General features: G+C 66.3%; 55 protein-coding genes (1 of these 55 running past the window's edge). 41 read left to right on the top strand and 14 right to left on the bottom strand.

The features are described 5' to 3' along the window. The 5 genes from J2X50_RS18385 to J2X50_RS18365 all read left to right on the top strand — a co-directional run. Positions 1 to 14: the 3' end of an ABC transporter permease gene (locus J2X50_RS18385; RefSeq protein WP_429097290.1), read on the top strand. The gene continues 997 nt to the left of window position 1, outside the view; 14 of the gene's 1,011 nt are visible here — the last part of the coding sequence; its start codon lies beyond the left edge, outside the window; it ends in the stop codon at positions 12 to 14. After that, positions 11 to 928, top strand: coding sequence for a nickel transporter permease (gene nikC / locus J2X50_RS18380; protein WP_429097153.1), 918 nt, complete (start codon positions 11 to 13; stop codon positions 926 to 928). Before J2X50_RS18385 ends, nikC begins: the two co-directional genes overlap by 4 nt. Further along, positions 925 to 1,758 (top strand): ABC transporter ATP-binding protein, encoded by an 834-nt coding sequence (locus tag J2X50_RS18375; RefSeq protein WP_429097150.1) that lies wholly within the window; start codon positions 925 to 927, stop codon positions 1,756 to 1,758. The genes nikC and J2X50_RS18375 overlap by 4 nt, the downstream gene beginning before the upstream one ends. Continuing rightward, positions 1,755 to 2,504 carry an ABC transporter ATP-binding protein gene (locus tag J2X50_RS18370; protein ID WP_429097147.1) on the top strand — a complete coding sequence of 250 codons (750 nt, stop codon included), beginning with the start codon at positions 1,755 to 1,757 and terminating at the stop codon, positions 2,502 to 2,504. Before J2X50_RS18375 ends, J2X50_RS18370 begins: the two co-directional genes overlap by 4 nt. An 85-nt stretch (positions 2,505 to 2,589) precedes the next feature. After that, positions 2,590 to 3,030: an RbsD/FucU family protein gene (locus J2X50_RS18365; protein ID WP_429097144.1), complete on the top strand. Its 441-nt coding sequence runs from the start codon at positions 2,590 to 2,592 to the stop codon at positions 3,028 to 3,030. 281 nt (positions 3,031 to 3,311) lie between these two features. On the opposite strand, the gene J2X50_RS18360 is transcribed toward J2X50_RS18365, so the two are convergent. Then, on the bottom strand, positions 3,312 to 4,094 hold the full coding sequence (locus J2X50_RS18360) for an IclR family transcriptional regulator (protein WP_429097142.1): 783 nt from the start codon (positions 4,092 to 4,094) through the stop codon (positions 3,312 to 3,314). A gap of 121 nt (positions 4,095 to 4,215) precedes the next feature. Between J2X50_RS18360 and J2X50_RS18355 the strand changes: the two genes are divergently transcribed. The 8 genes from J2X50_RS18355 to J2X50_RS18320 all read left to right on the top strand — a co-directional run bounded on the left by J2X50_RS18355 (position 4,216) and on the right by J2X50_RS18320 (position 12,540). After that, on the top strand, positions 4,216 to 4,965 hold the full coding sequence (locus tag J2X50_RS18355; RefSeq protein ID WP_429097139.1) for an SDR family oxidoreductase: 750 nt from the start codon (positions 4,216 to 4,218) through the stop codon (positions 4,963 to 4,965). Between the two features lie 14 nt (positions 4,966 to 4,979). Next, a complete protein-coding gene (locus J2X50_RS18350; RefSeq protein ID WP_429097138.1) occupies positions 4,980 to 5,864 on the top strand; it encodes an amidohydrolase family protein in 885 nt (294 codons plus the stop codon). Next, positions 5,861 to 7,390, top strand: a complete 1,530-nt coding sequence (locus J2X50_RS18345; RefSeq protein WP_429097136.1) for a sugar ABC transporter ATP-binding protein — start codon at positions 5,861 to 5,863, stop codon at positions 7,388 to 7,390. Before J2X50_RS18350 ends, J2X50_RS18345 begins: the two co-directional genes overlap by 4 nt. Continuing rightward, positions 7,387 to 8,385 (top strand): ABC transporter permease, encoded by a 999-nt coding sequence (locus tag J2X50_RS18340; RefSeq protein ID WP_429097133.1) that lies wholly within the window; start codon positions 7,387 to 7,389, stop codon positions 8,383 to 8,385. Before J2X50_RS18345 ends, J2X50_RS18340 begins: the two co-directional genes overlap by 4 nt. 114 nt (positions 8,386 to 8,499) lie before the next feature. Then, the gene (locus J2X50_RS18335) at positions 8,500 to 9,447 is read left to right on the top strand and encodes an ABC transporter substrate-binding protein (RefSeq protein ID WP_429097130.1); all 948 of its coding nucleotides are present in this window, start codon (positions 8,500 to 8,502) and stop codon (positions 9,445 to 9,447) included. 61 nt (positions 9,448 to 9,508) lie between these two features. Next, positions 9,509 to 10,363 (top strand): fumarylacetoacetate hydrolase family protein, encoded by an 855-nt coding sequence (locus J2X50_RS18330; RefSeq protein WP_429097128.1) that lies wholly within the window; start codon positions 9,509 to 9,511, stop codon positions 10,361 to 10,363. Between the two features lie 117 nt (positions 10,364 to 10,480). Beyond that, on the top strand, positions 10,481 to 11,758 hold the full coding sequence (locus J2X50_RS18325) for an L-fuconate dehydratase (protein ID WP_429097125.1): 1,278 nt from the start codon (positions 10,481 to 10,483) through the stop codon (positions 11,756 to 11,758). Between the two features lie 5 nt (positions 11,759 to 11,763). After that, positions 11,764 to 12,540, top strand: coding sequence for an SDR family oxidoreductase (locus J2X50_RS18320; protein WP_429097124.1), 777 nt, complete (start codon positions 11,764 to 11,766; stop codon positions 12,538 to 12,540). Between the two features lie 21 nt (positions 12,541 to 12,561). On the opposite strand, the gene J2X50_RS18315 is transcribed toward J2X50_RS18320, so the two are convergent. Beyond that, a complete protein-coding gene (locus J2X50_RS18315; protein ID WP_429097122.1) occupies positions 12,562 to 13,755 on the bottom strand; it encodes an amidohydrolase family protein in 1,194 nt (397 codons plus the stop codon). Between the two features lie 198 nt (positions 13,756 to 13,953). Between J2X50_RS18315 and J2X50_RS18310 the strand changes: the two genes are divergently transcribed. After that, complete coding sequence (locus tag J2X50_RS18310) at positions 13,954 to 14,694, top strand: GntR family transcriptional regulator (protein WP_429097120.1); 741 nt, start codon at positions 13,954 to 13,956, stop codon at positions 14,692 to 14,694. Here the strand turns inward: J2X50_RS18310 and J2X50_RS18305 are convergent. Next, positions 14,691 to 15,458, bottom strand: coding sequence for an aspartate/glutamate racemase family protein (locus J2X50_RS18305; protein ID WP_429097118.1), 768 nt, complete (start codon positions 15,456 to 15,458; stop codon positions 14,691 to 14,693). The genes J2X50_RS18310 and J2X50_RS18305 overlap by 4 nt on opposite strands. A 488-nt stretch (positions 15,459 to 15,946) precedes the next feature. On the opposite strand from J2X50_RS18305, the gene J2X50_RS18300 reads away from it, so the two are divergent. Genes J2X50_RS18300 through J2X50_RS18285 form a run of 4 tightly spaced genes read left to right on the top strand, consistent with a single transcriptional unit; the run spans position 15,947 to position 20,672 of the window. Beyond that, entirely contained in the window at positions 15,947 to 17,272 is a 1,326-nt protein-coding gene (locus tag J2X50_RS18300; RefSeq protein ID WP_429097115.1) for an NAD(P)H-dependent oxidoreductase, read from the top strand. 2 nt (positions 17,273 to 17,274) lie between these two features. After that, entirely contained in the window at positions 17,275 to 18,303 is a 1,029-nt protein-coding gene (locus J2X50_RS18295; protein ID WP_429097112.1) for a thiamine pyrophosphate-dependent dehydrogenase E1 component subunit alpha, read from the top strand. Further along, complete coding sequence (locus J2X50_RS18290; RefSeq protein ID WP_429097109.1) at positions 18,303 to 19,301, top strand: alpha-ketoacid dehydrogenase subunit beta; 999 nt, start codon at positions 18,303 to 18,305, stop codon at positions 19,299 to 19,301. Before J2X50_RS18295 ends, J2X50_RS18290 begins: the two co-directional genes overlap by 1 nt. Positions 19,302 to 19,304: 3 nt before the next feature. Then, positions 19,305 to 20,672, top strand: a complete 1,368-nt coding sequence (locus J2X50_RS18285) for an acetoin dehydrogenase dihydrolipoyllysine-residue acetyltransferase subunit (RefSeq protein WP_429097107.1) — start codon at positions 19,305 to 19,307, stop codon at positions 20,670 to 20,672. 340 nt (positions 20,673 to 21,012) lie between these two features. Here J2X50_RS18285 and J2X50_RS18280 read toward each other — a convergent pair whose 3' ends face one another. Further along, a complete protein-coding gene (locus tag J2X50_RS18280) occupies positions 21,013 to 21,681 on the bottom strand; it encodes an HAD family hydrolase (protein WP_429097105.1) in 669 nt (222 codons plus the stop codon). Positions 21,682 to 21,771: 90 nt separating this feature from the next. Further along, positions 21,772 to 22,398, bottom strand: coding sequence for a hypothetical protein (locus tag J2X50_RS18275; protein WP_429097103.1), 627 nt, complete (start codon positions 22,396 to 22,398; stop codon positions 21,772 to 21,774). A gap of 196 nt (positions 22,399 to 22,594) precedes the next feature. Here J2X50_RS18275 and J2X50_RS18270 point away from each other — a divergent pair, with 196 nt between their 5' ends. The 17 genes from J2X50_RS18270 (at position 22,595) to J2X50_RS18190 (ending at position 40,383) form a co-directional block, all read left to right on the top strand. Further along, positions 22,595 to 23,029, top strand: coding sequence for a transcriptional regulator GutM (locus tag J2X50_RS18270; protein ID WP_429097101.1), 435 nt, complete (start codon positions 22,595 to 22,597; stop codon positions 23,027 to 23,029). 55 nt (positions 23,030 to 23,084) lie between these two features. Further along, positions 23,085 to 23,843, top strand: a complete 759-nt coding sequence (srlA, locus tag J2X50_RS18265; RefSeq protein ID WP_340040794.1) for a PTS glucitol/sorbitol transporter subunit IIC — start codon at positions 23,085 to 23,087, stop codon at positions 23,841 to 23,843. A gap of 16 nt (positions 23,844 to 23,859) precedes the next feature. Further along, complete coding sequence (gene srlE, locus J2X50_RS18260; RefSeq protein WP_429097099.1) at positions 23,860 to 24,873, top strand: PTS glucitol/sorbitol transporter subunit IIB; 1,014 nt, start codon at positions 23,860 to 23,862, stop codon at positions 24,871 to 24,873. A 119-nt stretch (positions 24,874 to 24,992) separates the two neighbouring features. Further along, positions 24,993 to 25,373, top strand: coding sequence for a PTS glucitol/sorbitol transporter subunit IIA (locus tag J2X50_RS18255; protein WP_429097097.1), 381 nt, complete (start codon positions 24,993 to 24,995; stop codon positions 25,371 to 25,373). Positions 25,374 to 25,421: 48 nt separating this feature from the next. Continuing rightward, the gene (gene ptsP, locus J2X50_RS18250) at positions 25,422 to 27,401 is read left to right on the top strand and encodes a phosphoenolpyruvate--protein phosphotransferase (RefSeq protein WP_429097096.1); all 1,980 of its coding nucleotides are present in this window, start codon (positions 25,422 to 25,424) and stop codon (positions 27,399 to 27,401) included. 233 nt (positions 27,402 to 27,634) lie between these two features. Beyond that, positions 27,635 to 27,841, top strand: a complete 207-nt coding sequence (locus tag J2X50_RS18245) for a hypothetical protein (RefSeq protein ID WP_429097093.1) — start codon at positions 27,635 to 27,637, stop codon at positions 27,839 to 27,841. 184 nt (positions 27,842 to 28,025) lie between these two features. Beyond that, entirely contained in the window at positions 28,026 to 28,994 is a 969-nt protein-coding gene (mdh, locus tag J2X50_RS18240; protein WP_340040800.1) for a malate dehydrogenase, read from the top strand. Between the two features lie 10 nt (positions 28,995 to 29,004). Then, complete coding sequence (gene sucC, locus J2X50_RS18235; RefSeq protein WP_429097091.1) at positions 29,005 to 30,201, top strand: ADP-forming succinate--CoA ligase subunit beta; 1,197 nt, start codon at positions 29,005 to 29,007, stop codon at positions 30,199 to 30,201. Between the two features lie 3 nt (positions 30,202 to 30,204). Beyond that, positions 30,205 to 31,107 (top strand): succinate--CoA ligase subunit alpha, encoded by a 903-nt coding sequence (gene sucD, locus J2X50_RS18230; RefSeq protein ID WP_429097090.1) that lies wholly within the window; start codon positions 30,205 to 30,207, stop codon positions 31,105 to 31,107. A 116-nt stretch (positions 31,108 to 31,223) separates the two neighbouring features. After that, positions 31,224 to 34,211, top strand: a complete 2,988-nt coding sequence (locus J2X50_RS18225) for a 2-oxoglutarate dehydrogenase E1 component (RefSeq protein ID WP_429097087.1) — start codon at positions 31,224 to 31,226, stop codon at positions 34,209 to 34,211. A gap of 22 nt (positions 34,212 to 34,233) precedes the next feature. Beyond that, positions 34,234 to 35,499, top strand: a complete 1,266-nt coding sequence (gene odhB / locus J2X50_RS18220) for a 2-oxoglutarate dehydrogenase complex dihydrolipoyllysine-residue succinyltransferase (RefSeq protein ID WP_429097084.1) — start codon at positions 34,234 to 34,236, stop codon at positions 35,497 to 35,499. 66 nt (positions 35,500 to 35,565) lie between these two features. Continuing rightward, entirely contained in the window at positions 35,566 to 35,997 is a 432-nt protein-coding gene (locus J2X50_RS18215; RefSeq protein WP_429097083.1) for a VOC family protein, read from the top strand. Continuing rightward, positions 35,994 to 36,638: a LysE family transporter gene (locus J2X50_RS18210; protein WP_429097080.1), complete on the top strand. Its 645-nt coding sequence runs from the start codon at positions 35,994 to 35,996 to the stop codon at positions 36,636 to 36,638. The genes J2X50_RS18215 and J2X50_RS18210 overlap by 4 nt, the downstream gene beginning before the upstream one ends. Further along, a complete protein-coding gene (locus tag J2X50_RS18205; RefSeq protein ID WP_429097078.1) occupies positions 36,638 to 37,132 on the top strand; it encodes a hypothetical protein in 495 nt (164 codons plus the stop codon). The genes J2X50_RS18210 and J2X50_RS18205 overlap by 1 nt, the downstream gene beginning before the upstream one ends. After that, positions 37,129 to 37,884 (top strand): SDR family oxidoreductase, encoded by a 756-nt coding sequence (locus tag J2X50_RS18200; RefSeq protein ID WP_429097076.1) that lies wholly within the window; start codon positions 37,129 to 37,131, stop codon positions 37,882 to 37,884. Before J2X50_RS18205 ends, J2X50_RS18200 begins: the two co-directional genes overlap by 4 nt. 25 nt (positions 37,885 to 37,909) lie before the next feature. Continuing rightward, complete coding sequence (lpdA, locus tag J2X50_RS18195) at positions 37,910 to 39,316, top strand: dihydrolipoyl dehydrogenase (RefSeq protein WP_429097074.1); 1,407 nt, start codon at positions 37,910 to 37,912, stop codon at positions 39,314 to 39,316. A 572-nt stretch (positions 39,317 to 39,888) separates the two neighbouring features. Further along, positions 39,889 to 40,383, top strand: a complete 495-nt coding sequence (locus J2X50_RS18190) for a DUF2867 domain-containing protein (RefSeq protein WP_429097071.1) — start codon at positions 39,889 to 39,891, stop codon at positions 40,381 to 40,383. Here J2X50_RS18190 and J2X50_RS18185 read toward each other — a convergent pair. Then, positions 40,364 to 41,434 carry a TraB/GumN family protein gene (locus J2X50_RS18185; RefSeq protein ID WP_429097070.1) on the bottom strand — a complete coding sequence of 357 codons (1,071 nt, stop codon included), beginning with the start codon at positions 41,432 to 41,434 and terminating at the stop codon, positions 40,364 to 40,366. The genes J2X50_RS18190 and J2X50_RS18185 overlap by 20 nt on opposite strands. An 87-nt stretch (positions 41,435 to 41,521) precedes the next feature. Then, positions 41,522 to 42,460 (bottom strand): tyrosine recombinase XerC, encoded by a 939-nt coding sequence (locus J2X50_RS18180; RefSeq protein WP_429097068.1) that lies wholly within the window; start codon positions 42,458 to 42,460, stop codon positions 41,522 to 41,524. A 67-nt stretch (positions 42,461 to 42,527) separates the two neighbouring features. On the opposite strand from J2X50_RS18180, the gene rimM reads away from it, so the two are divergent. Together rimM and trmD are read left to right on the top strand one after the other, a co-directional pair. Further along, positions 42,528 to 43,136: a ribosome maturation factor RimM gene (gene rimM / locus J2X50_RS18175; RefSeq protein WP_429097066.1), complete on the top strand. Its 609-nt coding sequence runs from the start codon at positions 42,528 to 42,530 to the stop codon at positions 43,134 to 43,136. Beyond that, positions 43,133 to 43,831: a tRNA (guanosine(37)-N1)-methyltransferase TrmD gene (gene trmD / locus J2X50_RS18170; protein ID WP_429097289.1), complete on the top strand. Its 699-nt coding sequence runs from the start codon at positions 43,133 to 43,135 to the stop codon at positions 43,829 to 43,831. Before rimM ends, trmD begins: the two co-directional genes overlap by 4 nt. Positions 43,832 to 43,880: 49 nt before the next feature. On the opposite strand, the gene J2X50_RS18165 is transcribed toward trmD, so the two are convergent. Together J2X50_RS18165 and acnA are read right to left on the bottom strand one after the other, a co-directional pair. Beyond that, positions 43,881 to 44,636 carry a sulfite exporter TauE/SafE family protein gene (locus tag J2X50_RS18165; protein ID WP_429097065.1) on the bottom strand — a complete coding sequence of 252 codons (756 nt, stop codon included), beginning with the start codon at positions 44,634 to 44,636 and terminating at the stop codon, positions 43,881 to 43,883. A gap of 166 nt (positions 44,637 to 44,802) precedes the next feature. Beyond that, complete coding sequence (gene acnA, locus J2X50_RS18160) at positions 44,803 to 47,493, bottom strand: aconitate hydratase AcnA (RefSeq protein ID WP_429097064.1); 2,691 nt, start codon at positions 47,491 to 47,493, stop codon at positions 44,803 to 44,805. A gap of 283 nt (positions 47,494 to 47,776) precedes the next feature. Between acnA and ccmA the strand changes: the two genes are divergently transcribed. The 4 genes from ccmA (at position 47,777) to J2X50_RS18140 (ending at position 50,162) form a co-directional block, all read left to right on the top strand. After that, positions 47,777 to 48,388 (top strand): heme ABC exporter ATP-binding protein CcmA, encoded by a 612-nt coding sequence (gene ccmA, locus J2X50_RS18155; RefSeq protein WP_429097063.1) that lies wholly within the window; start codon positions 47,777 to 47,779, stop codon positions 48,386 to 48,388. 222 nt (positions 48,389 to 48,610) lie between these two features. After that, positions 48,611 to 49,276: a heme exporter protein CcmB gene (gene ccmB, locus J2X50_RS18150; protein ID WP_429097062.1), complete on the top strand. Its 666-nt coding sequence runs from the start codon at positions 48,611 to 48,613 to the stop codon at positions 49,274 to 49,276. Between the two features lie 143 nt (positions 49,277 to 49,419). Further along, positions 49,420 to 49,590 carry a heme exporter protein CcmD gene (gene ccmD / locus J2X50_RS18145; protein WP_429097061.1) on the top strand — a complete coding sequence of 57 codons (171 nt, stop codon included), beginning with the start codon at positions 49,420 to 49,422 and terminating at the stop codon, positions 49,588 to 49,590. After that, positions 49,587 to 50,162, top strand: a complete 576-nt coding sequence (locus tag J2X50_RS18140) for a DsbE family thiol:disulfide interchange protein (protein WP_429097058.1) — start codon at positions 49,587 to 49,589, stop codon at positions 50,160 to 50,162. The genes ccmD and J2X50_RS18140 overlap by 4 nt, the downstream gene beginning before the upstream one ends. Before the next feature lie 101 nt (positions 50,163 to 50,263). On the opposite strand, the gene J2X50_RS18135 is transcribed toward J2X50_RS18140, so the two are convergent. From J2X50_RS18135 to dapF, 5 genes are all read right to left on the bottom strand, one after another. Next, entirely contained in the window at positions 50,264 to 50,431 is a 168-nt protein-coding gene (locus J2X50_RS18135; RefSeq protein ID WP_340040837.1) for a hypothetical protein, read from the bottom strand. A 165-nt stretch (positions 50,432 to 50,596) separates the two neighbouring features. Continuing rightward, positions 50,597 to 51,250, bottom strand: a complete 654-nt coding sequence (locus J2X50_RS18130) for a septation protein A (RefSeq protein WP_429097056.1) — start codon at positions 51,248 to 51,250, stop codon at positions 50,597 to 50,599. A gap of 41 nt (positions 51,251 to 51,291) precedes the next feature. Beyond that, positions 51,292 to 53,181: a signal recognition particle-docking protein FtsY gene (ftsY, locus tag J2X50_RS18125; RefSeq protein ID WP_429097054.1), complete on the bottom strand. Its 1,890-nt coding sequence runs from the start codon at positions 53,179 to 53,181 to the stop codon at positions 51,292 to 51,294. Positions 53,182 to 53,194: 13 nt separating this feature from the next. Continuing rightward, entirely contained in the window at positions 53,195 to 54,478 is a 1,284-nt protein-coding gene (gene mtaB, locus J2X50_RS18120; protein ID WP_429097052.1) for a tRNA (N(6)-L-threonylcarbamoyladenosine(37)-C(2))-methylthiotransferase MtaB, read from the bottom strand. Then, complete coding sequence (gene dapF / locus J2X50_RS18115; protein ID WP_429097049.1) at positions 54,478 to 55,362, bottom strand: diaminopimelate epimerase; 885 nt, start codon at positions 55,360 to 55,362, stop codon at positions 54,478 to 54,480. Before dapF ends, mtaB begins: the two co-directional genes overlap by 1 nt. Positions 55,363 to 55,568: the final 206 nt, after the last annotated feature.

Raw genomic sequence — 55,568 nt, 5'->3', positions numbered from 1 at the left:
CGCGGATCCGATGAGCGAAACCACGATGACCCGCCGCGAATGGCTTTTGACCGACCGGCCGCAGTCGCGCATGCAGGCCCGGCTCGGTCGCGCCTATCTCACCTGGCGCCGCTTCACCGCCAACAAACTGGCCGTCGTCGGCCTCGCCATCATCCTGGCACTGCTCTTCGTCGCGGCGTTCGCGCCGCTGCTGGCGCCCTACTCGCCCTATATCGGCGATCTCAAGAACGCGCGGCTGATGACGCCCGGCGCGGACTATTGGCTCGGCACCGACGACCAGGGCCGGGACATCCTCTCGCGGCTGATCTACGGCTCGCGCCTGACGCTGCAGGTGGTGTTCCTGGTCGCCGTCATCGCCGCTCCCATCGGCCTGCTCGTCGGCACCGTGTCGGGCTATGCCGGCGGCTGGGTCGACGCGGTGCTGATGCGCGTCACCGACATCTTCCTCGCCTTCCCCAAGCTGGTGCTGGCGCTGGCCTTCGTCGCCGCCCTCGGCCCCGGCATCGAAAACGCCATCATCGCCATCGCGCTGACGTCATGGCCGCCCTATGCCCGCATCGCCCGCGCAGAGACGCTTACGGTGCGCAGTTCCGACTACATCTCGGCGGTCAAGCTGATGGGCGCCTCGCCGATGCGCATCGTGCTGCGCCACATCATGCCGCTCTGCATCTCGTCGCTGATCGTGCGGGTGACCCTCGACATGGCCGGCATCATCCTGACCGCCGCCGGTCTCGGCTTCCTCGGCCTTGGCGCCCAGCCGCCGCTGCCCGAATGGGGCGCAATGATCGCCTCGGGCCGCCGCTTCATCCTCGACCAGTGGTGGGTCGCTGCCGCGCCTGGCGCCGCGATCCTCATCGTCAGTCTCGGCTTCAACCTGCTCGGCGACGGCCTGCGCGACGCGCTCGACCCCAGGAGCGGCGGTCAATGAGCGCCATGCTCCACGTCGAGGACCTGCGCGTCGACTTCCCCACCCGCACCGGCATGGTGCAGGCGGTACGCGGCGTCACCTTCGCGCTCGGCCAGGAAAGGCTCGGCATCGTCGGCGAGAGCGGATCGGGCAAGTCGCAGACCGGCCGCGCCATCATGGGGCTGACGCCGCAGCACGCCCATGTCGGCGCGAAGCGGCTGGAGTTCAGCGGGATCGATCTTCTTGATGCGTCGCCAGCGCTGCGCAGGGACCTGCGCGGCAACCGCATCGCCATGATCCTTCAGGACCCGAAGTATTCGCTCGACCCGGTCATGACCATCGGCCGCCAGATCGTCGAGACGCTCCGAACACACGAGAAGGCGTCGAAGGCCGAGGCGCGCGAAAAGGCGCTCGACATGCTCGCCGCCGTCCAGATCCGTGACCCCAAGCGCGTCTTCGCGCTGTATCCGCACGAGGTCTCGGGCGGCATGGGCCAGCGCGCCATGATCGCCATGATGCTGATCGCCGGTCCCGAACTTCTGATCGCCGACGAGCCGACCTCGGCGCTCGACGTCACCGTCCAGCTCGACATCCTGCGCATCCTCGACCGGCTGGTGATCGACCGCGGCATGGGCCTCATCTTCATCTCGCACGATCTGAGGCTGGTCTCGACCTTCTGCGACCGCGTCATCGTCATGTATGCCGGCAGGATCGTCGAGGAGCTGAAGGCTTCCGAGCTGTCGCAGGCAAAGCACCCCTACACGCAGGGCCTGCTCAACTGCATGCCCAGGATCGGCGCCGACCGGCATCCGCTGCCCGTGCTCGACCGCAAGCCGGAGTGGCTGCTGTGACTCAAGCCCTCAAGATCGACAGGCTGCGCGTCGTCTATGACGACTTCGTCGCGCTGAAGGACGTCAACCTCACCGTCAACCCCGGCGAATCCTTCGGGCTCGTCGGCGAGTCTGGCTCGGGCAAGTCGACGCTGCTGCGCGCCGTTGCGGGTCTCGCGCCCATCTCCGGGGGCACCATCGACGTCTCCGGCAAGCGCCTCGGCAGGACCCGCGACAAGGCTTTCTACCGCCAGGTCCAGATGGTGTTTCAGGACCCTTATGGCTCGCTGCATCCGCGCCAGACGGTCGACCGCCTGCTCTTGGAGCCGCTGGCGATCCACGGTTTCGGCGATACCGAGAAGCGCATCCTGCGCGCGCTCGAAGAGGTCGGCCTCGGCTCGAGCTTCCGCTTCCGCTATTCGCACCAGCTGTCGGGCGGCCAGCGCCAGCGCGTGGCGATCGCCCGGGCGCTGATCCTCGAACCCTCGATCCTGCTGCTCGACGAGCCGACCTCGGCGCTCGATGCCTCGGTGCAGGCCGAAGTGCTCAACCTGCTCGAACAGGTGCGCCGCGACCGCAAGCTCACCTTCGTCATGGTCAGCCACGACCTCGGCGTCATCACCCACATGTGCGAGCGGCTGATGGTGATGCAGGGCGGCGAGGAGGTCGAGCGGCTGGAGGCCGGCGACCTCGCCACCCGTAACGTGGCACAGGATTACACGCGCAACCTTTTGGTCGCATCCGAAGGATTCGTTCGCGGCGCCTGACCGACGGGTTGCTTCGGGCCGGTCTCGCCTGCAATTCTGGAACGGATGGGGCAATTGCTCCAACCCTCATACCCAGGTGTTCAAAATGCTCCTTGGCATCGATCCGCTGCTCGGCCCCGACGTCCTCTACGTGCTCCGTGCCATGGGTCATGGCGACGACCTGATTTTTGCCGACGCCAACTTCCCGGCCGATGCCATGGCCCGACAAACCGTGTTCGGTCGCCTGTTGCGCATCGACAGCGACATCGTCAGCGTGATGAAGGCGGTGCTTTCGGTGATGCCCGTCGACACCTTCGTCGACGACGCCTTCGCTCGCATGGAAGTGGTCGGCAAGCCGGACGAAATTCCCGAAGTCCAGCGCGAGGTCGGCAAGCTGCTCGAGGGGACGGGCACGAAGATGGTCGGCATCGAGCGCTTTGCCTTCTACGAACGCGCCAAGAAGGCCTACGCCGTCATCCAGACCCAGGAACGCCGCTTCTACGCCGACTTCGCCGTGCGCAAGGGGGTTGTTCCGCCGGGGGTGTGAGGCTGCTCGCTCTGAGCAGCCAACCATCATGTCCTGAATTTCATTGAGCGGTCGGCACCTTGTCCTGAAAGGCAACTGCCGCCCCTCATCCGCCTGCCGGCACCTTCTCCCCGTAATGACGGGGAGAAGGAAGCAGCCGCAACGCCGACGCTCCTCTTCGTCGACTAGGAAAAGCGGAAACGCCGACGCCCCCTCTCCCCGTTCTACGGGGAGAGGGTAAGGGTGAGGGGCAGCGCTGAGCTTCCTGACAGAAAGAAGTTAGAGCGGCAGGTACTCAGCCCCTACGACAGTGACAACTTCGCTGCGACGTCCCTGAGCAAATCGAGCGTCTGGTCGATGTTGGCCTGCTTGTCGTCGATCCTCTGGATGTAGGGGCAGGTCAGCACGGCAATGGCAAAACCGTCGGGCGACAGGATCGGTACCGAGATGTCCTCGATTGCGTGCATCTGCTGGCTCGCGCCGACACGGTGGCCGGCCTCGCGATAGGCCCTCAGCACCGGCCCCAACTTCTCCCGAGCTTCTGCCTTCTCGGTGCCGTCCCAACGCGCCGCCGCCTCCGCCTTCGAATGCTCGTCCTGGAAGGCGAGCAGGATGTGGCCGGAACTCGTGGTCAGCAGATCGATATGCGCGCCGATGCGGATGCCGAACTCCCAGTTGCCGGGCGGGCTTGCATGCGCCACCACAAGTGCGGCGTCACGATCGGGCGCCACCAGATGGCATGACTGGCCGGCGGCGATCGAGAATGCGTCCATCAGGGGCTGCGCCCGCGCCACCAGACGGCGAACCGGCGGGTGGCGGTGGGCGAGGATGAACAGTTTCATCGTCAGCGCGTAGCGGTCGCCTTCGGGCGAGCGGCTGACGAAGTCGCGCGCCACTAGCCGCTCGAGCATGCGGTAGACCTCGCTCGGCCCGCGCCCCATCGCCTTGACGATCTCGGCCCGGGTCAGGCCGCCCGGCTGCTCGGAAAGCAGTTCCAGGATGTCGAGCCCCTTGTCGAGCGCCGGCGCGCGATAGCGCTCGTCATTGCCTACGTTGCTGGCGGTCTTGGCCGGACGTTTTGACATGGCTCGAACTCCTCCCCTTCGATCCGCCCCACGATTCCCCATTGCAAGGTCGGTTCATTTATGAATAGTATGTTCGTATATAGACAGAAGCGCAAGCAGTTTGCTGGGAGGAGCGACGGTTATGCGATTAAGCGGGAAACGCATTTTCATTTCCGCCGCCGCCCAGGGCATCGGCCGCGCCTGCGCGCTGGCCTGCGCGAAAGAGGGCGCCCATGTCATCGCCACCGACATCAACGACGACGCGCTGAATGCGCTTTCGGGCGAGAGCAAGAGCATCGAGGCCCATCGCCTCGACGTACGCGACGGCAAGGCGGTAGCGGCCTTCGCCGCCGGCCAGGCGCCGCTCGACGGGCTCTTCAACTGCGCCGGTTTCGTCCACAACGGCACGATCATGGACTGCAGCGACGAAGACTGGGATTTCAGCTTCGACCTCAACGTCAAGAGCATGTACCGCACCACCAGGGCGTTCCTGCCCGGCATGCTCGATCGCGCCGAAAAGACCGGCGCCGTGTCGATCCTCAACATGGCCTCCATGGCCTCGTCGATCAAAGGCTTCCCCAACCGGCTGCTCTACGGCGCCACCAAGGCGGCAGTCATCGGCTTCACCAAGGGCATGGCCGCCGACTATGTGCGCTGCGGCGTCCGCTGCAACGCGCTCTGCCCCGGCACGGTCGACACGCCGTCGCTGCGCGGCCGCATCGCCGCCGCCGCCGACCCGGTACAGGCGGAGAAGGACTTCATCGCCCGCCAGCCCATCGGCCGGCTCGCCACCGTCGACGACATCGCTCCCTTGGTCGTCTACCTGTTGTCCGACGAGTCGCGCTTCGTCACCGGCCAGGCGGTCCTGGTCGACGGCGGCGTCACCATCTAGGCGGAGCGGCGGCCATGATCGAAAGGATCGACGGCCACTGCCATTACTGGGCGCTCCAGCGCGGCGACTATGGCTGGCTGACGCCTGATGCCGCCCACCTCGCGCCCATCTATCGCGACTTCGGCGCAGCCGAGATGCGCCCGCTGGCCGAGATGGCCGGCATCGAGAAGCGCATCCTCGTCCAGGCCGCGCCGACCGAGGCCGAGACGGCATTCCTGCTCGACCAGGGCCGCGCCGACGAAGCCGTCACAGGTGTCGTCGGCTGGGTCGATCTCTCGTCACCCGCCAGCGTCGCCTCGCTGGACCGCCTGGCGAAGAATCCGCTGTTCAAGGGCGTGCGGCCGATGCTGCAGGACCTGCCCGACATCGACTGGATCGCAACCCGCCCCAACGCCGAAGCCGTCGCCGCGCTCGAGCGCCTTGGCCTGCGCGTCGACGCGCTCGTCCAGCCGCAGCATCTGCAGTCGCTGCACTGCTTCGTCGAGAGGCACCCGGACCTGCCGGTCGTCATCGACCATGCCGCCAAGCCCGCTATCGCCGCACCTGCTGACGATCCGCGCCACGCCATGTGGAAGCTCGGCATGGCCGAACTCTCGGGCCATCCGCATCTGTGCTGCAAGCTCTCCGGCCTGCTGACCGAGCTGCCGGCGGAACTGAGGACAACGCCGAAAGCGGCGGCGGAAGCCCTGCGTCCCACCGTCGACAGCCTGCTCACCTGGTTCGGACCCGATCGCTTGATCTGGGGCTCGGACTGGCCGGTGCTGACGCTCGCCGCGCCCTTTGCCTTCTGGGACGAGGTCACCGCCCGCCTGCTCGATGGCCTCGGCGAGGCCCAGCGCGCCGCGATCCTCGGCGGCACCGCTGCAAGCTTCTACAGCATCGAGGGAGGCCGCGCATGACCGCTCTCGTTGCGATGAAGGACATCGAGAAATCGTTCCCCGGCGTGCGCGCCCTGCACAACGCCAGGCTAGACCTGCGCTCCGGCGAGGTCCATGCGCTGATGGGCGAGAACGGCGCCGGCAAGTCGACGATGATGAAGATCCTTGCCGGCATCTACCGCCGCGACGGTGGCGAGATCCTGCTCGACGGCAAGCCGGTCGAGATCAACTCGCCGCGCCAGGCCCAGGATCTCGGCATCGGCATCATCCATCAGGAACTCAACCTGATGCCGCACTTGACGGCGGCGCAGAACATCTTCATCGGCCGCGAGCCGCGCAAGGCCGGCGGCCTGCTGCTCGACGAGGCGAAGCTGAATGCCGACGCCGCCGAGATCTTCGCCTCGATGCATCTCAAGCTCGACCCGCGCACCCCGGTCGGCGGGCTGACGATTGCCCGCCAGCAGATGGTCGAGATCGCCAAGGCGCTGTCCTACCGCTCGCGCGTGCTGATCATGGACGAGCCGACGGCGGCGCTGAACGACGCCGAGATCAACGAGCTCTTCGCCATCATCGCCCGCCTCAAGGCCGAGGGCGTCGGCATCGTCTACATTTCGCACAAGATGGACGAGCTGAAGCGCATCGCCGACCGTGTCACCGTCATGCGCGACGGCGAATACATCGGTACCGTGCCCGCCGCCGAGACCCCGGTCGAAAAGATCATCGCCATGATGGTCGGCCGCGCCTTGTCGGACGAGCGCCCCGTCGCGCCCGATCATTCGAACTCGGAAATCGTGCTCGAGGTCAAGAACATCAGCCGCGGCAACGAGATCCGCGACGTCTCCTTCTCGGTCCGCAAGGGCGAAATCCTAGGCTTCGCCGGCCTGATGGGCGCCGGCCGCACCGAGGTCGCCCGCGCCATCTTCGGCGCCGACCGGCGCGACGACGGCGACGTCTTCATGCACGGCAAGAAGGTCGACATCCGCAAGCCGGAAGACGCCGTGCGCGCCGGCATCGGCTACCTCTCCGAGGACCGCAAGCATTTCGGCCTCGCCACCGGCATGGACGTGCGCAACAACATCGTGCTCGCGAGCCTGTCGCGCTTCGCCGGCGCCGGCGGCCTGTTGCGCGAGACGGCCATGCACAACGCGGCCGTTCGCTACATCGACCAGCTCGCCATCAAGACGCCGTCCGATCGCCAGGAGGCCCGGCTGCTGTCGGGCGGCAACCAGCAGAAGATCGTCATCGCCAAGTGGCTCTTGCGCGACTGCGAGGTGCTGATCTTCGACGAGCCGACGCGCGGCATCGACGTCGGCGCCAAGAACGAGATCTACAAGCTCTTGAACGCGCTCGCCCAGCAGGGCCGCGCCATCATCGTCATCTCCTCCGAGCTGCCCGAGGTGCTGAGGCTCAGCCACCGCATCGCCGTCATGTGCGAGGGCCGGCTGACCGGCATCCTGCCTGCAGGCGCCAGCCAGGAGGAGATCATGCATCTCGCCACGTTGCGGGGCGAGCAAAACAACAAGCCGGCAAAGGGAGCGACAAAATGAGCACGACGACTTCGACGGCGACTGTCTCGTCCGGCCCTCGCTTTTCGGGCGCCCAGCACCGCCTGCTCGCCTTCGCCAGCCTGATCGCGATGGTCACGGTGTTTAGCCTCGCCTCGCCCAACTTCATGCAGACGTCCAACATCATCGCCATCCTGCAGGCGACGTCGGTCAACGGCGTGCTGGCGATCGCGGCGACGCTCGTCATCATCACCGGCGGCATCGACCTGTCTGTCGGCACGCTGATGACCTTCTGTGCCGTCTGCGCGGGCGTGGTGTTGACATTCTGGGGCATGCCGCTCGGCCTCGGCGTGCTCGCCGCCATCCTGGCCGGTGCCGCCAGCGGCACGCTGTCGGGCACATTCGTGGCAAAACTCAAGATCCCGCCCTTCATCGCCACGCTCGGCATGATGCTGATCCTCAAGGGTCTTTCGCTGGTGATCTCGGGCACGCGGCCGATCTATTTCAACAATACGCCCGGCTTCACCCAGATCTCGCAGGGTTCGCTCATCGGCTCGGTCTTCCCCACCCTGCCCATCCCCAATGGCGTGCTGATCCTGTTCCTGGTGGCGATTGCAGCGAGTTTTATCCTCGAGCGCACTATCCTGGGACGTTTCACCTTCGCGCTCGGCTCCAACGAGGAGGCCGTGCGGCTGTCCGGTGTCAACACCGATCGCTGGAAGGTCGCCGTCTACGCCCTCGCCGGCTCGATCTGCGGCATCGCCGGGCTGCTGATTGCCTCGCGCCTCAACTCGGCTCAGCCGGCGCTCGGCCAGGGCTACGAGCTCGACGCGATTGCGGCCGTGGTCATCGGCGGCACCTCGCTGTCCGGCGGCCGCGGCACCATCATCGGTACGCTCATCGGCGCGCTCATCATCTCCGTGCTCGCCAACGGGCTGCGCATCCTTTCGGTTGCCCAGGAGTGGCAGACCGTGGTCACAGGCTCGATCATCATTCTCGCCGTCTACACCGACATTCTGCGGCGCCGCAGGCTTTGAGGAAGGCTTGCTTCGCGCAGCCCGTCGCTGCGCCAACACCAAGAAGAGAGCGAACGCGCTCCAGGAATATTCGGAACGCACATTCGGATCGGAAAATGAACATCAGGAGGAAACATGTTCACTAGACGCACCGTGCTCGGCGCAATCGGCGCCGCAGCGATCCTGTCCTACGGCTCGAGCTTCGCGCTGGCCCAGGACAAGATGTACATCCCGCTGATCTCCAAGGGCTTCCAGCACCAGTTCTGGCAGGCCGTGAAGGCGGGTGCCGACAAGGCTGCCGCCGACCTCGGCGTCACCGTCACCTTCGAAGGCCCGGATTCGGAATCGCAGGTCGACCGCCAGATCGACATGCTTTCGGCAGCGCTTGCCAAGAAGCCGGCGGCCATCGGCTTCGCCGCGCTCGACAGCCAGGCGGCAATCCCGCTTCTGCAGCAGGCCAAGGACGCCAAGATCCCGGTCGTCGCCTTCGACTCCGGCGTAGACAGCGACATCCCGGTGGCCACCGCCTCGACCGACAACATCGCCGCAGCCGCTCTCGCCGCCGACAAGATGGCGGAGTTGATCGGCAACGAAGGCAAGGTCGCGCTCGTCGTCCACGACCAGACCAGCCGCACCGGCATCGACCGCCGCGACGGCTTCGTCAACCGCATGAAGGAAGCCCATCCGAAGGTCGAGATCGTCGCCATCGAATATGGCGAGGGCGACCATCTCAAGTCGACCGAGATCACCAAGGCGATCCTGCAGGCCAACCCCGACCTCAAGGGCATGTTCGGCGCCAATGAAGGCTCGGCCATCGGTGTCGTCAACGGCGCCAAGGAACTCGGCCGCAAGCTCGTGATCATCGGCTACGATTCGGGCGCCCAGCAAAAGCAGGCGATCCGCGACGGCCAGATGGCCGGCGCCATCACCCAGAACCCCGTCGGCATCGGCTACAAGACCGTCGAGGCCGCGGTGAAGGCGGCCAAGGGCGAAGCGGTCGAAAAGCACATCGACACCGGCTTCTACTATTACGACAAGTCGAACATCGATAAGCCTGAGATCGCGGCCGTCCTCTACGACTGACGCATCCATCGGCCGGAGGCGGTTCGCCGGCTCCGGCCTCTTCCAAGCAAGGTGATACCAGATGAAACTGCTCCGCTACGGCCCGATGGGCAAAGAAAAGCCCGGCCTGCTCGACGCCTCCGGCCGCGTCCGCGACCTCTCGCGCCACGTCGACGACATCGCCGGCGACGTGCTGACGCCCGAAGGCCTCGCCCGCCTGCGCGGCATCGACCCCGAGGCTCTGCCGCTGGTCGCAGGCACGCCGCAGCTGGACCTGCGCCTCGGCGCCTGCGTCGGCCGTATCGGCAAGTTCATCTGCATCGGCCTCAACTATGCCGACCATGCCGCCGAAACCGGCGCCGCCATTCCGGCCGAACCCATCGTCTTCAACAAGTGGACCTCGGCCATCGTCGGTCCCGACGACGACGTCGAGATCCCCCGCGGCTCGGTCAAGACCGACTGGGAGGTCGAGCTCGGCGTGGTCATCGGCAAGCCCGGCCGCTACATCGACGAGGCCGACGCCATGTCCCACGTCGCCGGCTATTGCGTCGTCAACGACGTCTCCGAACGCGAATTCCAGATCGAGCGCGGCGGCACCTGGGACAAGGGCAAGGGCTGCGACACCTTCGGCCCGACCGGCCCGTGGATGGTCACCGCAGACGAGGTCGCCGACCCGCAGAACCTCAAGATGTGGCTCGACGTCGACGGCAAGCGCTTCCAAGACGGCTCGACCAGGACCATGATCTTCTCGGTCCGGCAGGTCGTCGCCTATCTCAGCCGCTTCATGAGCCTGCAGGCCGGCGACGTCATCTCCACCGGCACCCCGCCCGGCGTCGGCCTCGGTCAGAAGCCGCCAGTCTATCTCAAGCCCGGCCAGACGATGACCCTCGGCATCGAAGGCCTGGGCACCCAGAAGCAGCGCGTCGTCGCTGCCTGATCCCCGGAGCGGGACGGGCGCGCATCACGCCGCCATCCCGCTCCAGGCCCTGTTCCAGTCGCCCGATCCCGTCCGGAAAGTCTGCTTTTCGGGACCATGCTGTGAGGACCCAAGACCATGACCAAGATCATCGACATGCGGGTGCTCGACCTGCGCTTCCCGACCTCGCAGCATCTCGACGGGTCCGACGCGATGAACCCGGACCCCGACTATTCGGCGGCCTATGTCATCCTCGAGACCGACACACCTGACATCGAAGGCCACGGCCTGACCTTCACCATCGGCCGCGGCAACGAGATCTGCTGCGCGGCGATCGAGGCGATGCGCCATCTCGTCGTCGGCCTCGACATGGACAAGGTCACCGAAAACATGGGCGGCTTCTGGCGCCATGTCACCTCGGACAGCCAGTTGCGCTGGATCGGGCCCGACAAGGGCGCGATCCATCTGGCCACAGGCGCCGTCGTCAACGCCGTCTGGGACATCTGGGCCAAGATGGCGGGCAAGCCGGTGTGGAAGCTGGTCGCCGACATGTCGCCCGAGGAACTCGTGCGCTGCATCGATTTCCGCTACATCACCGACTGCGTCACTCCCGACGAAGCACTCGCCATGCTGCGCGAAAAGGCGCCCGGCAAGGCCGAGCGCATCGCCACGCTCGAGCGCGAGGGCTACCCCTGCTACACCACTTCGGCCGGATGGCTCGGCTACGGCGACGAGAAGCTGCGCCGGCTCTGCCAGGAGGCGGTCGACGCCGGCTTCAACCACGTCAAGCTCAAGGTCGGCCGCGACAAGGCCGACGACATCAGGCGCCTGCGCATCGCCCGCGAGGTGCTCGGCCCCGACCGCCAGCTGATGATCGACGCCAACCAGGTCTGGGAAGTCGGCCAGGCCATCGACTGGGTGCGCGACCTCGCCTTCGCCAAGCCGTGGTTCATCGAGGAGCCGACCAATCCCGACGACGTCGAGGGCCACCGCAAGATCCGCGAGGGCGTGGCGCCTGTTCAGGTCGCCACCGGCGAGATGTGCCAGAACCGCATCATGTTCAAGCAGTTCATCATGCGCGGCGCCATCGACGTCGTGCAAATCGACTCCTGCCGCCTCGGCGGCGTCAACGAGATTTTGGCCGTACTGCTGATGGCTGCGAAATACAAGCTGCTGGTCTGCCCGCACGCCGGCGGCGTCGGTCTCTGCGAATATGTCCAGCATCTGTCGATGATCGACTATGTCTGCATCGCCGGCACCCGCGAGGGCCGCGTCGTCGAATATGTCGACCACCTGCACGAGCACTTCAAGGAACCCTGCATCGTCCGCAACGCCGCCTACATGCCGCCCATGGCGCCGGGCTTCTCCATCGAGATGAAGCCGGCGACGCTCGAAGACTACCAGTTCAAGGGCTGACGCAGATGGATCTCGGGCTCAAGGACAAGGTCGTCATCGTCACCGGCGGTGGCGCAGGCATCGGCGGCGCGGTCACGCTCGGCCTTGCGGCCGAGGGCGCCATCCCCGTCGTCTTTGGCCGCAGCCCGCTGGCCGAAGACTTCGCCGTCAGGCTGAAGGCAGCTTCCCCGCGCTCGCTCTTCGTCCAGGTCGAGCTGATGCACGACCCCGAGATCGGCGCGGCCGTCGATCAGGTGGCGAAAACCTTCGGCCGTGTCGACGGGCTGGTCAACAATGCCGGCATCAATGACGGCATCGGTCTCGAGGCCGGCCCCGATGCCTTCCGCGAGTCGCTCGAACGCAACCTGATCCACTACTACACGACGGCCCACCACTGCCTGCCGTGGCTGAAAAAGTCGCGCGGCGCGATCGTCAACGTCTCGTCCAAGACCGCGTTGACAGGCCAGGGCAGCACCAGCGGCTACACGGCCGCCAAGGGCGCGCAGCTGTCGCTGACGCGCGAATGGGCGGCCGCCCTGCGCGGCGACGGCATCCGCGTCAACGCCGTCATCCCAGCCGAGGTGATGACGCCACTCTACGAAAAGTGGCTGAAGACCTTCGACGATCCCGAGGCGCGGCTGGAGGAAATCACCCGCCGCATCCCGCTCGGACAGCGCATGACGACGTCGGAGGAGATCGCCGACACCGTCATCTTCCTGCTCTCCGACAAGGCCAGCCACACGACCGGGCAATGGCTGTTCGTCGATGGCGGCTACACCCATCTCGACCGCGCGCTGGACTGACCGGCCGGCGCGCGGCCTGTCCTATTTCTCGTCGACCCAGGCGCCGTTCCTGGCGACGACGCGGCCGCGCTTGACCACGAGCGCGCGCTTCGGCCGGTCGACCACGATCTGGGCGAGGTTCTCGCCTTCGATCAGGACGAGGCTGCCGTCGCAGCCCGGCTCCAGCCCGTGGCCGTTGAGGTCGAGCAGGTCGGCGCCGCGCCTGGTGCCCATGCCGAGGGCAGCGACCAGTTCCGCGTCGGTGCGGCAGTTGCCGCGCCAGGACAGGAGCCAGCAGCGTTCGAGCATGTCGCCGTTGCCATGCGGGTTCCAGGTGTCGCGCAGCGAATCCGACGCGATGGCGCAGCGCACACCACGGTCGGCGAGTTCGAACAACGGCGGCACGGGAATGTCGCCCGGCACGGCCGAGATGATGCCGATGCCGGCGTCCGCGAGCTGGTCGATGGCGCGCGAGAGCTCGTCGTGCGAGGCGGTGCCCAGGCAGAAGGCGTGGCTGACGATGACCCTGCCCTGCATGCCGAGCGCCTTGGTGCGTTCGGCGATGAGGCCGATCTCGTAGAGGCCGAGCTCGCCGCGCTCATGCAGGTGGAGGTCGATCTTGGCCTGCTTGCGGTGGGCGATGTCGAAGATGGTATCGAGGTGGCCGGCCGGGTCGCCGTCGATCCTGGCGGGATCGATGCCGCCGATGATCGACGCGCCCTCATCGAGTGCCGCCTCCATCAGTTCGGCCGTGCCCGGCTCGACCAGCATGCCGAGCTGCGGGAAGGCGACGATCTCAAGATCGACCGCGTGATTCGTCCTCTCCCAAGCTTCGAGCACGCCGTGGAGATTGTCGAGCTTGTAGTTGGGCGAGATGTCGACGTGGCTACGGATGTGGGTCGAGCCCATGGCCACGCATTGGCGAATGAGATTGCCGGCGCGCTCTTGCACCGACCAGGGCAAGGCGCGGCGGATCTCGACTTCGTTGTCGATCATCGCCCTGAGCGAATCCGGCACGTTGATGCTGTGCCAGGGCAATCCCCAGAGGATCTTGTCGAGGTGGACATGGGCCTCGACGAAGGGTGCGATGGCAATGGAATTGCTGCCATCCACGACCTTCATCCCATCGCGTGGCGCGAGATCGGGCCCTACGGCGGCGATCAGGCCGTCCTCGATCAGGATGTTGGCGGTGGCGCCGGCGTCGGGGCGGACATTGGTGATCAGCAGGTCGGTCATGGGAAAGCTCGGCGGAGTCGGTTGGTGAGGAGGTCGCGAAGATGCCCCGAACGCAAGTGCTGAATCGGGAAGGCGTGCATCATCGCCGGTTGGCAGGCGGACGGATTGGAAAGGCGGCTATGGTAAGTTCCATGCCGGCATTGTACGGGATAGAATACACACTAAGTCCTCCCTATGCCCAATCACCAGGATCGTGACATGCTACGCGAGCCTCGCGCCTTGAAGACCGTCGTTCAGCCGGATCAATCCGGACCGGCCAGGAAACGTGGCGGCGGCACTGACGAGCATATCCATGCCGAAATCTACGCCGCGATCATCCATCACCAGATCCGGCCGGCGACGCCATTGCAGGAGGACGCGCTGGCGAGCGCGTTCGGCGTCAGCCGCACCATCATCCGCAAGGTGCTGCAACGGCTTTCGCACGAAAAGCTCGTCGACCTCATCCCCAACAAGGGCGCCTTCGTCGCCAAGCCCTCCATCGAGGAGGCGCGGCAGGTGTTCGAGGCGCGCCGCGGCGTCGAGTGCCTGCTCGTCGAAAAGCTCGCGTCGACGATCACCAAGGCCGAAGTCGAAAGGCTGACCGCCATGGTGGGCGCCGAGGCCGAGGCGCTCGAACAGGACAGCAAGCAGAAGCGGCTGCTGCTCTCGGGCGACTTTCATCGCGAGCTTGCCTCGCTGGCCGGCAACGACGTGCTGCGCGACTTCGTCCACGAGCTCGTCTCGCGCACGTCGCTGATCATCGCGTTGTACGAATCGCCGGGCGCGGTGCCCTGCTCGTACAGCGAGCATAAGGAAATCGTGGACGCATTGAAGCGGCGTGACGGCAAGAAAGCCGCGCAGTACATGGACCACCATCTCCGCCATATCGAAGCCCAGATCGACCTTTCCGACCAGCCGGTGCGGGTCGACTTCAGGACGCTGTTCAAGCCTCGGGGTTAACTGACCTTTCGCGTCCTCGATCCGCCGAAGAGCCGAATTTCGGGCGCATAGCCGGCCAGCTTGCCGCGATAGGCCTTTGGCAGCGGATAGGCGAGATCGCCCCGCTTCGACGTCTTCAGGCCCATGCCGACGACCGCCTCGGCGAACTTGACCGCGGCCACGACGCCGTCGATCACCGGCACCTGCAGCCTGTCCTCCAGATACTTCGCGAGATCGGCCATGCCGGCGCAACCGAGCACGATCGCCTCGGAGCGATCTTCGGTCAGCGCCCTCTCGCACTCGGCCAGGATGACGGCGCGGGCGTTCGATTCCGGCTTTTCCAGCTCGAGCACCGGAACGTCGGTGGCGCGCACGCGGCGGCAATGGTGCTGCATGCCGTAGCTGCGCACCAGATGCTCGCAGATGACGCGGGTGCGCTCCAGCGTCGTGACCACGGAAAAGCCGGTCGAAACGAATGTCGCGGCGTGCATCGCGGCCTCGGCGATGCCGAACACCGGCGCATCCGTGATCTCCCGCGCCGCCAGCAGGCCGGGATCGCCGAAGCAGGCAACGACATAGGCGTCGGCCACCGGCCCCTCGATGATCTCGTCGACCAGCCCGATGATGCTCATCGCCTCGTCGTAATGGCCTTCGATGGAGGCCGCGCCGGAGCGCGAGGTCACGGCGAGGATTTCGGTTCCGGGGGCAGCCACCGCACGCGCAGCGTCGCCGATGAGATCAGTCATCGACTGCGTCGTGTTCGGGTTGATGAGCTTTATCCGCATGCGATCCTCGCGGGTCGGAAGGCCTCCGTGGCGAAGGGTATCCGGCGCCGAATAATTGTATACTATCTTGAATTGGTATTGGATGCAATTTGCCGGTTGTCAACTCGACCTTCGTGGAATCCTCAGCTTCGAGCCGCCGCGGCCGAGGGCCGTGAGGATGCCGCCGACCGGCGATTCCTGTCCAGGCGTTGACGAACGAAGCGGTACGCCCGCTCGGTTCGGGATGAGCTTTCTGCTTTGTATACATATCGAGTTGGAGGCGCATTTGCCCGAGGCGCTGACGGTCCAGTCGCCCTGGACTGCAATCGTCACGGACAGGCGCGCCGGACACGTGTGCCGCACCCCCCCCGGGGAGTGGCGACGGGCATCGGCGGCTCATGCCTCGTGCTTACGCGTGGTTGGCACATTCGTATTGACAGAAATACATATGTTCAATACCACTCCGGTGAGAAGAGCAGTTGCTCGCTTGTCGTGGGAGGATCAATCAGATGACGATCAACGTTGCACCGGTGGGCCTGGCGCGCGAGCTGATCGAGCGTCAGAAGTCGGGCAAGCCGATCCGCATCGGCCTGATCGGCTCGGGCGAGATGGGCACCGACATCGTGGCCCGCGTCGCCCATATGCCCGGCATCGAGGTCGGCGCGATCTCCGAGCTCAACCTGCCCAACGCCCACCGCGCCGTCGACATCGCCTACCAGGAAAAGGGCCATGCGCGTGAAGTGGCCTCCGGCTCGGCTTTGAGCGAGGCCATCGAGGCCGGCAAGGTCGCCGTCACCAACGATGCCGACCTGATCCTCAACAGCGGCCTGATCGACGTCGTCATCGATGCGACGGGTGTTCCCGCCGTCGGCGCCGAGATCGGCCTGCGCGCCATGGAGCACGGCAAGCACCTGGTCATGATGAATGTCGAGGCCGACGTCACCATCGGCGCCTATCTCAAGAGCGAGGCCGACCGGCTCGGCGTCACCTATTCGCTGGGTGCCGGTGACGAGCCGTCGTCCTGCATGGAGCTGATCGAGTTCGTCTCGGCGATGGGCCACACCATCGTCGCCGCCGGCAAGGGCAAGAACAACCCGCTCAACATCGACGCGGTGCCGCACGACTATGCCGAGGAAGCTCGGCGCCGCAACATGAACGTGCGCATGCTGGTCGAGTTCGTCGACGGCTCCAAGACCATGGTCGAGATGGCGGCGATCGCCAACGCCACGGGGCTCGTCCCCGACAAGGCGGGCATGCACGGTCCGGCGGCGACGCTGCCGGAACTCAACAAGGTGCTGGTCCCCGAAAAGGACGGCGGCGTGCTGACCAAGGTCGGCGTCGTCGACTATTCGATCGGCAAGGGGGTGGCGCCCGGCGTCTTCGTCATCGCCGACATGTCGCATCCGCGCATCCGCGAGCGCATGGAGGACCTGAAGATGGGCCATGGCCCGTATTTCACCTTCCATCGGCCCTATCACCTGACCTCGCTCGAGGTGCCGTTGACCTGCGCCCGCGTCGTACTGCACGGCAAGGCCGACATGGTGCCGCTGGCAAAGCCTGTCGCCGACGTCTGCGCGGTGGCCAAGAAGGACCTCAAGCCCGGCGACAGGCTCGACGCCATCGGCGAATACAGCTACCGCGCCTGGATCATGACGGCGCCCGAGGCCCGTGCTTCCAAGGCCATCCCCTGCGGCCTGTTGCAGGGCGGCACCGTCACCGCCCCGATCAGGAAGGGCGAACTGATCACCACCGCCAACGCATCCGTCGCCCCCGGCTCCAAGATCGCCGAGCTCAGGGCCAGGCAGGACAGGCTGGTGTATGGAGCGGAGGCATAATCGTGGCCCAGGCTAAGACAAAGGACCTGCCAGCGGGCGCGAACCTGCCTTTCATCTACCGGGAATACAGCGCCGACAGGCTGAAACAGGCGCTGCACAAGATGTATCTCATCCGCCAGTTCGAGGAGGGCGCGGAAGAGTCCTACATGCGCGGCCTGATCCACGGCACCATGCACCTGTCCATCGGCCAGGAGGCGAGCGCCATGGGCATCTGCATGCCGCTGACCAATGACGACCAGATCACGTCGACCCATCGCGGCCACGGCCACTGCATCGCCAAGGGCGCGGAAGTGTCGAAGATGTTCGCCGAGTTCTTCGGCAAGACCACGGGCTATTGCCGCGGCCGCGGCGGCTCGATGCACATCGCCGACGTGACGACGGGCAATCTCGGCGCCAACGGCATCGTCGGCGGCGGCATCCCGATCGCCGTGGGTGCGGCGCTGACGGCCAAGCGCCTGAAGTCGGAGCGCGTCGTCATCTCGTTCTTCGGCGACGGCGCCAACAACGAGGGCGCCTTCCACGAGGCGCTCAACATGGCCTCGCTGTGGAAGCTGCCGGTGATCTTTGTATGCGAGAACAACGGCTACGGCATGTCGACCTCGATGGCGCGCTCGACCGCGGTGCCGAATGTCGCCGACCGTGCCGCCGCCTATGCGATGCCGGGCGTGATCGTAGACGGCAACGTACTGTCCGAAGTCGCCGAGGCCAGCCACGAGGCGGTGCGGCGTGCGCGGGCCGGCGAAGGGCCGACGCTGATCGAATCCAAGACCTATCGCTATCGCGGCCACTCCAAGAGCGACCGCAACCGCTACCGGACCAAGGAAGAGATCGAGGACTGGATGACCAACCGCGATCCCATCGTCCGTTTCGAGAACGAGCTGATGGAGTTCGGCATCATCGACATGACCGGTATCCGGACCATCCGCGAGGCGGTGCGCAAGGAGATCGCCGACGGCATCGAGTTTGCCAAGGCGAGCCCGTCGCCAGAGATCCGCAATCTCGAACGCTACGTCTACACGGAGACTGTGTGATGGATCAGGCCGTGCGTGAGCTGAGCTATGCCCAGGCGATCCAGGAAGCCATGGCGATCGCCATGGAGACCGACGAGCGCGTCTTCCTCATGGGCGAGGACATCGGCGTCTATGGCGGTGCCTTCCAGGTGACCGGCGACCTGGTCGAGCGTTTCGGTGCCGAACGCGTCATCGACACGCCGATCTCGGAACTCGGCGGGGCCGGCGTCGCCGTGGGGGCCGCGGTGACAGGCTTGCGTCCTATCTTCGAGTTCCAGTTCTCCGATTTTGCCACGCTCGCCATGGAGCAGATCGTCAACCAGGCCGCCAAGATGCGCTATATGCTCGGCGGTGCCGTGTCGGTGCCGGTGGTCATGCGCTTCCCAGCCGGTTCGGGCACGGGCGCTGCCGCCCAGCACAGCCAGAGCCTCGAAGCCTGGCTCGGCCACGTGCCGGGGCTAAAAGTCATCCAGCCGGCGACGCCGTACGACGTCAAGGGCATGCTGCTCGCCGCCGTCGCCGATCCCGACCCGGTGATGATCTTCGAGCACAAGCTGCTCTACAAGACCAAGGGCCCGGTGCCCGAGGGCTATTACACGGTGCCGATCGGCAAGGCCGAAATCCGCCGCGAGGGCCGCGACCTGACCATCGTCGCGACCTCGATCATGGTGCACAAGGCGCTCGAAGCGGCCAAGACGCTCGAGGCCGAAGGCATCGACGTCGAGGTCGTCGACCTGCGCACCGTTCGGCCGATGGACAAGGAAACCGTGATCGAGAGCGTCAAGAAGACGTCGCGGCTGCTCTGCGTCTATGAAGGCGTCAAGACGCTCGGCGTCGGCGCCGAAGTCAGCGCCATGATCGCCGAGAGCGAGGCCTTCGACTTCCTCGACGCGCCGATCGTGCGCCTCGGCGGCGCCGAGACGCCGGTGCCCTACAACCCGGAACTGGAAAAGGCGACGGTGCCGCAGGTCCCCGACATCCTGGCCGCCGCGCGCAGCCTCGCCACTGGGAGCCGCTAGGCCATGCCGGTCGAAGTCATCCTGCCCAAGGTCGACATGGACATGGCGACCGGGCGTATCTCGCGCTGGTATGTCGACGAGGGTGCGGCGGTCAAGAAAGGCGACTTGCTGTTCGAGATCGAGACCGACAAGGCGGCGATGGAGATCGACGCCCCGGCCACGGGCACCATTCGCAACATCTCCGGCAAGGAAGGCATCGACATTCCGGTCGGCGAAGCAGTCGCCTGGATCTATGCTGAAGGCGAAGCTGCCGAGCCGGCTAAGGACATAATTGTCGAGCCCAAGGCCCCTGCGGAGGCTGCACCCGTCGCGGCCGCTCCGGCCACCGCGCCTGACGTCGCTCCCGCGAAAGCGGCGACCAGTATGCCATCCGCCAACACGCCATCAAACGGCACGCGCGCGACGCCGCTGGCCCGCCGCCTCGCGGCTGAAGCCGGGCTCGAACTCGACGCCATCGCAGGGTCCGGCCCCAAAGGCCGCGTCATGCGCAAGGACGTCGAGGCCGCGATTCCGGCGAAGCTCGAAGCACCCGCAACGGCCCAGTCTGCTCCCATCGTTTCCAGGTCGCCGGCATCCTCCCAGCCGCGACCGGCGCCGCAGCGGGCCGCTGGTGCGGCACCGCTCAATTTCGCCTGGCTGCGACAGGGCGAGGGGCGTCCGATCGTGCTGATCCACGGCTTCGGCGCCGACCTCAACAGCTGGCGGCCGATGCTGGCGGCAGGTCCCGTCGATATGCCTATGCTGGCGCTCGACCTGCCCGGACATGGCGGTTCGCCGTGCCAGGTACCAACGGACCTCGACGCCATTGCAGCCGATGTCGAGGCGACGCTTGCGGCGCTCGACGTCGGGCCGGCGCTGCTGGTCGGTCACTCCTTCGGCGGTGCGGTGGCGGCAACCGTCGCCGCGCGCGGCCACGTCGATGTGCGTGCCCTGGCGCTGATCGCGCCGGCAGGCCTCGGCCCCGAGATCAACGGCGCCTTCCTGCAGGGCTTCGCGCGGGCGAAAAGCGAGGCGAGCCTGATGCCGTGGCTCAGGCAGCTGGTTGCCGACGAACAGGTGCTGTCGAAACCCTTCGTCAACGCTACGCTCGCGCAGGCGGCGGACAGCGAACTGCGCTCAGCACAGAGCGAGATCGCCGACCGCTTCTTCGCCGACGGCACCCAGACCTTCGACATCAGGGGGCTGATTGCTGCCCTGCGCATTCCGGTGCGCGTCATCGTCGGGGCCAACGACCGGATCATCCCGGCGAACCAGTCGCAAGGTCTTCCCGGCGAGGTGGCGTTGCACGTGTTCCAGGCCACCGGCCACATGCCGCAGGTCGAGCGCCGCGAGCAGGTGCTGAAGATCCTGCTGGAGATGGCACGCGCGTAAGCGCCGCCAGGCCAGCCTTTCAATTGCCCCTCACCCTTACCCTCTCCCCGCACGCGGGGAGAGGGGGACGTGGGCGTGGAGCTTCGTCTCCCATAGGTCGTGGTGGTAGGGATGGAGCCGGAGCCGTTTTCCGCCCGCAATTGGCTCAAGCAAAGAGACAGAGCGTTTTCGCGTCTTCAAGAACAAGCGGACACGCCAATGCGACTGCCGCGAAGGTCGTTAACGCCGAAGCTGCGCTCCTCTCCCCGTCCCTTTACGGGGAGAGGATGCCGGCAGGCAGGTGAGGGGCGGCGCGACCGTCGCCCAGCTACCACTCCGCGCCGAACACGCCAAAGGCCGCTCAGATAAACCCGCGCCCTCGCAGCTCCGCCGCGACCTCGTCCCAGTTGCCGCAGATGGCCGAGGCGCCAGCGGCCAGGAGCTCAGGGCCGTGGCCGTCGTGGGTGTGGCCGCCGCCGATGTAGCCGATCGCGGTCATGCCTGCCGCGACGGCGCCCTGCACGCCGTAGCGCGAATCCTCGATTACCACGCAGCGCGTCGGCGCAAAGCCCATCTTCTCGGCTGCAAAGAGGAAGATGTCGGGCGCCGGCTTGCCGTTCTTGACCATCGACGAGCTGAAGATCGACGGGCCGAAATGTCCGGTCAGGCCGGTGACGGCAAGGCTGTGGGTGATACGCTCCATCGACGAGGAGGACGCCACGCAGCGGGCAGCCTTCAATTCTGCAAGGAAGGCAGGCAGACCGCGAGTCGATTCCAGCCGTTCGGTGAACAGCTCCCTGGTCTCGCCCCAGATGTCGTCGGTGGCCTGCTCGGGCAGGAGGTATCCGGTGAGTTCGTGGATCTTCCGGATGATGTCGGCCTGCTTCATGCCGACGCCGTGGGCGACGACCTCCGCCTTGATCGGCAAACCGTTCTTGGCATAGGCGCGCTCGTAAGCGAGTGCGGCCAGGGGTTCGCTGTCGACCAGCACGCCGTCGCAGTCGAAAATCACCAGGCTGTCGTTGGGCAAGCTCGTCTCCTGAAATCCTCGGGTCGCCGATGCGACGGCATGGCCCGGTCGGATGCACCCGCCGGCCGCTGCATTCGTTTCGGTATGCGATCAGCCCCGGCCGATTGCATGTGGCTTGGGTGGAGAGGAAAGCGCGCGCCGCATGGCGCCGCGTTCTTCCGGCACGTCGGGCGCCAGCCAGTTGGGCTCGGCGCCGAGGAAGCGGTCGAGATAGGCCACCGCGTAGCTCGGAATCTCGGTGGTGTTCTCCTTGTAGGACCACCAGGTCCTGAGATCGTCGGCGCAGGCGTCGAGCTTCGGCGCGCTGCCGAATTCTTGCTCGAAGACGGCTGCGATCGCGCAGACGCAATAGTTCGTGTAGACGAACCCTTCGGGCCAGAACCGGACGATTTCAGGCGCCTCTTCGGCGGCAGCCGCCGCCGCATCGCCCGCACGCACCGGCGCCTGCCTGATCAGTTCCTTGAGCGCCAGGCCGGCGGCAAAGACGATGAAGTCGGCCCGGTCCAGCCGCGCATAGGATTTCTGCGCGTTCACGATCTCCACCCAGTCGAGGAAGATGCGGGTGAGCTTCTTCTCGTCGATGTCGAAGCGGATGCCGTAGCGCGCGCTCACCGCGCGGGCGCTGTTGCGGAAGGTTGCGCGGAACCAGCGCAGCTGCCTCAGCCGGTGGCCAAGGTCGGGAACGAGCGCCATTTCGTTCTTGAAGAAAAGATCCATCGTCGCTGCGCTCCCTGACCCGCCGGAACATAGCACCGCCGGGCGACATACCAAAACGCCGGCGGTGAACTGCGCCCCGCTTCCGGGTTGTCGCCACTTATACATATTGACATTTACAAAGACAAATGTTCTTTGATCGATATGTGAGTGACCGGGCTTCCGGCCGCACTCTGGAGGCTTCGGGAGGAAGGGCCCTATGGCGATCTGGCAATGGGGATTGCTGCTTTTGGCGGTCGTCTGGGCGCTGCAGTCGCTCGGTGTCTGGCTGCAGATGCGGCACTATTCCGAGGTCTTCAAGGGAATCACCGAGAAATACAAGGACGGCTATGTCGGCGCCGGCAACTGCCGCGGCCGTTTCGGCAAGGGCACGATCGCGCTGGCGGTGGTCACGCCCGACCTGGTGGTCCGGCGACTGCTGACGATGACCGGCCGCTCGGTCTTCGCCAAGTTCCGCCGGCACGAAAATCTCGAGGGCATGACCCTCGATCAGCTCCGGTCCAATCCCGCGGTCCTGGGAGAGGGGGAAGCCGGTGTGGCGGAAGCCGTGAGGAAGGCGGTCGAGCAGATCGACCGTGCACGGCTCGAGCCGAAGGGGCCCGGCCTGTCGGGCCTCGAGCCAGTGCGTACTTAGGGAGGCAACCTGCGGGGCGGAAGTCTCGTCGGGGCGAGGATATCAAGGAGGAGAAATGTCAGTCCTGACTATGTTGGCGCAGCATGCCGACATGGCCGTGCAGAACCTGCATGTGGCGGGTTCGATGGCAACGGATGCTGCAATTCACGGCAAGCTGGCCGTCAAGGGGGCGGCGAACGATCTGGTCGTGCTCGCCCAGGCGAGCAGCGACATCACCGTCGAGCAGTTCAAGGAAAAGCTCAACACCGTCGCGCAGGAGGAGCAGCTCGGCTGGCTCACCAGCATCGGCAAATATTTCATCGGCATCTTCCAGAAGGGCGGCGAGGTCTTTGCCGGCTTCGTCACCGGCATCATCCCGACGCTGGTGGTACTGATGACCGCCTTCTACGCGCTGACCGAACTCGTCGGCGAGGAGAGGGTCCACGGCATCGCCCGCGGTGCCGGCCGCATCGCGCTGACGCGCTATACGCTTTTGCCGCTGCTGTCGGTCTTCTTCCTCACCAACCCGATGGCCTACACCTTCGGCTCGTTCCTGGAAGAGAAGCACAAGCCGGCCTTCTACGACGCGGCAGTGTCCTACGTGCACCCGCCGCTCGGCCTTTTCCCGCACATCAACCCCGGCGAATATTTCGTCTGGGGCGGCATCCTGGTGGCGCTGCTCGAGCTCGAGAAGAAGGGCGTGGTGCCGGGCGGCTACCACATCCAGGTCGCCATCTGGTACGCCATCGTCGGCCTCGTCGTCATCCTGCTCAAGGGCATGCTGACCGAGCGCATCACCGCCATCATGGCGCGCCGCCAGGGCGTCGAGCTCTAAGGCGCGGGAGGGACAGATGGCCAATTCCTACAAGGCAGTCAAAATCTCCCGCGGCAAGAGCGGCTGGGGCGGCCCCCTGGTCGTGCAGCCGACCTCGCAGCGCAACAAGGTGGTCTCGGTCACCGGCGGCGGCATCCACCCGGTGGCGGCCCGCATCGCCGAGATGACCGGCGCCGAAGCCGTCGACGGCTTCAAGTCGCCGCCCGTGGAGGGCGAAATGGCGGTCGTGGTGGTCGATTGCGGCGGTACCGCCCGCTGCGGCGTCTATCCGCGCAAGCGCATCCCCACGGTCAACCTCACCCCGGTGGGGCAGGCGGGGCCGCTTGCCCAGTTCATCACAGAGGACATCTACGTGTCGGGCGTCAGGGAGGACGACATCGCCATGGCCGACGGTTCCGAGGCAGCGACGTCGGCCGGCGTCTCGGCTCATAACTCCAGCCCGGCGTCCTTTGCGACCGCCGCCGCCAAGGTGCCGCCCGCGACTTCCGGCGAGGGCGGCTTCATCGGCCTCGTCGCCGGCATCGGCCGCATCATGGGCCGTGTCGTCGGCATCTTCTTCAACGCCGGCCGCCGCACCATCGACCAGGTCGTCCGCAACGTGCTGCCGTTCATGGCGTTCGTGACGATGCTGATCGGCCTGATCCTCTACACCGGCATCGGCGACGTGCTGGCCCAGCCGATGGGTCCGCTGGCCAACAACATCGTCGGCCTGCTGATCATCTCGGCCATCTGCGGCCTGCCGTTCCTGTCGCCCATCCTCGGGCCGGGCGCGGTCATCGCCCAGGTCATCGGCGTGGCGATCATCGGACCGCAGATCGCCAACGGCACGATCTCGCCCGCCATGGCCTTGCCGGCGCTGTTCGCCTACAACACCCAGGTCGGCTGCGATTTCGTGCCGGTCGGCCTGGCGCTGGGCGAAGCCAAGCCCAAGACCATCGAGATCGGCGTTCCGGCGGTTCTGATCAGCCGCCAGATCATGGGTCCGGTGTCGGTGCTCATCGCCTGGCTGGTCAGCCTCGTCGTCTTCTGAGACCTCATCAGGCGGCGGGTTCTCCCCGCCGCCTGGCTTGCTTCGTCGTCGGTCATTTGCCGGCGAAATACAAAGACTCTAGGCAGGCGCTGCCTCGGGCGTAGAGAAAAGGCTTCGACATGTCGGTTCATCTCAAGACTCACATCACGGCAATCGGACCGGAGGTGGCGGAGCTGGCCGAAGGCGGCGTGCTGATCCTGTTCGCCGACGGCGCCCCGCCGGAACTGGCGGAAGTGTCCGTGTTGCACAAGGCCGAGGTCGGGCCCAGCGACGCCGCCCCCGCCGTGGGCGCAGCCATCGTCATCGGCGAGCTCTCGGGCACCATCACCGCCATGGGCGACAGCGCCTGGAACAAGGTGCGCGAGATCGGCCACGTGGTCATCAATTTCAACGGCGCCGCTGCCGCCGAGCGGCCGGGCGAGATCTGCGCCTCGGCGATCGACGGCGAACTGCTCGTCGCGGCCCTGAAGACCGGTGCCGCGATCACCATCGGCCGCTGATTGCCGCGCCAGTCGCGGCTATACTGAACTCGAACAAGAGACCGGACCATGGAACGCTCGACGATCGTCAGAGTGCATGAAGGGCTGCATGCCCGGCCCGCCACCCGCTTCGTCAAGCTCGCCAAGAGCTTCGAGAGCGAGGTCGAGATCGTCAAGGACGGCAAATCCGCCAGCGCCAAGAGCGCGGTCAAGCTGATGCTGCTCGCCGTCAAGGAAAACGACGAGGTGACGATCCGCACCAAAGGCGCCGACGAGATCGAGGCTGTCGAGGCGCTGATCGGTTATCTCGAGAACCCGCATGCCGGCCTCGCCGAAGAGCAGGCTCCGGCCGAGCCGGATGCAGCCGCCGCCGTGGACGTGACGCTCAAGGTCGAGCCGGCCAGGCCGGCTGCGGTCGAGGAAGACATTGCCGGTGCGCTGAAGGGCGTTGCTGCCTCGGAAGGCTATGCGATAGGGGCGGCCTTCGCCCATTTTCCGCCCGAGATCAAGCCGGAGAGCCGGACGCTGTCGGCCGACGACATCGAGATCGAACTTGCCCGCTTCGCCGGGGCGGTGGGAGCCGTGCAGGCGCGCATGGACGCCTCGCTCGCCTCCGAGAGCCTGTCGGCCAACGACCGCGGTATCATCGCCGCCCTGCGGGACATCGCCGCCGACGACGAATTGCGCGACGAGGTGGTCGCCGCCGTCCGTGCCGGCACGGACGCGGTATCGGCGGTCATCGGTGCCGCTGCCAGGATCGCGGCCCAGTTCGGCCAGGTCGACGACCCCTATCTCAACGCCCGCGCCGACGACGTGCAGGCGGTGGGCCGCCAGATCTGCCTGGCGCTGCTCGGCCAGGCCGACGCCAGCCTCGACGACATTCCCGAGGGCGCCATCCTGATCGCCGAGGACATCGGCGCCTGGGATCTGGCGCGCGCGCCGCTCAAGCGCATCGGCGGCATCGTCTGCGGCCATGGCGGCGCGACCTCGCACATCGCCATCATCGCCCGCGCCCACGGCATTCCCGCCGTGCTCGGCATGGGCGCGCAGGTGCATGAGCTGCGTCAGGCGCGCGCGGTCGCGCTCGACGGCCATCGCGGCCATGTCGTCGCCAACCCCGGGGGCGCCGTGCTCGACGGTTTCCGCGCCCGCATCGACGAGGCCGCACGCGAACGCGAGGCGCTGAAGGCGTTCCGCGACACCACCCCGCGCCGCGCCGACGGCATGGTGATCGAAGTCGCCGCCAACATCGGCTCGCTGGAAGAGATCGACGCCGCCCGCGAGGCGGGCGCCATGGGCGTCGGCCTGTTCCGCACCGAGCTTCTGTTCATGCGCCACATGCACCTGCCGTCCGAGGACATGCAGGCCGAGACCTATTCGGCGCTGGCCAAGGCCTTCGCGCCCTATCCGGTCATCGTGCGTACGCTCGACATCGGCGGCGACAAGCCGATCTCGGGCATCGAATTCCCCGACGAGGAGAACCCGTTCCTCGGCTGGCGCGGCATCCGCATGTGCCTCGACCGGCCCGACATCTTCAAGCCGCAGCTCAGGGCGCTGTTGCGCGCTGCCGTCCACGGCAACGTCAAGGTGATGCTGCCGATGGTCTCCGACATCGGCGAGGTGCGTGCCGCGCGCGCCCTGATCGAGACCTGCAAGACCGAGCTCGCGGCCGAGAAAGTGCCGTTTGGCGAATTCCAGCTCGGTGTCATGATCGAGACCCCGGCGGCGGTGCTCGTCGCGCCGGCGCTGGCGAAGGAGGTCGCGTTCTTCTCCATCGGCACCAACGACCTGACCCAGTACATCATGGCCGCCGACAGGCTGAACCCGACGGTCGCCAAGCTCAACGACGTCACCAACGTCGCGGTAATGTCGGCGATCGAGATGACGGCGCGGGCGGGGGTCGCGGCCGGCATCATGGTCGGCATGTGCGGCGAGGCGGCCGGTCGGCCGGACCTCATCCCCGAGTTCTTGCGCATGGGCCTGACCGAGCTTTCGATGAGCCCGGCCTCGATCCAGCGGGCGAAGAAGACGATCGCCGAACTCGCTTAATCACGCATTTCGAGCTGTTTTGCCCGGCTGCCGGGGCAGTTTTGGGGCACGTTGCGCCGGCGCTCCTCCGACCGATTGGCCAAAACGGCCGGCGGCCGGCCGGCTCGGTCGCCTTCGTGCCGGTCGTAGGCCTACATGAAGTATGCCTCGACCGGCTGCGCCTGTTCGCGGTGCTGCCAGGCAGGCGCAACCTGACCTCGTCGACATAAGCTTCGTCGGTTTATCGGCGTGCGATGGGCCATGTCCGCCGCCTGCGCCACAACCTGGCCATCATCGAGCGCCACGAAGGGAAGGCGGTCGGCGAGGCAGGTTGCCACGGCGCCGGCATCTTCCGCGACGTTGCCGATGAGGGCTGCGTCGCCGTGCTTCAGTCTCGTATGAACATCTCTGACATCGACGTTTCTTCATCTTCCGTTTGCATTTTCGTCACAAATCTTTGACGTTTACGTAAATCCCGAAGTATCTAACCGATTGAAAAAATTGAGTGGGAAATAATCGGTTGAATATTTTCGATCGCAGGTCTATTGCGAGCTGCTCATTCTGGCCGCATCCCGGCGGCCTCCTCGCCCAAACCTGTTTCACCCCGCCGTCACGGCGTCGTCAAAGGCAAAGGGAAATTCCTTCATGGCACGTAACAAGATAGCCCTCATCGGCTCGGGCATGATTGGCGGCACGCTCGCCCACATGGTCGGCCTCAAGGACCTCGGCGACGTGGTCCTGTTCGACATCGCCGAGGGCATTCCGCAGGGCAAGGGCCTGGACATCGCCCAGTCCTCGACGGTCGACGGCTTCGACTCGCGCTACACCGGCGTCAACGACTATGCCGGCATCGAGGGCGCCGACGTCTGCATCGTCACCGCCGGCGTGCCGCGCAAGCCCGGCATGAGCCGCGACGATCTGCTCGGCATCAACCTCAAGGTCATGGAACAGGTCGGCGCCGGCATCAAGAAATACGCGCCGAAGGCCTTCGTCATCTGCATCACCAACCCGCTCGACGCCATGGTGTGGGCGCTGCAGAAGTTCTCGGGCCTGCCCAAGAGCCACGTCGTCGGCATGGCGGGCGTGCTCGACTCGGCCCGCTTCCGCTATTTCCTGTCCGAGGAGTTCAAGGTCTCGGTCGAGGACGTCTCCGCCATGACGCTCGGCGGCCACGGCGACGACATGGTGCCGCTGGTGCGCTACTCCACAGTCGCCGGCATTCCGCTGCCGGACCTCGTCAAGATGGGCTGGACCAGCCAGGAGAAGCTCGACGCCATCGTCGAGCGCACCCGCAAGGGCGGCGGCGAGATCGTCGGCTTGCTCAAGACCGGCTCGGCCTACTACGCGCCGGCCTCGTCGGCGATCGCCATGGCCGAATCCTACCTCAAGGACAAGAAGCGCGTCCTGCCCTGCGCCACGCACCTGTCGGGCCAGTATGGCATCAAGGACATGTATGTCGGCGTGCCGGTGGTGATCGGCGCCGGCGGCGTCGAGCGCGTCATCGAGCTCGATTTCAACAAGGCCGAGCAGAAGATGTTCGAGAAGTCGGTCGAGGCCGTGAAGGGTCTCTGCGACGCCTGCGTGGCGATCGCGCCGAACCTCGGCAAGAAGTAAGGGGTTTTCGATGAACATCCACGAGTATCAGGGCAAGCAGTTGCTCAAGGGGTTCGGTGCGCCCGTCGCTGACGGCGTGCCGGTGTTCAAGGTCGAGGAAGCCGAGGCAGCCGCCAAGGCGCTGCCGGGTCCGCTCTACGTCGTGAAGAGCCAGATCCACGCCGGTGGCCGCGGCAAGGGCAAATTCAAGGAACTGCCCGCCGACGCCAAGGGCGGCGTGCGTCTCGCCAAGTCGATCGAAGAGGTCGTTGCCTTCTCCAAGGAGATGCTCGGCAACACGCTGGTGACCAAGCAGACCGGCCCGGCCGGCAAGCAGGTCAACCGCCTCTACATCGAGGACGGCGCCGACATCGACCGCGAACTGTACCTGTCGATCCTGGTCGACCGTTCGGTCGGCCGCATCGCCTTCGTCGTCTCGACCGAAGGCGGCATGGACATCGAGGCCGTCGCCCACGACACGCCCGAAAAGATCATCACCGTTGCCATCGACCCGGAAGCGGGCGTGACGGCTGCCGACGTGGCCAAGCTCAATGAGGCGCTGAAGCTCTCGGGCGAGGCTGCCAAGGACGGCGAGAAGCTGTTCCCGATCCTCTACAAGGCCTTTGTCGAGAAGGACATGAGCCTGCTTGAGGTCAACCCGCTGATCGTCATGACCAACGGCCGCCTGCGCGTTCTCGACGCCAAGATCTCGTTCGACAACAACGCGCTCTTCCGCCACGCCGACGTGGTCGAGCTGCGCGACACGACCGAGGAAGACGCCAAGGAAATCGAGGCGTCGAAATACGACCTCGCCTATGTCGCGCTCGACGGCAACATCGGCTGCATGGTCAACGGCGCCGGCCTGGCGATGGCCACGATGGACATCATCAAGCTCTACGGTGCCGAGCCCGCCAACTTCCTCGACGTCGGCGGCGGCGCCTCGAAAGAGAAGGTCACGGCGGCGTTCAAGATCATCACCGCGGATCCCGCGGTCGAGGGTATCCTGATCAACATCTTCGGCGGCATCATGAAGTGCGATGTCATCGCCGAGGGCGTGATCGCCGCTGTCAAGGAAGTGGGCCTGAAGGTTCCGCTGGTCGTGCGCCTCGAAGGCACCAACGCCGAACTCGGCAAGAAGATCATCAACGAGAGCGGGCTGAACGTCACGTCGGCCGACGACCTCGACGACGCGGCGAAGAAGATCGTCGCTGCGGTGAAGGGGAACTAATCCATGTCCATTCTCATCGACAAGAACACCAAGATTCTGGTGCAGGGCCTGACCGGCAAGACCGGCACGTTCCACACCGAACAGGCGCTGGCCTATCACGGCACCAAGATGGTCGGCGGCATCCACCCCAAGAAGGGCGGCGAAAACTGGACCGGCGCCAAGGGCGAGACCCTGCCGATCTTCGCATCGGTCGCCGAAGGCAAGGAAAAGACCGGCGCCAACGCGTCCGTGGTCTATGTCCCGCCGGCAGGTGCCGCCGAGGCGATCATCGAGGCGATCGAAGCCGAGATCCCGCTGATCGTCTGCATCACCGAGGGCATCCCGGTGACCGACATGATCAAGGTCAAGGCTCGCCTCGACCGCTCGACGTCGCGCCTGATCGGCCCGAACTGCCCGGGCATCGTGACGCCCGACCAGTGCAAGATCGGCATCATGCCTGGCAACATCTTCCGCAAGGGTTCGGTCGGCGTTGTTTCCCGCTCGGGAACGCTTACCTATGAGGCGGTGTTCCAGACCACCAATGCCGGTCTCGGCCAGTCGACCGCCGTCGGCATCGGCGGCGACCCGGTCAAGGGCACGGAATTCATCGACATGCTCGAGATGTTCCTGGCCGACGAAGAGACCAAGTCGATCATCATGATCGGTGAAATCGGCGGTTCGGCCGAAGAGGACGCAGCGCAGTTCCTCATCGACGAGGCCAAGCGCGGCCGCAAGAAGCCGATGGCAGGCTTCATCGCCGGCCGCACGGCACCGGAAGGCCGCACCATGGGCCACGCGGGCGCGGTGATCTCCGGCGGCAAGGGCGGCGCGGAAGACAAGATCGCGGCCATGGAGGCAGCGGGCATCCGCGTGTCGCCGTCGCCGGCACGTCTCGGCACCACGCTCGTCGAGGCGATCAAGGGTTGAGGCAATAGGGGAGTAGGGCAATAGGGCAGTAAGGTATTCGAACCTATTGCCCTACTGCCTCACTCCCCTACTCCCTTTCAAACAGGAGACGGAGCCAGGGGCTCCGCAGGACAAAGATGGCACGATCAGATCAGGCCAACGACCAATTTTCCCTCACCTCGTTCCTCTATGGCGGCAACGCCGACTATATCGAGGCGCTGCACGCCGCCTATCTGGACGACCCTGAATCGGTCGATCCGGAATGGCGCGACTTCTTCGGCGCCCTGAAGGACGATGCCGGCGACATCCGCAAGAACGCCAAGGGCGCTTCGTGGTCGCGGCCGAGCTGGCCGCTGCAGGCCAATGGCGAACTGGTCTCGGCGCTGGACGGCAACTGGGGCCTGGTCGAGAAGGCGATCGAGAAGAAGGTCAGGGACAAGGCCGCCGCCGAGGGCGCCAAGCCGTCGCCGATCGACGTGCTCCAGGCGACGCGCGATTCCGTGCGCGCCATCATGATGATCCGCGCCTATCGCATGCGCGGCCACCTGCATGCCAATCTCGATCCGCTCGGCATCGCCAAGCCGCTCGAGGACTACAACGAGCTGTCGCCCGAGGCCTACGGCTTCACCGCGGCCGACTTCGACCGTCCGATCTTCATCGACCACGTGCTCGGCCTCGAATATGCGACCATCCGCGAGATGCTCGAGATCCTGAAGCGCACCTACTGCTCGACGCTCGGCGTCGAGTTCATGCACATCTCCGATCCCGAGGAGAAGGCGTGGATCCAGGCCCGCATCGAGGGTCCGGACAAGGCGATCGCCTTCACCGCCGAGGGCAAGAAGGCGATCCTGTCCAAGCTGATCGAGGCCGAGGGCTTCGAGCAGTTCATCGACGTCAAGTACAAGGGCACCAAGCGCTTCGGCCTCGACGGCGGCGAGTCGCTGATCCCCGCACTCGAGCAGATCATCAAGCGCGGCGGCGCGCTCGGCCTCAACGAGGTCGTGCTCGGCATGGCCCATCGCGGCCGCCTCAACGTGTTGACCAACGTGATGGCCAAGCCGCACCGCGCCGTGTTCCACGAGTTCAAGGGCGGCTCCTACGCGCCCGACGACGTCGAAGGCTCGGGCGACGTGAAGTACCATCTTGGCGCCTCGTCGGACCGCGAGTTCGACGGCAACAAGGTGCACCTGTCGCTGACCGCCAACCCCTCGCATCTCGAGATCGTCGATCCGGTGGTGATGGGCAAGGCGCGTGCCAAGCAGGACCAGCTGTTCGGCCGCGCCCGTGGCGAGATCGTGCCGCAGGAAGAGCGCGCCAAGGTGATGCCGCTTCTGCTGCACGGCGATGCGGCATTCGCCGGCCAGGGTGTGATCGCCGAAATCCTCGGCCTGTCGGGTCTGCGCGGCCACCGCGTCGCCGGCACGCTGCACGTCATCATCAACAACCAGATCGGCTTCACGACGAACCCGCGCTTCTCGCGCTCGTCGCCCTATCCGTCGGATGTGGCGAAGATGATCGAGGCGCCGATCTTCCACGTCAACGGCGACGATCCGGAAGCGGTGGTGTTCGCGGCCAAGGTGGCAACCGAATTCCGCATGAAGTTCCACAAGCCGGTCGTGGTGGACATGTTCTGCTACCGCCGCTTCGGCCACAACGAAGGCGACGAGCCGGGCTTCACCCAGCCGATCATGTACCGTTCGATCCGTACCCATAAGACGGTGGCGCATGTCTATGCGGACAAGCTGATCAGCGAGGGCCTGCTGAACCAGGCCGACGTCGACCAGATGCGCGCCGACTGGCGCGCCAACCTCGAGACCGAGTTCGAGGCCGGCCAGGCCTACAAGCCGAACAAGGCCGACTGGCTGGACGGCGCATGGTCGGGCCTGCGCGCCGCCGACAACCAGGACGAGCTGCGCCGCGGCAAGACCGCCGTGCCGGTGAAGACACTGAAGGAGATCGGCAAGAAGCTGACCGAGGTGCCGAAGGACTTCGAGGTCCATCGCACCATTGCGCGCTTCCTCGAAAACCGCCGCCAGGCGATCGAGTCGGGCGAAGGCCTTGACTGGGCTACCGCCGAGGCACTGGCCTTCGGCTCGATCCTGCTCGACGGCAACCCGATCCGCCTGTCCGGCCAGGATTCCGAGCGCGGCACCTTCTCGCAGCGCCACTCGGTGCTCTACGACCAGCGCGACGAGAACCGCTACATCCCGCTCAACAACCTGTCGGCGGCGCAGGCCGGCTACGAGGTCATCAATTCGATGCTCTCGGAAGAGGCGGTGCTCGGCTTCGAATACGGCTATTCGCTGGCCGAGCCGAAGGCGCTGACCTTGTGGGAAGCCCAGTTCGGCGACTTCGCCAACGGCGCCCAGGTGGTGTTCGACCAGTTCATCTCGTCGGGCGAACGCAAGTGGCTGCGCATGTCGGGCCTCGTCTGCCTGCTGCCGCACGGCTATGAAGGCCAGGGCCCCGAGCACTCCTCGGCACGCCTCGAGCGCTTCCTGCAGCTTTGCGCCGAAGACAACATGCAGGTGGCCAATGTCACCACGCCGGCCAACTACTTCCACATCCTGCGCCGGCAGCTGAAGCGCGACTTCCGCAAGCCGCTGATCCTGATGACGCCGAAGTCGCTGCTGCGCCACAAGCGCGCCGTGTCTTCGCTGTCGGAGATCTCGGGCGAGAGCTCGTTCCACCGCCTGCTGTGGGACGACGCCCAGTATCTCGGCAACGAGCCGATCAAGCTGGTCAAGGATTCGAAGATCCGCCGCGTCGTGCTCTGCACCGGCAAGGTCTATTACGACCTCTACGAGGAGCGCGAGAAGCGCGGCATCGACGACATCTACCTGCTGCGCGTCGAGCAGCTCTATCCGTTCCCGGCCAAGGCGCTGATCACCGAGCTCAGCCGCTTCCGCAACGCGGAGATGGTGTGGTGCCAGGAAGAGCCCAAGAACATGGGTGCGTGGTCGTTCATCGACCCGTATCTGGAATGGGTGCTCGCCCATATCGACGCCAAGCACCAGCGCGTGCGCTACACCGGCCGTCCGGCCGCCGCCTCCCCGGCGACGGGCCTGATGTCCAAGCACCTGGCGCAGCTCCAGGCATTCCTCGACGACGCCCTCGGCGAATAACTGAAAGAACGGACAGCAAAAAATGGCTACCGAAATCCGTGTCCCCACCCTCGGCGAATCCGTTTCCGAGGCAACCATCGGCAAGTGGTTCAAGAAGGTCGGCGACGTGATCGCCGCCGACGAGCCCTTGGTCGAACTCGAGACCGACAAGGTCACCATCGAAGTGCCGGCCCCGGCTGCCGGCGTGCTGGCCGAGCAGACCGTCAAGGAAGGCGAGACCGTCGGCGTCGCTGCACTTCTCGGCACCATTGCCGCCGGCAACGGCGCACCCGCGACGAAGCCCGAGGCCGTCGCTCAGGCTTCGGCTCCGACCGCCGCCTCGACCGTCAAGGAGGCAGTGGCCCAGACCGCTTCCGTCGCCGGTGCTCCGCCCATCGAGGAGCGCAAGATGCCGCCGGCCCCGGCCGCCGCCAAGCTGCTCGCCGAGGCCAACATCACGGTCGACCAGATCGCCGGCTCCGGCAAGCGCGGCCAGGTGCTCAAGGGCGACGTGCTCGACGCCATCGCCAAGGGCGTTGCCGCCCCCGCCTCGACGCCCGCGGCCCCGGCCCCGGTCGCCGTGCGCGCGCCGTCGAGTGCCGAGGATGCCCCGCGCGAAGAGCGCGTGCGCATGACCAAGCTGCGCCAGACCATCGCCCGCCGCCTCAAGGAGGCGCAGTCGACGGCCGCCATGCTGACCACCTTCAACGAGGTGGACATGAGCGCGGTGATGGCGCTGCGTTCGAAGTACAAGGACGTGTTCGAGAAGAAGCACGGCGTGAAGCTCGGCTTCATGGGCTTCTTCACCAAGGCGGTGACGCATGCGCTGAAGGAGATCCCGGCGGTCAACGCCGAGATCGACGGCACCGACATCATCTACAAGAACTTTGCCCATGTCGGCGTCGCCGTCGGCACGGACAAGGGCCTGGTGGTTCCGGTGGTGCGCGACGCCGACCAGATGTCGATCGCCGAGATCGAGAAGGAAATCGGCCGCCTCGGCCTCGCCGCGCGCGACGGCAAGCTGTCGGTCGCCGATATGCAGGGCGGCACCTTCACCATCTCCAACGGCGGCGTCTACGGCTCGCTGATGTCGACTCCGATCCTGAACGCGCCGCAGTCGGGTATCCTCGGCATGCACAAGATCCAGGACCGTCCTGTCGTGGTCGGCGGCCAGATCGTCATCCGCCCGATGATGTATCTCGCGCTCAGCTACGATCACCGCATCGTCGACGGCAAGGAAGCCGTGACCTTCCTGGTCCGCGTCAAGGACAGCCTGGAAGATCCGGAGCGTCTGGTTCTCGACCTCTGAGGCACAAGCGTGTAGAGCGGGTTTGAAAAAGCCCGCTCTGGTTGCGCTCGCCGAAAGGACCAGCTCATGGCCTTCGAACCGGACATTCCTCCGATCCAGGTGCATCTCTGCGTCAAGGGCGGCAAGGAAGCGATCGCCTTCTACGAGAAGGCGTTCGACGCCGTCGAGACCTTCGAGCAGATGGCCGAGGACGGCGTGCGCGTACTGCATGCCAACCTCGCCATGTTCGGCAGCGAGGTGATGCTGCACGACGAGTTTCCCGAGTTCGGTACCGACGTACTGTCGCCGCTGACCAGGGGCGGAGCGAGCCTCACCGTCAACATCAATCTGAAGACACCGGCCGAGGTCGATCGCGCGATCGTCAAGGCCGCAGCCGCGGGCGCGGCTATCACCATGCCGCCCGGCGACATGTTCTGGCGCGCGCGCTACGGGCGCGTGCGCGACCCGTTCGGCCATGTCTGGGCATTCAACGCGCCGCTGGGGGAGGGCAAGGAATGACGCAGTACGTTCTCGAGTTTGCCGGCCTGCTGGCGGTGTTTTCGGTGCTGATGGTGGTGCCGGGCGCGGACTTTGTCATGGTCGTGCGCCAGAGCGTGGTGCATGGCCGCCGCGCCGCCATCATCACCAGCTTCGGTATCGGCACGTCGCTGCTGTTCCACGTCAGCTACACCATCCTCGGCATCGGGCTGATCGTGTCGAAGTCGCTCCTTCTGTTCTCCATGCTGAAATGGGCGGGTGCCGCCTATCTCCTCTATCTCGGCATCAAGGCGCTGCGCGCCGGCCCGATGGAAATGGCTTCCGTCGACATGCAGCAAGGCGGCGACGAGGCCAAGGCCATTTCGGCGGTGCGCTGCTTCCTGCTGGGGTTCGTGACCAATGCGCTCAATCCCAAGGCAGTGCTGTTTTTCGTCCCCCTGTTCACCGCGATGGTCAGCCACGAGACGCCGGCTGCGGTGAAGGGCGTCTATGGCCTGCTGATGGCGGTGGTGCTGATCGCCTGGTTCGTCGGCGTGTCGATGTTCTTCACCATGGCGTCGGTGCGCGAGCGCTTCGTTGCCTGGGGCCGCTGGTTCAACAAGGCGACCGGCATGATCTTCATCGGGCTTGGCGTGAAGCTTGCTACGGTGCAGGCCGGCTGATGCGGTTTGCGGCTCTGATCCCGGCTGTCGCGATGCTGTCGGCTACGACGGCCAATGCCGCATGCCCGATCGAGCTGTCGGTCTATGGCGACCGTGACCAGGCGGCGTCGATCGATTTCCGGCCGACGCTGGAATCGGCCGCCGTAACAAACAGCTTCAAGATGGTGCTGGACAATTCCACCGTGCTCGACGGCGTCGTGATGTGGTCGGCGGAGGTCGGGCGGCCCAACGGCATGCTGATGTACCAGTGTCCCGAAGGCGACGTGACCGGCGAGGAGCTGGACGCCTGCACGGTTTGGCAGGGCGTGATCTACAGCGTCGACGAACAGGGCGGGGTTTCGCTGCTGCCGCGCGAAAAAACCGGGTCGGCGGCGCCCAGGCAGCTGATCTTTCCGGATCTCGGCCATTCCCTGCGCATGTCGGCGGCCTACGGGCCGGCCGGCTTCTCGAAAGTGCCGTGGGACGTGTTCGAGCTGCAGGGGTGCCAAGAATGAGCGCTCGGGGCAAGGTCCTGCTGGTGACCGGCGGCAGCCGAGGTATAGGTGCCGCCATTTGCCGGCTGGCCGTCGAGGCAGGGTACCGCGTGGCGCTCAACTACGCCGCTAACGAGGCGGCGGCAAAGGCTTTGGTGGCGGAGCTTGAAACTGCCGGCGGCGAGGCCATCGCGATCAAGGGTGACGTCGGCAGCGAGGCCGACGTGCTTTCGATGTTCGCCGAGGTCGACCGGACCTTCGGCAGGCTCGACGCCTTCGTCAACAATGCCGGCGTGGTCGACATGAAGGCGCGCGTCGATGAGATGAGCGCTGCCCGGCTCGAGCGCATGATGCGCATCAACGTCGTCGGTTCGATCCTGTGCGCCCGCGAGGCGGTCAGGCGCATGTCGTCGCTGCATGGCGGCGCGGGCGGGGCGATCGTCAACATCTCGTCTGCGGCGGCGACGCTCGGTTCGCCCGGCGAGTATGTCGACTATGCCGCTTCGAAGGGCGCGATCGACACCTTCACCATCGGCCTTGCACGCGAGGTCGCGACGGAAGGCGTCAGGGTGAACGCGGTCCGTCCGGGCATCATCGATACGGAAATCCACGCCTCGGGCGGACAGCCCGACCGCATCGCTGCCATTCGCGGCCTCGTGCCCATGAAGCGCGAAGGCCAGGCACAAGAAGTTGCCCAGGCCGTGATTTGGCTTTTGTCGGACGCGGCCTCATATACGACGGGCTCGATTTTGAACGTGAGCGGCGGCCGCTGACCGCCCCCAAGAGAAGGACAAGAACATGGCATATGATGTCGTCGTCATCGGATCCGGCCCCGGCGGCTATGTGTGCGCCATCAAGGCGGCACAGCTCGGCCTGAAGACGGCCGTGATCGAGAAGCGCGACACGTTCGGCGGCACCTGCCTGAACATCGGCTGCATCCCCTCCAAGGCGCTGCTGCATGCTTCGGAGATGCTGGCCGAGGCGCAGCATTCGTTCGACGCACTGGGCGTCGAGGTCGGCACGCCGAAGCTGAACCTTGCGAAGATGATGGCGCACAAGGACGCCACCGTTGCGGCCAACGTGACCGGCGTGTCGTTCCTGTTCAAGAAGAACAAGATCGACAGCTTCAAGGGCACCGGCAAGGTGTTGGGCGCGGGCAAGGTTGCCGTGGTCGGCGACGACGGCAAGATCCAGGAGATCGAGACCAAGAACATCGTCATCGCCACGGGTTCCGATGTTGCCGGCATCCCGGGCGTCGAGGTCGCCTTCGACGAGAAGGTGATCGTCTCGTCGACCGGCGCGCTGGAGCTGGATAAGGTTCCCGGCCACCTGGTGGTGGTCGGTGGCGGCGTCATCGGCCTCGAACTGGGCTCGGTATGGGCGCGGCTCGGCGCCAAGGTGACGGTGGTCGAATATCTCGACACTATCCTCGGTGGCATGGACGGCGACGTTGCCAAGCAGTTCCAGCGCATGCTTGCCAAGCAGGGCTTCGAGTTCAAGCTCGGCTCCAAGGTGACTGGTGCCGCCAAGGCCAAGAAGGGCGCGACCGTGACCTTCGAACCGGTCAAGGGCGGTGCTGCCGAGACCATCGAGGCGGACGTCGTGCTGGTGGCCACCGGCCGCAAGCCCTACACCGAAGGCCTCGGCCTCAAGGAGGCCGGCGTCGAGATGGACGAGCGCGGCCGGGTCAAGACCGACGGCCACCTGCGTACCAACGTTGCCGGTATCTACGCCATCGGCGACGTGGTCGCCGGCCCGATGCTGGCGCACAAGGCCGAGGACGAGGGTGTCGCGGTTGCCGAGATCATCGCCGGTCAGGCTGGCCATGTGAACTACGACGTCATCCCTGGCGTGGTCTACACCAGCCCGGAAGTGGCATCGGTGGGCAAGACCGAGGAAGAGCTCAAGAAGGCCGGCACAGCCTACAAGGTGGGCAAGTTCCCGTTCACCGCGAACGGCCGGGCGCGTGCCATGCTGCACACCGACGGCTTCGTCAAGATTCTGGCCGACAAGGACAGCGACAGGGTCCTGGGCGTGCACATCGTCGGCTTCGGTGCCGGCGAGATGATCCACGAGGCGGCGGTGCTGATGGAGTTCGGCGGCTCGTCCGAGGATCTCGGCCGCACCTGCCATGCGCATCCGACCATGTCCGAAGCGGTGAAGGAGGCGGCACTCGCCACCTTCTTCAAGCCGATCCACATGTAGGCGCTGGGTAGAGTTCTCGACACGAAACGGCCCGCTCGGTGAGCGGGCCGTTTTGCCTTTGGCCGGCTGTCAGCCGCCCGAAGGCGCAGGAGCCGTGGTACCGCCGCCGGAAGGCGCGGGCTCGGCGGGCGCCGGCGTTGCCGGTGCAGGCGCGGGCTCGGTCGGGGCCGGTGCGGTGGTCGAAGGCGCCGGGGCCGGTTCGGGGGCGGGAGCAGGCGTGCTTGCTGCGGGCGGCTCCGCCGGTGCAGGTGCTTCACCTGTCTTCGGTCCGAATATGTAATAGGCCACAGCCGCGAGCAGCACGACGATGATGGCTATCAGCCATGTGCTGCCCATGTTGGACTGGCGTGCAGGTGGGCGGCCTGGATCTGGATTGTTCACCATTAAGAGTCTCCCTCAGCTATGCTCCGCAATCATTGCGTGAACACCGCAATCAACGCGCGAATTGGCTTTCGGTTTCACAATGGCGTGAAATTTTGGAAACGAACGCTGACGTGGCGGCGTTTCGCCGCGCTGCAAGGACCTCCAAAGAGGACTACGCTCGCTCCGTTCTGCCATCGGGGATCCATGACATGCCTCAGTTGCCGAGCCTTCCCAGCACCGACGAACTGCTTCCCGGCGCGAGTTTTTCCGACCGCTTCGCCATCGTGGTGACCGGACAGGCCCTCGATGCGGCGACCTCGGCCGGGCGAGCCTTCTGCAACCGTCCGGCCTGGATCGGCTGGCTGATGGCGTTGCGCAACCTGCTTGTCCGGCCGTTCGGCCTGAAGACGCGGCCGACCGACGTCCCGCCGCGGCAGGAGCGGCTGGGGATGTTTCCTGTCTTCAGCCAGTCGGCGTCCCGGGTCGTGCTCGGGCTCGACGATCGCCATCTCGATTTCCGGCTGCTGGTCGAGGTCGAGGATCTCGGCGAGGGACGCCAGGAGGTCAGCGCATCGACGCTGGTCAGGCCGCACAACCGGTTCGGACGCGCCTATCTCGCGGTCGTCATGCCGTTCCATCGGATCATCGTGCCGGCGATGCTGGCGCAGGTCGCCAACGCCGGCGCTAGCGGTCGGCGACGCTGACGGTGAAGCCCGCCTTGCGGAACAGTTCGACCAGCCCGTCGGGGCCGGGCAGATGCAGCGCGCCGACGGCCATGAAGGCGCCGCCTTCGGCGAGGATCGGCGCGCCACGCTCGACCATGGTCTTGTTGCGCGCCACCACCATTGCCTGCTCGAAGGCGCCGTAGCCCTCCTCGTCGGAGCTGGCGGAGGGTAGTGCGTTGCGGAACAACGGCCAGAACTTGCCGGCTTCGCCGCGCTGGTAGAGCACCACCATGGTTTCGATGACGTCGTCCATGCGGTCGCCGAGCTTCAGCGTCTCGACCAGCCCCTGGATGTGGAACTGCATCGGCAGCGAGGCCATGGCGCGGAGCTGGTCGGCGGCGCTTTCGAGGCCCTTGACCTCCTTGCCGGCAGCCTTGGCCTGCTGCGCCAGCAAGATGTCGAGGACCGGCGCGCCGCCCGCCTTGCGGGTAAGCTCGCAGGCCGGCAACGCCACCATCGACGAGAGCATCCACGGCTTCATCTTGGCCACGCTCGCCGGCGGGATGCCGCGCGCCTCGAGCGCGGCATTGACGATCTTGGCGTCCTCTGCCGACAGTAGCGAGGGCAGCGTCGTGCTGTCGGTGAACATCATCAGGTCCGGCTGCTGCATCAGGCTTGCGAGCATCGCCTTCTGATCCAGCACGTCGGTGGTTTCCATGACAAAGGTCTTCGATGCGTCGAATGCCTTTTGCGCGGCCGGCTCCAGCGTGGTGACGCGCGGATCGGTGACGTGCATGGTTCCGTAGAGCCAGGACGGTTCGCGGCCGGGCTTTTCCAGCTTCCAGAGCAGGCCCTCGCCGTTAACGGTCTTCCTTGCCTCGGCCTCGATCTTTTCGAGCAGCGCCGGGTCGCTCTTGGCGAGGTCGGCCAGCATGTCCGAGCCGGTGCAGACCGGCGCCTGGGCGCGGGCCTGGGTGGCAAGCAGGAAGGCCACGGCGAAGAACAGGATGAAGAACAGCACGTTGAACGCTGCAAGCAGCTTCAGCGAGACGAGCGACGCACGGTCGGCGAAGGCGACGAAACGTTTCATGCTGAAGCTGTAGCGGCCAAAAGCGGCAAAACGGTTAATGGCGCGGTGACAATTGTGCGTCTCGCCGCGCTGCGGCCGTGCCTGGCCTCAGGCGCGCGGGTGGGCGGCCTCGTAAATTTCGAGCAGGCGGGAGGTGTCGACGCCGGTATAGACCTGGGTGGTGGAGAGGCTGGCGTGGCCGAGCAGTTCCTGGATTGTCCTGAGGTCGCCGCCGCGGCCGAGCAGGTGCGTGGCGAAGGAGTGGCGCAACGCATGCGGGGTCGCGGTGTCGGGCAGGTTGAGTGCCGAGCGCAGCTTGCGCATCTCGCGCTGGATGATCGCCGGGTCGAGCGGGCCACCGCGGGCACCGCGAAACAGCGCACCGTCGGCGCCGAGGTGGTAGGGGCAGAGTTTTCGGTATTCGGCGACCGCCTGCAGCGCAACCGGCAGCACCGGCACCAGCCGGGTCTTGCCGCCCTTGCCGGTGATGCGCAGCACCGTGTCGGCAGGCGAGGCGAGTTCTGTGCCTGTCAGGCCTAGCGCCTCGGAAATGCGCAGGCCCGACGCATAAAGCAGGGTGAGCAGGGCGGCGTTGCGCGCGGCGATCCACCGCTGCTCGGCGAGCTGTTCGCCCACCGAGACGACACGCTTGGCGTCGGCCGCCGTCAAAGGCTTGGGCAGCGACTTGGGCTGCTTGGGCGCGCGCAGTGCCGCGGAGCCGGCGGCATTGACCAGGCCCTCGCGTTCGAGGAAGCGCAGCAGCGAGCGTACGCCGGCCAGCCCGCGTCCCAGCGTGCGGGCGCCGGCGCCGTCGGCGCGGCGCGTGGCGAGGAAGCCGCGCAGGTCGGCCGGGCGCAGGTCACGGATGTCGGCGATGCCGGGTGGGCCGCCATTGTGCCCGGTCAGGAACTGCAGGAACTGGCGCGTGTCGCGCTCATAGGCCTCGACCGTCAGTGCCGACAGGCGCCTCTCGCCGGCGAGCGCCTTCAGCCAGCGCTCGCGCGCGCCCTGCAGGTCGGGTTTTGCGGCGATGAGGAATTCCTGCATTGGCAGCGGGGGTCCGATTGAATAAGTCAGTGTGGACCAGACGAAGTTAGCAAGCGGTGAAACGGCGATGGCCAAACTCGAGAATCCAGTCCAGATGGCCGTGATCGGCGCAGCCCACGGCATCAAGGGCGAGCTCAGGGTGAAGACCTTCACCGGCGACCCGCTGGCGCTGGCCGACTACGGGCTGCTCTACACCAAGGACGGCCGCAGCCTGGAGGTCACCGACATCCGCCCCGCCAACAACATGGTTGTGGTGCGTTTCAAGGGCGTGAACGACCGCACTGCCGCCGAGGCGCTGACCAATGTCGAACTGTTCGTCGAGCGTTCGGCGCTGCCCGACGACGCCGCCGACGGCGAGTTCTACCACACCGACCTGATGGGGCTCGCTGTTCGCGACGAGACCGGCGCCACGGTCGGCAAGGTGATCGCGGTGCAGAATTTCGGCGGCGGCGACATCCTCGACATCCACTACCAGGGCCGCAAGGGCGTGCTGATCCCGTTCACCGAAGCCGCGGTGCCGGTTGTCGACATTGCCGGCGGCTTCGTCGGCATCGACACCGTCGCCGCGGGGCTGGTCGACAGCGACGACGACGAATTCGGCCCGCCGCCGGAGGAAGGCGAGTTCGATACGCGCAAGCGCGCGCGGGAACCGAAGGACGCCGGGGGCAACCGCTGATGTTCCGCGCAACCGTGCTCACGCTCTATCCGGAGATGTTCCCGGGGGCGCTGGGGATGTCGCTGGCGGGGCGCGCGCTCGAGCGCGGCGACTGGGCGCTCGAGGCGGTGCAGATCCGCGACTTCGCCACCGACAGGCACCGCTCGGTGGACGACACGCCGGCCGGCGGCGGTGCCGGCATGGTGATGCGCGCCGACATCATCGCCAAGACGATCGATCATGCCTCGCCCGAGGGCGACCCGCGCCCGCGCATCCTGATGAGCCCACGCGGCAGGCCGCTGACGCAGGATCGCGTGCGTGAACTGGCCGCCGGACCGGGCGCGGTGATCCTGTGCGGACGCTTCGAGGGCGTCGACCAGCGCGTGATCGACGCGCGCGAGCTGGAAGAAATCTCGATCGGCGACTTCATCCTGTCCGGCGGCGAGCCGGCGGCTCTCGTGCTGCTCGACGCAGTGGTCCGGCTGCTGCCTGGCGTGATGGGCAACGAGTCGTCGGGCGAGGAGGAAAGCTTCGAGGGCGGGCTGCTCGAGCATCCCCACTACACCCGGCCGCAGGATTTCGAGGGGCGGCCGATCCCGGAAGTGCTGACCTCCGGCAACCACGGCAAGATCGCCAAGTGGCGGCGGGCCGAGGCGGAGAAGCTGACCAAGGAGCGGCGCCCGGACCTGTGGGCGGAACACGAGGCCGAGCGGTAGGGCGCAAGCCGAATTTCCCGACATGGGAAGATCGTGGCTTCCGCTGGCCTCAAACCTTGGTGAAATAATAGCCTGCCAAAAACAATCCGACCGCTACCACGAAGCTGCGGACCACGGCCTGCGGCACGCGCCGCGCCGTCCAGACGCCGGCATAGCCGCCGAGTGCCACGCCCGGCACCATGATCGCCGCTTCCGCCCAGGCCACCACCCCGCCTGAGGCGAAGATGACGATGGCAACCGCGGCGATGACGATGGACAGCATGTTCTTCAGCGCATTGAGGCGGTGGTAGTCGCCGCCCTCGGTGAGGCCGAGGGTGGCGAGCATCATCACGCCCATGCCGGCGCCGAAGAAGCCGCCATAGATCGAGGTGAGGAACTGGACGATGCGGCCGGCGCGCGAGGACGGCACGCCTTCGGGTCGCTGGGCGAGCTTTTTCGGCCGGAGCCAGGGGCCGGCGGCAAAGAGTGCTGTGGCGGCGAGCAGCAGCCACGGCACCAGCGCGCCGAACGAGACATTGTCGAGCGACAGCAGGATCAGCGCTCCGGCCAGCGCGCCGATGGCCGAGATGAAGGCGAAGGCGAGGGCGCCGCGCCACATGCGCCTGATGTCGGCGAGATAGGCGTAGGTCGATGTGACGTAACCGGGGAACTGGGCGATCGACGAGGTGGCGTTGGCCGAGATCGGCGGAATGCCGATCATGGTCATGGCGCCGAAGGTGAGGAAGGTGCCGCCACCGGCGATGGCGTTGACGACGCCCGACAGGAAGCCGGAGAGGAAGAGAATGGCGACGGAAAGAAGCGACAAGGCTGGCCTGCGGGTGCGTTGCGGTCCAACCGTCTCTATGCAGCGACGGCCCACAAGGCAAGGGATGCTGCCTTCCCGGTTCTTGCCGCCGTCGTGCGGAGAAGAAAAAAGCCGCCGGAGCTTGCGCCCCCGGCGGCCTTGATTCACGTGCAACGCTGCGGCCGCCTTACGCGGCGAGGTCGCGCAGAACGTACTGCAGGATGCCGCCGTTCTTGAAGTAGTCGAGCTCGTCGAGCGTATCGATGCGGCAGAGGATCGGAACGTCCTTCGTCGAACCGTCGGCGAAGGCGATCTTGGCCGTCATCTTCTGGCGCGGCTTGATGGTCTCGAGACCGTCGATCGTCACCTGTTCGTCGCCCTTCAGGCCGAGCGTCTTCCAGGTCGTGCCCTCTTCGAAGGTGAAGGGGATCACGCCCATGCCGACCAGGTTCGAGCGGTGGATGCGCTCGAACGACTGGGCGATGACCGCGCGCACGCCGAGCAGGTTGGTGCCCTTGGCTGCCCAGTCGCGCGACGAGCCGTTGCCGTACTCGACGCCGGCGAAGATCACCAGCGGCACGCCTTCGCTGCGGTACTGCATGGCGGCGTCGTAGATCGGCATCTCTTCCTTCGACGGATAGTGGAAGGTGTAGCCACCCTCGCGGCCGTTCTCGCCCAGCATGTGGTTGCGGATGCGGATGTTGGCGAAGGTGCCGCGCATCATCACCTCATGGTTGCCGCGGCGCGTGCCGTACTGGTTGAAGTCGGCGACGCCGACGCCATTGTCCATCAGGTACTTGCCGGCAGGCGAAGCCGCCTTGATCGAACCGGCCGGGGAGATGTGGTCGGTGGTGATCTTGTCGCCGAACAGGCCGAGCACGCGAGCGCCCTTGATCTCGCCGATCTGGCCGGGCTTGGAGCCCATGCCGACGAAGTAAGGCGGGTTCTGCACATAGGTCGAGTCGTCGTCCCATGTGTAGGTCTGGCCTTCCGGCGCCTGGACGTTCTGCCAGTTCTCGTCGCCCTTGAAGACGTCGGCATACTTGCGGGCAAACAGCTCGCGGGTGACGTTCTTGGCGATGAACTCCTCGATCTCGGCGCTGGTCGGCCAGATGTCCTTGAGGAACACCGGCTTGCCGTCGCGATCCTCGCCCAGCGGCTCGGTCGTCAGGTCCTTGGTGACCGTGCCGGCGAGCGCGTAAGCCACCACCAGCGGCGGCGAGGCCAGGTAGTTGGCCTGCACGTCGGGCGACACGCGGCCTTCGAAGTTGCGGTTGCCCGAGAGCACGGCCGCACCGATCAGGCCCTTGTCGTTGATGGTCTTGGAGATCGGCGCCGGCAGCGGGCCGGAGTTGCCGATGCAGGTGGTGCAGCCGAAGCCGACGAGGTTGAAGCCGATCTGGTCGAGCTCCTTCTGCAGGCCGGCCTTCTCGAGATACTCGGCCACCACCTGCGAACCGGGAGCCAGCGAGGTCTTGACCCACGGCTTCTGCTTGAGGCCGACGCGGTTGGCGTTGCGGGCGAGCAGGCCCGCTCCGATCAGCACGCTCGGGTTCGAGGTGTTGGTGCAGGACGTGATCGCCGCGATCACCACGTCGCCATGGCCGAGGTCGAAGGTCTCGCCCTCGACGGCGTAGCGCTTGGCGGTGTCGACGGTCTTCTTGTACTCGGCTTCCAGCGCCTTGGCGAAGCCCGAGGCGATGCCTTCGAGCGGGATGCGGCCTTCGGGACGCTTCGGGCCGGCCATCGACGGCACGACTTCGGAGAGTTCGAGTTCGAGCAGGTCGGTGAAGACGGGGTCGGCCGACGAGGCGTCGCGCCACATGCCCTGCGCCTTGGAATACTCCTCGACGAGCGCAATGCGGTTTTCGGCGCGGCCCGACATGTTGAGGTAGCGGATGGTCTCGGAATCGACCGGGAAGAAGCCGCAGGTCGCACCGTACTCGGGCGCCATGTTGCCGATGGTGGCGCGGTCGGCCAGCGTCATGTTGGAGAGGCCGGGGCCGAAGAACTCGACGAACTTGCCGACGACGCCCTTCTTGCGCAGCATCTGGGTGACGGTCAGCACCAGGTCGGTGGCGGTGACGCCTTCCTTGAGCTTGCCGGTCAGGCGGAAGCCGATGACCTCGGGCAGCAGCATGGAGACCGGCTGGCCGAGCATCGCGGCTTCGGCCTCGATGCCGCCCACGCCCCAGCCGAGCACGCCCAGGCCGTTGATCATGGTGGTGTGCGAGTCGGTGCCGACGCAGGTGTCCGGATAGGCCGTCGTCACGCCGTCCTCGGTGTTCGTCCAGACGGTCTGGGCGAGATATTCGAGGTTGACCTGGTGGCAGATGCCGGTGCCGGGCGGCACGACGCGGAAGTTGCGGAACGCCTGCTGGCCCCACTTCAGGAACTTGTAGCGCTCTTCGTTGCGCTCATATTCCAGTTCGACGTTGCGGGCGAAGGCCAGCGGGGTGCCGAACTCGTCGACGATGACCGAGTGGTCGATGACGAGGTCGACCGGAACCAGCGGGTTAATCTTCTCGGGGTCGCCGCCGAGGGTCTTGATGCCGTCACGCATGGCGGCGAGGTCGACAACGGCCGGAACGCCGGTGAAGTCCTGCATCAGCACGCGGGCCGGACGGTAGGCGATCTCGACGCCGGCGGTGCCCTTGTCGGTCAGCCAGCCGGCAACGGCCTGGATCGATTCCTTGGTGACCGAGCGGCCGTCTTCGTTGCGCAGGAGGTTCTCGAGCAGCACCTTCATCGAGTAAGGCAGCTGCGAGACGCCGGTAAGGCCGTTCTTCTCGGCCTCGACGAGGCTGTAGTAAACATACTCGGCCCCACCCGCGGTCAGGGTGCGGCGGCAATTGAAACTGTCGAGTGATTTGGACACGTGCGATCCATCCTTGTCTGTTCAGCCTACACGGGAACGGACTCCGATGGCATGCAATCACGCGCAAAGGTGCGGGTACGGCCATTTCCGCTGTCCGCTCCCAAGCAACCCGAGCCGTTCAAGGCGGCGCGTGCGCTGGTTCGGCGCAAATTCTGTTTCCATGCCGACCGCTGGCATGGTCGAGTGGCATATAGAGAATTTCCTGGAATAGTTCTAGACGGAGAATCGCCTAATTTGCTGCGACGCGAAGCGGCGGCAAACCGGTTTCGGCGACGGGGGAAACATGCGGCTGATCGCCGACGATCTGAGCGGGGAAAGGGGTGGCGAAACGGTCTTCGCCGGCGTCGATTTCGCGCTCGGAAACGGCGAGGCGCTCGCCGTCACCGGGCCCAACGGCTCGGGCAAGTCGACGCTGCTGAGGATAGTCGCCGGTCTCCTGCCGCACGCCCATGGGCGAATCGCCGTGGAGGGCGGTGGCGAGGAGTTCCCGACGGTTGCGTCCGCCTGCCATTATCTCGGCCACCAGAACGCGATGAAGGCGGCGCTGACGGTCTCCGAGAACCTGGAATTCTGGCAGAGCTTTGCCGGCAACGGCAAGCTCGACATTGGCGAGGCGCTGGCGGACGTCGGCCTCGACGGTCTCGGCCATCTGCCCTTCGGCTATCTGTCGACCGGCCAGAAGCGCCGCGCCGCGATTGCCAAGCTGTTGATCAGCCATCGCCCGGTCTGGCTGCTCGACGAACCGACCGCAGGCCTCGACAAGGCCTCCGACGCGCAGTTCGCAGCCCTCATGCGCGGCCACTGCCGGGCCGGCGGAATCATCGTCGCCGCGACCCACCTGCCGCTCGGGCTGGAAGGCGCGAAGGCGCTGGAGATGGAGCGGATGCATGTTTGATAGCTCCGCGCTTCTTCACACCCCCCTCTGTCCTGCCGGACATCTCCCCCGCAAGGGGGGAGATTGGCAGCTCCAGCCTTGCCGCCATTCCTGCACCATTGGCGATTGGCGACGACCGGCCCACAGCGTGATCTCCCCCCTTGCGGGGGAGATGTCCGGCAGGACAGAGGGGGGTGCGAAGAAGCGCGACCTTTCCGCCCAGATCAATGGAAGGCAGCTCTCATGCTAGCCCTCTATCTCCGCGACCTCAGGATGGGCATCCGCGCCGGCGGCGGGGCGCTGACCGGCGTACTGTTCTTCCTTGCCGTCATCGTCACCATCCCCTTCGGCGTCGGGCCGGACCTCAACCTGCTCGCCCGCATCGGCCCGGCGATCCTCTGGATCGGCGCGCTGCTCGCCAGCCTGCTCGGCCTCGACCGGCTGTTCCAGGCCGACCGCGAGGACGGTTCGCTCGACCTGCTCGTGCTCAACGCCGACCGGCACCTGCTGGCGCTGACCGTCTTCGTCAAATGCCTTGCCCACTGGACGGCGAGCGTGCTGCCGCTCGTCGTCGCCGCCCCGATGCTCGGCCTGTTCATGAACATGGAGCCCGCCGGCATCGGCGCCGCCGCCCTCACCTTGCTCGTCGGCACGCCGGCGATCGTCTTCGTCGGCGCCGCCGGTGCGGCGGTCACCGTCGCGCTGCCGCGCGGCGGGCTGCTGATCTCGGTGCTGATCCTGCCGCTCGTCATTCCCGTGCTGATCTTCGGCGTCACCGCCGCCTACGGCGCGGCCAACGACCCGGACCCGTTCATGCCGCCCTTCGTGATCCTCTGCGCGCTGACCCTGTTCCTCGCCGTCATCGGCCCGCTGGCGGCGGCGGTGGCGCTGCGTTCGGGCACCGACTGACCAACTCTGCCCGACGATCACGATCGCTTCATCGCGGCCGGGTGCGGCGCGGCGTCCAATTGCATGAGCGCGTGCTCATGGCTAATTGAAGCCATGGTCGGAAAGATCGACATGTTTGAACTTTGCCAGCGGACTGCCGCCCGATGAGCGCACACGCCCTCTACGTCACGGCCGCTTACGGCGCTTCGGCGCTGGCCATAGCCGGCCTGGTCCTGTGGATCCTCTGCGACCAGCGCGCCCGCAAGCGCGAACTGGCGGAACTCGAAGCCGCCGGCCATCGCCGCCGCTCGGACCGCAGCGGAGCCCGTCCATGAGCACCGAAACCGAAAATCCGCCACGCCCGCGCAAGCTGTTCATCCTGCTGCCGCTGCTGCTCTTCCTGGCGCTGGCGGGTGTATTCCTGGCCCAGCTCCTGTCCGGCCGCGACCTTGCGGTGGTGCCGTCGACGCTGATCGGCCAGGCGGCGCCGAAGACAGAATTGCTACCGCTCGAGGGCGTGTCGCTGCCCGGCCTCAACTCGGCGGATTTCATCGGCAAGGTGACGCTGGTCAATGTGTGGGCGTCGTGGTGCGCGCCCTGCCGCGAGGAGCATCCGGTGATCGTCGAGCTGTCCAAGGACCAGCGCGTGACGGTGGCGGGGTTCAACTACAAGGACAAGCCCGAGAACGCCCGCCGCTTCCTCGGCGAGCTCGGCAATCCCTTCGATGTCCTGGGCGTGGACCCGAAGGGCCGCTCGGCGATCGACTGGGGCGTCTACGGAATTCCCGAGACCTTCCTGGTCGGCAAGGACGGCAAGGTCGCGTTCAAGCATGTTGGTCCGATGACGCCGGAATCGGTGCGGGCGACCCTCATGCCGGAAATCGAGAAGGCGCTGGCGGCGCAGTAGCCGGGGCGCCTCAGGCTCCTCGGATGGATGGCTCGGCGCATCGTCGTCATGCGCCGGCGTGGATTTGCTGGGGCGCGCCCGCTACGAACGCGCCGTCCGGTTTAGCCGTAAACCTGCTTGAAGGCCTGATACAGCATCTCGCTGCGGTCGGCGCGCATGTCGGCCAGGTCGCGGCCCGAGAAGCTGTCGATCTCGGCGACGAGGCGCTTGTACTGCTTGCGCTTGGCGGCGCTCTGGCGCGCACGGCTCAGAAGGCTGTCGAAGAACATGGTTCCGTTCCTTTCATCCGCCGCACGTTGCAGCGTGATATGACCTCCCTGACCAATCTCAGGATGACATAGGAACTGCTGCGCTGCAAAATAAGATGCTGCAACGCAGCAATGCGCCTTGCGCATGGCGGGTTAACGAAGAGTCAGGATATCGGGCAACCCGGCCTATTTGCCGGGCTGCTCCTCCAGCGAATGGCGCATGATCAGCGGCATCTGGCTGAAGGTGAAAAGCAGCGTGATCGGCATGATGCCCCACACCTTGAAGGCCACCCATGTGTCGGTCGAGAAACTGCGCCACACCACCTCGTTGACCACGGCGAGGAACAGGAAGAACAGCCCCCAGCGGAAGGTCAGCTTGCGCCAGCCCTCGGCGTCGAGCTTGAAGGCGGAATCGAAGACGTAGCCGAGCAGCGACTTTCCAAACAGCAGGCCGCCGAGAAGGATGACGCCGAACAGCGTGTTGACGATGGTCGGCTTCATCTTGATGAAGACGTCGTCCTGCAGATAGAGCGTCAGCGCGCCGAACACGAAGACCACCGCGCCCGACAGCAGCGGCATGATCGGCAGCGACCGGGTCAGTATCCACGAGGCTGCCAGAGCGATCGCCGTGGCGGCCATGAACAGGCCGGTTGCGATGAAGATCGGCCCGCCGAGATCGGCCAGCGCCGGGAAGCGGGCTGCGAGCCATTCGCCGCGCGCATTGGCGAAGAAGAACACCACCAGCGGCCCGAGTTCCAGCACCAGCTTGAGCAGCGGGCTGACCTCCTGCTTCTTGCGCTGCGGATCGGAGGGGTCGCGTTCGAGAATGGGTGCGTTCATGGCTTCCTGGCTTCCGATCGTTTCCGGCTAGCGGAAACGCATCAGGCGACTCCCGCGATCGCCTTGGCGAAATCGCTCGCCGAAAATGGTTCGAGATCGTCGACCTGCTCGCCGACGCCGATGAAATAGACCGGCAGTCTATGTTTGGCTGCGATTGCGACCAAAATACCGCCGCGCGCCGTGCCGTCGAGTTTTGTCATCACCAGTCCGTTCACGCCTGCGACATTGCGGAAGATCTCGACCTGGTTGAGCGCGTTCTGGCCGGTGGTGGCGTCGACCGTCTGCAGCACCGTGTGCGGCGCCTCGGGGTCGAGCTTGCCGAGCACGCGCACGATCTTCTCGAGCTCGGCCATCAGCTCGGCCTTGTTCTGCAGGCGGCCGGCCGTGTCGATGATCAGCACGTCCGAGCCCGCTTCCTTGGCCTTCTCGAAGGCGTCGTAGGCGAGGCCCGCGGCGTCCGCCCCGAGCTTGGTGGCGATGACGGGCGACTTCGTCCGCTCGCCCCAGATCTTCAACTGCTCGATGGCCGCGGCACGGAAGGTGTCGCCGGCGGCGAGCATCACCGACAGCCCGCCTTCGGTCAGCTTGGCGGCGAGCTTGCCGATGGTGGTGGTCTTGCCGGTGCCGTTGACGCCGACGACCAGGATGACATGCGGCTTGTGCGAGAGATCGAGCTCCAGTGGCAGCGCCACCGGCTTCAGCACCTTCTCGACCTCGACGGCCATGATCGAGCGGACCTCGTGGTCGGACACGTCCTTGCCGTAGCGGCTCGACGCCAGCGCGTCGGTGACGCGCAGCGCGGTCTCGACGCCGAGATCGGCGCGGATCAGCACGTCCTCGAGGTCCTGCAGCGTGTCTTCGTCGAGCTTGCGCTTGGTGAAGATGCCGGCGATGTTGCCCGACAGCTCCTTGGACGAGCGCGACAGGCCCTGGCGCAGGCGCTGGAACCACGACAGGCGCGGCGCCGGCGCAGCGGTTTCGACGACTTCGGCCTTCTGCTCGACCTTCTTCTGGACGGTGACCTTGCCGGCGGACGGTTTTGGCTCTGCCGCAGGAGTGGCCGGTACGGGCGCCACATGGGCGGGCTCGACACCGACCGGCTCGGGAACAGCCTGTACAGGTGCCGGCTCGGCAACGGTTTCGCGCAGCGCAGCAACCGGCACGACCTCTTCTCCCCCCTTGAGGGGGAGATGGTCCGAAGGACCAGAGGGGGGCGTCTCGGCAGTGCTCGACGCCGCGCCCGACGATCCGGCGACCCCACCCGGCCGCTGCGCGGCCATCCTCCCCTCAAGGGGGAGGGGCATCGCAGCCGGCTCCGGCTCGGGCGCGCGCATCGTCGGCGCGGTTGCCGGTTGCTCCGGCTGAGCCGGGATCTCCTGGGGAAATTCCGGCGTGGACGGTTCTGCCGGCGGAACGGGGACCTCGACCGGTGCCGGTTCCGGCTCCACCGGGCTCGGCACTGGCGCCGGCTGCTCGGCGGGCTTTTCGGGCTCGGTCGCAGGACCTTCCGGTTCCGGTGCGGGCTCTTCCGGCGGAGCCGGCTGCGGCGCAGGTTCGACCGGCACCGGCTGTTCGGCCGGCTTGGGCTCGGGCACGACGGGTGGCGCCGGCGGGGTTTCGGGCGCAGGTTCCGGCTTCGGTTGCTCAGGCACGGCCTCTTCTCCCCCCGTGAGGGGGAGATGGTCCGAAGGACCAGAGGGGGTCACCTCGGCAGCGCTCGGCGTCGCGTCAGTCGATTGGGCGACCCCACCCGGCCGCTGCGCGGCCACCCTCCCCTCAAGGGGGAGGGAAGTCGCCGGCAGTTCTTCCGCCGGCTTCAGCGCTTCGAGCGCCTCGAAATTCAGCGGTGGCAGCGCTTCGGTCTCGGCCGGCTGCTCCGCCACCTCCTTCTTGCCGAAGGAAAAGACTTTCTTGATGAACCCGAATGCCATGCGGTCGCTTTCGTCAGGCCGCGCGTGCGGCGGCCGGTGCCGCTGTCAGCCGTTCGCCGTCATGTCCGGCGATGTCGACCTCGACGATCTCGCCCGCTTCGCCCCGGTCGAGCGCGACGAGCGTAAAACCTTCCGTGCGCCCGAGCCCCTCGCGCTCGACCAGCACTCTCTGGTGCGAGCCCTTGAGGCTGTCGAGATGGCGCGAATAGGCGACGTCGCCGGCGGCGCGCAGGCGCGCGGCGCGTTGCTTGACGATCTCGCGGCGAAGCTGCGGCATGCGCGCGGCGGGCGTGCCTTCGCGCGGAGAGAACGGGAAGACGTGGAGATGGGTCAGCCCGCACTCCGCGACGATGCGGATCGAGTTCTCGAACATCTCGTCGGTTTCGGTCGGGAAGCCGGCGATGATGTCGGCGCCGAAGACGATGTCGGGCCTGAGCTTGCGCACGTCGGCGCAGAACCGGATCGACTGGTCGCGCAAATGGCGGCGCTTCATGCGCTTCAGGATCATGTCGTCGCCAGCCTGCAGCGAAAGATGCAGGTGCGGCATCAGCCGAGTCTCGGTGGCGACGGCCTCGAGCAGATCCTCGTCGGCCTCGATGGAATCGATGGAGGACAGGCGCAGGCGCCTGACATCGGGCACCTGGCGCAGGATGGTCTTGACCAGCTTGCCCAGCCGCGGCGCGCCCGGCAGGTCGGCGCCGTAGCTGGTCATGTCGACGCCCGACAGCACCACCTCGGCATAGCCGTTGCCGGCAAGGCGCTTGATCTGCTCGACCACGGCGCCCATCGGCACCGAACGCGAATTGCCGCGGCCGTAGGGGATGATGCAGAAGGTGCAGCGATGGTCGCAGCCGTTCTGGACCTGCACGAAGGCGCGCGCGCGGCCCTCGATCGCATCGACCATGTGGCCGGCGGTCTCGCGCACCGAAAAGATGTCGTTGACGCGGGCCTTCTCGAAGTCGTTGACGCCGAAGTCGGGCAGCGCCCGATAGTTGTGCGCCTTGAGCTTCTCTTCGTTGCCGAGGACGAGATCGACCTCGGCCATGTCGGCGAAGGCGGCCGGATCGGTCTGCGCCGCACAACCGGTGACGATGATGCGCGCGTCCGGGTTCTCGCGCCGCGCCTTGCGGATCGACTGCTTGGCCTGGCGCACGGCTTCGCCCGTCACCGCGCAGGTGTTGAAGATGACCGCGCCGCCCTTGAGCTCCTCGAGCCCGGCGGCCTTGGCCTCGCGCTTCATCACCTCTGACTCGTAGGTGTTGAGGCGGCAGCCGAAGGTGACGACATCCACCGCCATCAGGCGACGTCCTGCTGGTCGCGGCGCCAGGCGCCGGTGGCGGGATCGAAGCTGCCGGAGAATTCCCACTCGGCCGGGCCGGTCATGACCACGTGGTCGTCGTCGCGCCAGTCGATCTTGAGCGTGCCGCCGCTGGGCACTGTGACCGTGACGGTCCGTCCGGTGCGGCCCGTGCGCGCGGCGGAAACGGCAGCCGCGCAGGTCGCCGAACCGCAGGCCAAGGTCAGGCCGGCGCCGCGTTCCCAGGTGCGCAGGTTCAGCGTCTCGCGCGACGTCACCTGCGCGATCGAGATGTTGGCGCGCTCGGGGAAGATCGGATGATTTTCGAGCAGTGGGCCGAAACGGTCGAGATCATAGGACCAGACGTCGTTGTCGACCCAGAAGATGGCGTGCGGGTTGCCCATCGAGGCGACCGAGGGCGAGTGCAGCACGGGCGCATCGATCGGCCCGATCTGCAGCTCGATGGCGCGCGTGTCGCGGAATTCTTCCGCCAGCGGAATGTCCTGCCAGCCGAAGCGCGGAATGCCCATGTCGACCGAGATCGAGCCGTCCTCGTGCTCCTCGGCATTGAGGATGCCAGCGACGGTCTCGAAGGTGAAAACCTTCTGCCCGGTCTCGGCGGCCAACGCCTGCACGACGCAACGCGTGCCGTTGCCGCAGGCCTGGGCATGGGTGCCGTCGGAATTGATGATCTCGATGTAGTTCGCCGTGCCCGGCGTGCGCGGATCGTGGATCGCCATGATCTGGTCGAACTTGGTCGCCGGATCGGCGGCCAACGCAATCGCCGCGGCGGGGGTAACGCGGTCCGCACGGCCGCGCATGTCGGCGACGATGATGTCGTTGCCGAGCCCGTTCATCTTGGCGAAAGGGGCCTCATTGGCCATGGCGAAAAATTCTCGCGGCTGTTTGGCGCCTATATGGCGGAAAGCTCGCTGAATTACCAGTGTCGCGCCAATTTGTGTGACCCGCCCAGCAACGCGACAATTGCCAGCGCCTAAGAGTCCGTTTGGAAAGTCAGGGATGGGCATTCCGGCGTAGGAGGTTGCCGCCCATGGCGACGAGGATCATGGCCTGGGAGACGTCAATCCGC

It is taken from the genome of Aminobacter sp. BE322, from assembly GCF_050433525.1.
Classification (GTDB): domain Bacteria; phylum Pseudomonadota; class Alphaproteobacteria; order Rhizobiales; family Rhizobiaceae; genus Aminobacter.
Note: the sequence above shows the minus strand (reverse complement) of the source record. Positions and strands in the feature narration are given on the sequence as shown.

What these genes read in the sequence shown, in the direction of transcription:
- nikC (WP_429097153.1), top strand. Translation starts at nt 11, where the DNA reads ATGAGCGAAACCACGATGACCCGCCGCGAATGGCTTTTGACCGACCGG.
- J2X50_RS18375 (WP_429097150.1), top strand. Translation starts at nt 925, where the DNA reads ATGAGCGCCATGCTCCACGTCGAGGACCTGCGCGTCGACTTCCCCACC.
- J2X50_RS18365 (WP_429097144.1), top strand. Translation starts at nt 2,590, where the DNA reads ATGCTCCTTGGCATCGATCCGCTGCTCGGCCCCGACGTCCTCTACGTG.
- J2X50_RS18360 (WP_429097142.1), bottom strand. Translation starts at nt 4,094, where the DNA reads ATGTCAAAACGTCCGGCCAAGACCGCCAGCAACGTAGGCAATGACGAG.
- J2X50_RS18355 (WP_429097139.1), top strand. Translation starts at nt 4,216, where the DNA reads ATGCGATTAAGCGGGAAACGCATTTTCATTTCCGCCGCCGCCCAGGGC.
- J2X50_RS18350 (WP_429097138.1), top strand. Translation starts at nt 4,980, where the DNA reads ATGATCGAAAGGATCGACGGCCACTGCCATTACTGGGCGCTCCAGCGC.
- J2X50_RS18345 (WP_429097136.1), top strand. Translation starts at nt 5,861, where the DNA reads ATGACCGCTCTCGTTGCGATGAAGGACATCGAGAAATCGTTCCCCGGC.
- J2X50_RS18340 (WP_429097133.1), top strand. Translation starts at nt 7,387, where the DNA reads ATGAGCACGACGACTTCGACGGCGACTGTCTCGTCCGGCCCTCGCTTT.
- J2X50_RS18335 (WP_429097130.1), top strand. Translation starts at nt 8,500, where the DNA reads ATGTTCACTAGACGCACCGTGCTCGGCGCAATCGGCGCCGCAGCGATC.
- J2X50_RS18330 (WP_429097128.1), top strand. Translation starts at nt 9,509, where the DNA reads ATGAAACTGCTCCGCTACGGCCCGATGGGCAAAGAAAAGCCCGGCCTG.
- J2X50_RS18325 (WP_429097125.1), top strand. Translation starts at nt 10,481, where the DNA reads ATGACCAAGATCATCGACATGCGGGTGCTCGACCTGCGCTTCCCGACC.
- J2X50_RS18320 (WP_429097124.1), top strand. Translation starts at nt 11,764, where the DNA reads ATGGATCTCGGGCTCAAGGACAAGGTCGTCATCGTCACCGGCGGTGGC.
- J2X50_RS18315 (WP_429097122.1), bottom strand. Translation starts at nt 13,755, where the DNA reads ATGACCGACCTGCTGATCACCAATGTCCGCCCCGACGCCGGCGCCACC.
- J2X50_RS18310 (WP_429097120.1), top strand. Translation starts at nt 13,954, where the DNA reads ATGCTACGCGAGCCTCGCGCCTTGAAGACCGTCGTTCAGCCGGATCAA.
- J2X50_RS18305 (WP_429097118.1), bottom strand. Translation starts at nt 15,458, where the DNA reads ATGCGGATAAAGCTCATCAACCCGAACACGACGCAGTCGATGACTGAT.
- J2X50_RS18300 (WP_429097115.1), top strand. Translation starts at nt 15,947, where the DNA reads ATGACGATCAACGTTGCACCGGTGGGCCTGGCGCGCGAGCTGATCGAG.
- J2X50_RS18290 (WP_429097109.1), top strand. Translation starts at nt 18,303, where the DNA reads ATGGATCAGGCCGTGCGTGAGCTGAGCTATGCCCAGGCGATCCAGGAA.
- J2X50_RS18285 (WP_429097107.1), top strand. Translation starts at nt 19,305, where the DNA reads ATGCCGGTCGAAGTCATCCTGCCCAAGGTCGACATGGACATGGCGACC.
- J2X50_RS18275 (WP_429097103.1), bottom strand. Translation starts at nt 22,398, where the DNA reads ATGGATCTTTTCTTCAAGAACGAAATGGCGCTCGTTCCCGACCTTGGC.
- J2X50_RS18270 (WP_429097101.1), top strand. Translation starts at nt 22,595, where the DNA reads ATGGCGATCTGGCAATGGGGATTGCTGCTTTTGGCGGTCGTCTGGGCG.
- srlA (WP_340040794.1), top strand. Translation starts at nt 23,085, where the DNA reads ATGTCAGTCCTGACTATGTTGGCGCAGCATGCCGACATGGCCGTGCAG.
- srlE (WP_429097099.1), top strand. Translation starts at nt 23,860, where the DNA reads ATGGCCAATTCCTACAAGGCAGTCAAAATCTCCCGCGGCAAGAGCGGC.
- J2X50_RS18255 (WP_429097097.1), top strand. Translation starts at nt 24,993, where the DNA reads ATGTCGGTTCATCTCAAGACTCACATCACGGCAATCGGACCGGAGGTG.
- ptsP (WP_429097096.1), top strand. Translation starts at nt 25,422, where the DNA reads ATGGAACGCTCGACGATCGTCAGAGTGCATGAAGGGCTGCATGCCCGG.
- J2X50_RS18245 (WP_429097093.1), top strand. Translation starts at nt 27,635, where the DNA reads ATGGGCCATGTCCGCCGCCTGCGCCACAACCTGGCCATCATCGAGCGC.
- mdh (WP_340040800.1), top strand. Translation starts at nt 28,026, where the DNA reads ATGGCACGTAACAAGATAGCCCTCATCGGCTCGGGCATGATTGGCGGC.
- sucC (WP_429097091.1), top strand. Translation starts at nt 29,005, where the DNA reads ATGAACATCCACGAGTATCAGGGCAAGCAGTTGCTCAAGGGGTTCGGT.
- sucD (WP_429097090.1), top strand. Translation starts at nt 30,205, where the DNA reads ATGTCCATTCTCATCGACAAGAACACCAAGATTCTGGTGCAGGGCCTG.
- J2X50_RS18225 (WP_429097087.1), top strand. Translation starts at nt 31,224, where the DNA reads ATGGCACGATCAGATCAGGCCAACGACCAATTTTCCCTCACCTCGTTC.
- odhB (WP_429097084.1), top strand. Translation starts at nt 34,234, where the DNA reads ATGGCTACCGAAATCCGTGTCCCCACCCTCGGCGAATCCGTTTCCGAG.
- J2X50_RS18215 (WP_429097083.1), top strand. Translation starts at nt 35,566, where the DNA reads ATGGCCTTCGAACCGGACATTCCTCCGATCCAGGTGCATCTCTGCGTC.
- J2X50_RS18210 (WP_429097080.1), top strand. Translation starts at nt 35,994, where the DNA reads ATGACGCAGTACGTTCTCGAGTTTGCCGGCCTGCTGGCGGTGTTTTCG.
- J2X50_RS18205 (WP_429097078.1), top strand. Translation starts at nt 36,638, where the DNA reads ATGCGGTTTGCGGCTCTGATCCCGGCTGTCGCGATGCTGTCGGCTACG.
- J2X50_RS18200 (WP_429097076.1), top strand. Translation starts at nt 37,129, where the DNA reads ATGAGCGCTCGGGGCAAGGTCCTGCTGGTGACCGGCGGCAGCCGAGGT.
- lpdA (WP_429097074.1), top strand. Translation starts at nt 37,910, where the DNA reads ATGGCATATGATGTCGTCGTCATCGGATCCGGCCCCGGCGGCTATGTG.
- J2X50_RS18190 (WP_429097071.1), top strand. Translation starts at nt 39,889, where the DNA reads ATGCCTCAGTTGCCGAGCCTTCCCAGCACCGACGAACTGCTTCCCGGC.
- J2X50_RS18185 (WP_429097070.1), bottom strand. Translation starts at nt 41,434, where the DNA reads ATGAAACGTTTCGTCGCCTTCGCCGACCGTGCGTCGCTCGTCTCGCTG.
- J2X50_RS18180 (WP_429097068.1), bottom strand. Translation starts at nt 42,460, where the DNA reads ATGCAGGAATTCCTCATCGCCGCAAAACCCGACCTGCAGGGCGCGCGC.
- rimM (WP_429097066.1), top strand. Translation starts at nt 42,528, where the DNA reads ATGGCCAAACTCGAGAATCCAGTCCAGATGGCCGTGATCGGCGCAGCC.
- ccmA (WP_429097063.1), top strand. Translation starts at nt 47,777, where the DNA reads ATGCGGCTGATCGCCGACGATCTGAGCGGGGAAAGGGGTGGCGAAACG.
- ccmB (WP_429097062.1), top strand. Translation starts at nt 48,611, where the DNA reads ATGCTAGCCCTCTATCTCCGCGACCTCAGGATGGGCATCCGCGCCGGC.
- ccmD (WP_429097061.1), top strand. Translation starts at nt 49,420, where the DNA reads ATGAGCGCACACGCCCTCTACGTCACGGCCGCTTACGGCGCTTCGGCG.
- J2X50_RS18140 (WP_429097058.1), top strand. Translation starts at nt 49,587, where the DNA reads ATGAGCACCGAAACCGAAAATCCGCCACGCCCGCGCAAGCTGTTCATC.
- J2X50_RS18135 (WP_340040837.1), bottom strand. Translation starts at nt 50,431, where the DNA reads ATGTTCTTCGACAGCCTTCTGAGCCGTGCGCGCCAGAGCGCCGCCAAG.
- J2X50_RS18130 (WP_429097056.1), bottom strand. Translation starts at nt 51,250, where the DNA reads ATGAACGCACCCATTCTCGAACGCGACCCCTCCGATCCGCAGCGCAAG.
- ftsY (WP_429097054.1), bottom strand. Translation starts at nt 53,181, where the DNA reads ATGGCATTCGGGTTCATCAAGAAAGTCTTTTCCTTCGGCAAGAAGGAG.
- mtaB (WP_429097052.1), bottom strand. Translation starts at nt 54,478, where the DNA reads ATGGCGGTGGATGTCGTCACCTTCGGCTGCCGCCTCAACACCTACGAG.
- dapF (WP_429097049.1), bottom strand. Translation starts at nt 55,362, where the DNA reads ATGGCCAATGAGGCCCCTTTCGCCAAGATGAACGGGCTCGGCAACGAC.